Genomic DNA, 57,671 nt, shown 5'->3' on the forward strand with positions numbered 1-57,671 from the left:
ACTCCTAAAATATGAAAGGCATAGACTGCAAGGGCGTTAGCACTTACTGTTCTTTTTAGTTTTCCCTGTAAGCCTTTTTATTCATAAATTACTTTGCCTCTCAGCTTACGCGGCAAACGCGCAGAGCTTTCCATGTATCAGTATGTAACCCCACACTAAGGAATGCGGCTACCCAATCCGTAAAAGGAAAATCTGAAGAAACGCAGGCAATTAGCATCAGGTTTTACTTTGTAAAATTGCGCCTGATCGCAGACTGAGAAGAAATGAGTATTTTTGAAAACCAGGTATTATTGTCTGTTTTGAGAAAAGACGCAGGTATTTATACCTGTTTTTGTGGCCCCCGGGCGTCAGCGACATTTTTTGTAATTACATTACAGCATCTTTGTCTTGCACTATCAACCAAATCCTATAAAATAAACTTAAAATGAAGCAACACCTCTTTCCTCTTATCCTGGTGCTGGGCCTCTCCACCGCCGGATGTAAAAATCAGCCGTCCGCCGGCACAGCTAAGCCGGAAACCTCCACCCGAAATGATTGCAACCAGATCACAGATAGTGTAGGCCGTGTATTGGTGAACCTCGTAACAGCCCGTCAGAGCATTCAATCATACGACAGCCTTTGCCGCATCCACTGGAAAGGTACTGCACCGGTAGAATCCTATACCATCCGTGCGGTAGATCTCCTGGCTGCCATGGGGCTGCCCCCGGAACTCGCCGATTCGTCTATATGCCGGTTCAAACACATCCGGGTGTATCTTGGGTTTCAGGAAAAGGTAGGGTTCAAGTTGTACCTCGTACCGGTAGATAATGCCTGCCTGAAAGGCAGGGACCCCAGCAAGTGGAACGCTGGGGTGGATGTTATACTTGACAAAGGTGCAAATCCCATTCTCGCAAATATTGATTCAACAGGAACAGCTGCTTACGACCAGTACGTACTGGATCTCAACGCCCCTTGTCCGAATACCTGCCCACAGCCAGGCCCCCTTAAAGTATACCGCTGATATATGAGCTTCTCAGAAACGATAATACTGTTATCACATGTACCCGTTTTACTCACTGTAGTATATGCTGCCGTGCACTACAGTAAATTGCCCCGTGAGCTGAAAGTGTTCTCCTGGTTTATTTTCCTGTCGGGCGTTATACAATTCACTTCCCTGGCTTTCTGGTTCGTCAGCAAAAACAACATGCCGCTGCTGCACATATACGTAGCGGCAGGATTCCTTTGCCTGGCATGGTTCTATAACACCTTGCTCAATGGATTCATAGATGCAAGAATAATATGGTCCATCGCCATATTATTCTTGCTCTTTACAACCATCAACTCCTTGTTCATTCAGCCTGTTCATACTTTCAACTCTATCGCATTAACGGTAGAGGGCATTCTCATTGTGATCCTGGCATTGTTCACTTACCGGTTCTTTCTGAGTGATATTGTAAAAGAAACAAGCGGCCGGAATATCAGCAGTCTTAACTGGATCAATTCAGGATTGTTTATCTATTATTCTTCCAGCATACTGATATTTTATTTTGGCGCTGTTATCACTGCTTTCAGCAGGAACCTGAATTTGTACACCTGGGTATTTCACTCATTCTTTTCCATTGTCATGTACACCTGTTTTTTTATCGGCCTATGGAAGCGATCAAAGACCTGAGTTTTTTAAATGCATTGCTGCCACTGGCGGTTATTGTGTTCATCATCGGTATTGGGGTAGTGTTCCTGAACCTGCATTTTCAAAAGAATTTGTCTGTGCAGAAACTCAGACAGGAGGCATTGAAGAGTAGCTACCAACAGGACCTGCTTCGCTCAAATATTCATGCGCAGGAAGAAGAGCGTAAACGTATTGCACAAGACCTGCACGATGAATTGGGAGCGGTGATGTCTATTATGCGTATGCATATCATGGTACTCGAACAGCAAAGTGCTGATGACACAAAGCAATTACAGGCGCCCTTGCAGTATGTTCGTCAATTGTCGGAGACGGCGCTGGCTAGTGTGAGAAGTATCAGCCACCGTCTGATGCCGCCACAGCTGGAATCTTTCGGCCTGAAGGCCGCGCTTGAGTCGGTAACGGAACAGATCAACAGTGCCGGTGAAATAAAGATAGAACTGGGTTGTGAAGCCCCCATGGACGACCTGCCCTGGCTGATGAACCTCGGCCTGTTCCGCATCATCATGGAAATGATCAATAATACGTTCAAACACGCTGGCGCCAGATCGATAAGAATAGATCTTTTCCGGCACGGCCAGGAACTGGTATGTTATTATACAGATGATGGGAGAGGACTGTCAGGTGGTAATGCCAACAAGGGCCTGGGTCTCAAGAGTATTGAAGGCCGGGTGAATTCGCTCGGAGGAAAACTGGAAATGGGCAACCAGGAATCAGGCGGATACTACGCCATTGTCCGATTAACATTACCTGCATAATACTTTACCATATGAAAAAAGAGATCAACATCGGATTAGTGGAAGACCAGGTGCTTTTCAGAGAGGGGATGAAAGCGATTATCAATACCTGGCAGGATATGAAGGTGATATTTGAATCTGCTGACGGTTACTCTGTGCCGGATAAATTACGCCAGGCGGCTGTTCTCCCGGACGTGATGCTGGTGGACCTGTCCCTGCCTCCGGATGGGGACAAAGAATACAGCGGTCAGCACGTTACCCAGGAGCTCGCGGTTACCTATCCTGAAATGAAGATCCTTATCCTGTCGGTCCATGATGATGAGAATTTCATTAACCAGTTAATTCAATGCGGTGCACATGGGTACCTGGTGAAAGACAGTGCGCCACAGGAAGTACAGGAAGCCATTATTGCTGTGTACACAAAAGGATCTTACATCAATGAGCGCGCGTTAAAGGCCTTGCAACTCAGAACGGTGAGAACTGTCAGGAGCAGACCGCAGAACCTCTCCATCACCAAAAGAGAGGAAGAGATTTTGCAGCTGGTATGCAGACAATATACCGCAGAAGAGATTGCGCAGGAACTTTTTATCAGCGTAAAAACGGTCAATGGTCACCGGAATAACCTGCTGCAGAAAACAGGTTCACGTAATGTTACCGGTTTGGTATTGTATGCCATCCGGAATAATATCGTATCGTTGAAATAGTATTGTTATTTACGCTCGTGAGTCACCGCATCATCATATTCACCACAATCAGATTCTCAACTGCAAAAATAACAGCATATCTTGTCAAAATCCTGCTTGTTACACCATTATTAATTTTTAATCTTTACTGATTGTTCCGGAGAGAATAAAGTAACGATGATGAATAAAAAGATATTTTTTGTTTTGCTGGTAACGTTATATAGCTGTAGCCTGTACGCGCAGTGGGATTTTCGAACCAACTATTTTAAGATTCATATTGATAAGCGGGGCTTTATCACCAGTATGAAGAATATCACGGTGAGACCGTACCGGGAATTCAGCCCGGCAGATAAACCATCGCCGCTGATGCAGCTGTACGATGGCAAGCAATATTATGAACCGGTAAAGGCATACTACCAGCCATCGGATAAATTGATTTCACTAACTTATTCCAATGGGTCAATAGCGCAGGTGCGCCTCACGCAGCATGCGAAGTACCTGAAACTCACCTTGCTATCCTTATCTTCCAAAAACAGTATTGAAGGCATTCAATGGGGGGCATATCATACAAATATCAACAACCTTTTAGGAGAGATCATTGGTGTTGCAAGAGATACCACGGCAGCCGTAAACTACGCGATAGGCATGCTGGCGCTGAATGACAACACCCTGGGAGGTACCATAGCAACAGTGGGAGACGCCGCGCCGTTTCAATATATCATTCATACACCGGATGCAAAGCGATTCCCATTGCCGGATACCCTGCATGAAGGTCAGGTATTTAGTTTGGGCGGAAATGGCATCAGCGATGTGGCGTTTTATGCGCACAAGGAGCCGTGGTACCGGATTATGTATGGTGATGCAGCACAGGTAGATGAACAGGGACGTATTTCTGTTTCTTATCAATCCAGGGATCGCTCCCGCAAACGGGAAATTTTGTTTTCACTGATCCCGCATATGGCCGCAAATAAGCCCAATCACATTGAGGTGCAGCCATTAGCCGGTGTTGATTATATTGGTTCTTCCGTAGCCTTATGGGGCAGCCCGGATAGTACGGCACTCCTGGACGTGCTCCAGGGAATTGTTATATCGGAGAAATTACCTCATCCTGTCATTAATGGTAAGTGGATAAAAGACCCAGCTTCTTTTGTGCCGGACGCTCTTACCGACGGTGGCTTATACGACAGCATCATATCTTATACCGCCCGCCTGGGATTTAAGGCGATTAGTTTATACGACCAGGGATTTTTGAGACCAGACAGGGGAACTAACGGATATATGGATGGTAGCAGATTTGAAAGGAAGCCGATAAAAATGACGGCCAGTAACAAATCGCACAAGGAATTTGCAGCACTGGCTGCCCGGCAGGGTATCCTGATCGGCAGAACGCCTATCACCAATTCATTGGCGCCTGGCACCATGGATGCCAGTCCTTTTCCGAGCGACAGCCTGTGCTATCAGCAAAAGCGTTTGCTTATCCGCAAGCTTAGTCCTGGGGATACGGTTATCCTTGTAAATGATCCAAAATATATGGATGAAATTGCCAGTTGGGAGGGACATTGCGAAGACTTGAATATGATAAAGATCGGCAAAGAGCTGATACATTACCTGGGTGTATCGGATCAGCCGCCATACCGGTTGCTGAACGTGAAGCGTGGCTACTGGAATACAGTTCCGGTAAGCCATGAGGAAGGGGCTATTGTTTACAAACTGCAGGTGACCGTTAATTACGGATATGACGGGGTGATCCCAAACATGCAACTGCAGGATGAGATAGCAAAGTATTATGGAGAGGTGTGTAAGATCAATGGTTTGGCTTACTATGATTTCGACGGACAGGAATTCCTGTTCAATAACGGGCATGGTTATTACTCCGCCAAAAGATTCTTCCGCAAAATGTTTGAACATGCCCGCACAGTTGGCGTGCCATATATCCGTTTCACCGGTGCTACATTGTCGGAAGGCTCCTGGCATTACCAGAGCATCTGGAATGTTGGCGGAGGAAAAAACCTGTATGATGTTGATACCAGGGAGTGGGGGAGCACTACCAGCCAGGGAAAAGATCTGCGTGACGTAACATACGCCAATTTCTTCCCGGTGGGCATGGGCGGGAACTTTCCTATTACGGCCAAATCCACGGTGGAGCAGTACGAGCATATACAAGCCATTTCTGTGGGGCTGGGTACTACATATAGTATGCGGCTGAACCAGAAAGAGGTGGAAAGTTGTCCGCAAAAAGACGCCATATTTAAAGTTATCCGGACCTGGGAGGATGCACGCGCTGCCAATGCATTTCCCCGCCAGGTAAAGATACTGCTGGCCGATCCGGCTAAAAGTTGGAAGCTGGAAGTTGGGAACGACAAAAATACCTGGAGATTGTATGAAGTTACCGGGGGAACCAAATCACAACCAATACAATTAAAAAGAGCGAAAGGATACTGAAATACGGTTTAAAAAAAAGTAAAGAAGGTGTAAATAGCGATTAAAGATGATCACACTAAATACCGGCGTGATCATCATTAACCTCCAGGCTATAAAAAAATCACGCGTTCAGCGTAAGACGACTGGAAGGCACACAACTGCAGGGCAAACAGTTGTCTTTCCCAGGTTGAACCATTGTAGAATGGATATATTTAATTTCGCCTTGTTGCAATTTTGTAAGGCGGGTTCCACAATCTCCAAAGAGACAACCTGAGGAGATATTAATATTATTGGCCTCTGCAAATTCCAGGATAGACCGGTAACGCTGGTCCCAAAGTAGTTTTTTCCCCGATTTAATAAATTCTATCATCAATTCACTGGATTCCAGGTTGTTTTGTTCCGGGACCAGGGTATCATTCTCCGATACCGGGTAATTGTACCAAAGGATTCGGTATGAATATTTAACGCAGATACACCTGCCGTCTCCAATGCTCCTGTGATGGATGGGTGGTTTTTAGATGAGTGTAGGGAGTACATTCTTCCGACCAGCCGCAAATTGTTCATTCTGCTTCTTGTATACTAATGTATTCTTATCATTTTTTGCCATTTTATTTACTGGCGTTGAATTTTTTAAGGAAGATGTTTATAGACCTGGAATATTTATCCGGGATCTTACGGAAAACCGTAAGTATTCCGATTGATAGTCTGTTATATTAGCAAAGTATAAACAAACTTCCAAAATTTAAAAACGTTCACTATGGGAAAAATTGAAGCTATTAAACCAGGGCCAAAACCAAAGAAAGACAATGATGAATTAGATAAAAGGAGAAGAGTTACACCTGAGAAAAAGCCTGACTATCCTCCTTTAAAACCTCACAAGCACAAGCCCAGGGATTGAGAATGATTTAAAAAGAAATTTGGCTAAGGATTTAAATCTTAATCAGCTATCAATAGCATAGCAGTTTTAAATCCGCCAGTGAGTGGGTCGAATTTTGCATCATAGGATTTATAAGCGTGATACAATTGTATCGCGCTTATAAATTAATGCCAGGTTACCGCCGGAACCAATTGATATCTACATGGCCGCCAGCCGCAAGTGTTGATGGATTGGTATTGAAATTAAATAATGCAAACCGGTTGGCCGTCCAATCGAGTCCCAGGCCCATTTTTAATTCGCTTCCAATAGGAAGAAAATCCTTACCATTAGTACTGTAGAAAAAAGTAGCAACAAAGCCTTTTTCTCTTGTAACGGATTTAAACCAAATTTTAGGCTGCTTTAAATTAATAACTGATACGGTACTATCATTCATTGCCATAATAATTTCTTTTCTGCCTGCAGCTTGCCGGACGGCCACATAAGCATAGGGAACCTGGAATATACCCAAACCGGCGACGTCATTATCTTTCATTCCACTGATATCCATTTCTATTGTCCCTTCGGAATACGGACCTTCTACCCGCTGAGTCAAAGTGTTGATGGCATGAAACAGGGTGGAGGCTTTGCCCGCTTTTAAGCGGAGATACCCCGGTCGCTCAGTCAATGACCATTTACTATTATCAGGATTATGGTTCCATTGCCATTGCAATGCCAATGAAGTAGTGTCGAATTCATCAGAGCTGGCAGGAACAGTAATCGGGGAGGAGTTTCCTGTAACCGGTTTTGGGAATGTATCTACCCCTATCCCTTTTTTACCAAATACCGGCCAGCCATCTTCCCAGGTAACCGGTTCCAGGTTTGGCACACGCCCGATAGGACCGCGATCCTGCATAATAATAGCCCACCAGGAGCCGTCTTTCAACTGTACCATGCCACCCTGATGTAAGCCATTGCCGGGATAAGTATGATCATCCTGCATGATTACTTTCGATTCATAGGGGCCATATATGCTATCTGAACGCAAACAAACCTCCCGCCCCCGCGTGCCACCAGTAGAACCAAGTATGTAATATTTGTTATTGACTTTGTATAGATGCGATCCTTCAAGATAGGGAAAAGCAGGATTGTCGTAGATCTTCCGCTGCGGAACTTTCACGGACTTCGCATCGCTATTTAGCGCTGTGATATAAAGCGTTTGCTGTCCATGCACAACATATACTTTGCCGTTATCATCAAAAAAAAGTCCCGGATCATACAGGTACTCATTGAATATTGTTCTTGTCCACGGGCCGTTTATGCTTTTGGCGGTACAGATGGAAAAACGCCCTTCCTTTGTTGCCATCTTAGGTGTGCAGAATCCCACATAAAAGGTGCTGTCGTGATAGCGGATGGTGGCAGCCCAGGAGCCGCTCAGATACATATCTCCACCCTTCATGTCATAACGTGGATCTTCCTCATACCGTGAAACGGCATAGCCCCCCATTTCCCAGTTTACCAGGTCCTTGGAAACCGCAATAGGGCAACCGGGTACATAATGCATACTGGTGGAAATGAAGTAGAATTTATCGTCCACCCGGATAATGTCAGGGTCGGGCCAGTCGCCCCACATGAGCGGATTAGTGAAATATCCATTGCCCAGATCCGGTGTCCAGCTTTTTGTAATTTGTGAGGAGGCGGTAGTGAAATACCATAGCAATGTAAATAATACTAAGATTTTTTTCATCGATCACTGTATTTGTTTTTCCGGTAATGTTATTCCCCGGTATTGCGTTCATGTTCACGGCGAAATTATATTAAAACAATCGATGTTCACGTGGAATTTATGACAGAGGCAGCCCCTGCAAAAATAGCATTGGTAATGGTCAAATTAAGCGTTGTGTAAGAGAGCGGGTAATGCCGGGATTTCTTAACAGGTATTAAGAATCAGCCATAATGCGCGGGCACTTTATCTATGTTTACTCATATTAATGACCCTTTCAATTCGTGGCCGGTTATATCGTTGAAGCAAAATAGGGTATAGATTGAATAATATATTCAGTACTAACAACCACAGTGATTTGAGAAATCCAAATTTAAATGCCACGAAAATATTAATCACCAAAACTATCATCAAAATAATGATATGCCCTAATTCAGATTGTTTTGTCCGGTAGTGCAGATGCATTAAAGCTTTGGTATTCTTTTCCACCGGGCTGGATTTTTTGTTTAGTTTTTCCCAGCCAATCCAAACCAATAATTTTCTGAAAATATTTATTCCAAGAGACTGATATATTTTCCCTCCCTGTTCCCATGGCCTTTCGTTATAGTAAGGGGAAGTAAGCGGGGCTTTCAATGTTTCCGTAAAGAAAAGCACGCAGCCCATCAACAGGAAATTAAGCGCCCAGGCAAATGCAAAACCTTGCATCCCAACGTAATAAATGAGGGCATAGGTTGAGGCAATGGTGATGATTACAATGAAAATTAAAATCAGGACTTTCCGCATTGATTACTATCGTTAAGATGATAAGTTGTTGCACAGCGCACGAATATAAGGAACTCTTTCATTTTGGTTATGGATATCCTTGATTCGGTTATCATGGAAAGATGATGATTCCTGAGTTTTGCATTGTTTATTAATCATCAATATTATGGAAAATCAAATCAGATCGTCAGCAAACAATCAACTTGTAGCACTTGTAACAGGCGCCAACCAGGGCGTTGGATTTCAGATCGCTAAAGCGCTTGCTGCCAACGGCTATACCGTATATGTTGGCTCACGTAATCAAAGCAACGGAGAAAAAGCGGCGGCCGAAATTGGTGGCAATGCGTATGCTATTCAACTTGATGTTACCCTGAAGGCAACAATCGATGCAGCAGTAGAACGTATTGAAAAGGAACAGGGGCGCCTGGACCTGCTGGTTAACAATGCGGGCATATCTCATGCGGGGAAGCCGGGCAGGACGCTGGAGGAGATAATGGAAGCTGGCCGTGCTACCACCGCTTCACTGGATGAAATCCGCACTGTATGGGAAACCAATGTATTTGGCGTCATTGCTGTTAGTCAGGCCATGCTGCCTTTGCTCCGGAAGTCAACGGCCGCACGCATTGTGAATGTATCCAGCGTATTGGGTTCTCTTACCTGGATTGCCGACCCCACCTGCTGGGCAAGGGATCACTTTAACGTTGTTTACGCTGCCTCCAAAACGGCCCTCAATGCTGTTACCATGGCTTTTGCCATCGAGTTGGAAAAGGAAAACATTAAAGTCAATGCAACAAGCCCCGGCTATACGGCCACCGCACTGAATAATTTCCAGGGCACTGATTCCGTTGAAGTAGGCTCGCGTGAACCGATACGCGTGGCACTTGAAACCGATGGTCCGACCGCCAGCTTTACGGGGCCTGATGGCCCTTCGCCGTGGTAATTGCAGCACAGTAAAATTAATTAATGACCGGTGGCCGAAATAGTCACCGGTTAAAGTTATTATCTTTAATTATGAAAAATGAACAGCCCAAACTCCCTAAGCTGGACTCCATAGCGGAACTTCACCGCCAGCTGGGGCTTCCCGGTCCACGGCATCCTATCATCAGCTTATTGGATGCCACAAACGGTGAAATCGATATGAGCCGGCTTCCAGGCGGTTATATCTCAGGTTTCTATAAGATCTCCTTTATCACCGAACTGAAAGGAAAGTTCCGGTACGGTCAGGGCTATTATGATTTCGACGAAGGTAGTCTCTTGTTCACTGCACCAAACCAGGTTGTAGGTGCTACAAACAACTACCAGGGTAATAAAAGTTATTCGCTGATCATCCATCCGGATTTCCTGCAAGGCTATCCATTGGCCACGAAGATCAAAAACTACGGCTTTTTCTCTTATGCTATCAACGAAGCGTTGCACCTTTCTGAACAGGAGAAGTCAACTGTGCTTGCCATTTACAAGATTATCGGGGAAGAGCTGAATAGCAGGATCGATGAATTCAGCCATGAGGTAGTTATCGCCCAGATTGAGCTGCTGTTGAGCTACGCTAAACGATTTTATAATCGCCAGTTCCTTACGCGGAAGGTTGTTACAAATGATTTGCTCCAGCAACTGGAAGAACTGCTCAATACTTATTTTGAGCAGGACAAGCCGGCCAGTGATGGCATACCCACTGTTAAACACCTCTCCGAGCAACTCAACTTTACACCGAATTATCTCAGCGATATGCTCCGGTCACTTACCGGACTGAATGCGCAACAACATATTCATCAAAAACTCATCGAAAGGTCCAAAGAGCTGTTGTCTACAACAAATCTCACCATCAGTGAAGTGGCTTATGAGTTAGGCTTTGAGCATCCTCAATCATTCAGCCGCTTATTCAAAATGAAAACGAAGCTGTCGCCCCTGGAGTTCCGGCAAACGTTTAATTAATAAGTGGCCATATTATTTCAGGGCCAAAACGCAAAGGCGCAACACGCATTTCGATGCAAACAGGGGAGGGTATCCGCCCGGTTACCGGTATTGTATTTTAATATTATTATCATTATCTTGGATGAATTGTTTCAAAACACTTTTGTCAAGCCATGGGGGAGCCTGTAGAGGAAGGGCAAAAAGCCACCACGTTAGTACAGCCGGAAGTTACCGATCTGGAGCTGGTATTTAAAGAGTGCTATGCAGTTCTCCTGGCGTATGCCTGTAAATTCGTGTTGCGCGAAACCGCTGAAGACATCGTACAGGATGTTTTTGTACAAATACACCGGAAAAGTGCCTCCCTCCAATTAACCTCCAATATCAAAAGTTACCTGTTTCGCAGTATTCATAACAGTTGCCTGGATTATATTAAACACCAGGCAGTGCATCAGCGGTATGTGAATGCCGCATTACCGGGTCTTACGGCCGCCGAACTGGACTATTTTAACCCGGACAGTCCCCGGCAAAGCCTCCTGGAGCAGGACAACCTGGAGGCCAGCGTGTGGCGGGCCATACAGGAATTGCCGCCTAAATGCCGGGAAGTGGTAACGCTCCGTTACCTGCAAGGGCTTAAAACCGGCGAAATCTCTGCTGTCATGGGCATCTCTTCCCGCACGGTAGAAACACAATTATATAAGGCGATTAAGCAACTCAGAGGAATCGTCAGGAAAGTGAACTACCTGTTTTCTTTTATTTTATTGTAGCCTGTAATCCCGGTCATCCCCTCTTTTCTTCTTTCTAAAAAAAATTTTAAAAAAGAGTACGTAGAAATTATCTCCTTGTCGTCTAATTAAATGACATGTCACTACACCATAATACAAACGAATTGGATTATACGATCTTAATAAGGTTTATTGAAGGGAAGGCAAGCCCTGAGGAAACTGAGGTAATAGTCGCCTGGCTGAAGGCTTCCCCGGGCAACCAGGCGTTGTATTTCCAGGTAAAAGACATCCTCGACCAGGAATTGGCGGCTAAAATTACGGCAGCCGATGCCGATCAAAGCTGGCAGCGGGTATTGGCTCAGTTGTCGGCAGCAGATCAGCCGGTAACAACTGTAAAGAAACTTAGCTGGCTGAAGTATGCCGCGGCAATCCTGCTGCTGATCCTGGCTGGAGGCACAGGAGTTTACCTGTTTATGCATACCGGCTCCCGGCCCGCAGCCCTGGTAACACTGGTGCATAAAAAAGCATCGGTACAAATGGTGCTGCTGCCAGACAGTACCCGGATATGGGTAAAGCCCGGCGGACAGGTGAAGATGCGGGATATAAAAGAGGGAGACGGACGCGAAGTATGGCTGGAAGGCAGCGCCTATTTTGAAGTGGTGAAGAAAGCGCAAACACCATTCAGGGTGCATGTGCCAGGCATGACAGTAACGGTATTGGGAACTTCTTTCACCGTAAACGAAGATAAACGCCACACGGCGGTAGTGGTAAACACAGGGCTGATCAAAGCAACCGCCTTTAACAGGGAATTACTGCTGCATCCCGGGGAAAGAGGGATGGTGGTCGACAGCCAGATACAGATGGATCATATCAACCCGCAGTTATATGCCGCCTGGAAAGATGGTGATTATAAATTTGAAAACACAACTATAGATGAAATAAAAGAACTATTGTACGCGAACTATGGATACCAGGTAGAAATATTACAACCAAAAAAATTCCGGGGCACCCGGATCAGCGGACGTGTGCTGATAACAGATGACATAAGTTTATGTAAGGCGCTGGGAGCTATGCTGGAAGCAGACGTGCGGAAAGATGGCCACCGGATTATTATTCAACCAAAATAAGCATGGTGAAAGAGACTGTATCACCTCCGTTATCTGAACAGATACGTTTTTTATAACCATATTGAACAGGAACAAATTGAACAGCAGCCACGTGTAGCACGGTAATCTCATTCCCATTTTAATGAAGTAGTTTTTTAAACCAATATGTAGTCTTTAACCAAAATTTTTCCGTTATGAAATTTGGATCTCTACGGCATTGCCTGAAGGGAGCGACTGGCCTGTGCCTTGTACTGAGTGCGATAACTTCGTCTCTGCGTGCACAGGATGCCATGGCCGGCATCCAGGAACAAACCCGGCAGGAACGCAGCAGATACAGCCCTTCCGATCCGGCCAGGTCGCAAATGATATTGCTGAAGGATGTGCTGGAAAAAATTTATACAAAATATCAGCTCAGGATTGCACTAAACGACAAGTATGCAAAAGATATTTATCTGTCTGACAAAGTATTAAAAATGGATGCCGAAAAGGTAGTGCCGTTTTTGCAGAAAATGTTGCAGGGGCATAGTCTTAAGCTGGATGCAATAGGCCCCTCACAGTATGTGATTACATCGGCGGAGAATCATGTTGCGGTGCGTAAACCGGTGGTGAAGCTGAAAGTATCCGGTACCGTAAAAGATAAACTGGGCGCCGCATTGGTAGGAGTAACCGTGAAAATCCTCGGTACACCAACGGGGACTACCACCAATGATAAAGGCTACTATGAACTGGATGTGGAACCCACCGATGTCCTTGAATTTTCTTACATCGGTTACCAGTCGCAGCAAATCCCCGTCAGGAATAAAGTAGATATCAACGTGGAAATGCTGGCCAAGGAAGGCGGATTGAATGAAGTAGTGGTGGTAGGGTTTGGTGCACAAAAGAAAATAAGCCTGGTAGGTGCGCAGTCTACCATCAAACCGGAAGAACTGAAGCTGCCGGTGAGAAGCCTGACGAATGCGTTGGGTGGCCGCCTGGCAGGGATTGTTGCGGTGCAAAGGAGCGGTGAGCCGGGCTATGATGGCTCTGATATCTGGATTCGTGGTATCTCCACTTTTGGTTCCAGTCCGCGCGGTCCGCTCGTGATCGTAGATGGTGTGCCCGATCGTAGTATCAATGATCTTGACCCCGAAGATATCGCCAGTTTTACGGTGCTGAAAGATGCTTCCGCTACTGCCGTATATGGCACCCGTGGCGCCAACGGCGTTATCCTGGTAAATACCAAAACCGGTAAACCGGGAAAACCGCAAATCAACGTGGAACTCAACCAGGCCATCACAAAATTTACACAGCTGCCTGAGTTTGTGGACGCCCCCACCTTTATGAGATTGTATAACGAAGGTTTGGAGATGAGAGGAAGGACACCGCTTTACTCAGAAGAGCGGATACAACAACATGTTTCCGGTGAGGACCCGGATCTCTATCCCAATGTTGACTGGTTCAAAGTACTGTTTAATAAATGGGGACAAAGCAGAAGAGCGAACCTGAATGTACGCGGAGGATCCGAATTTGCTACCTATTATATTTCTGCCGGTTATTATTCAGAAGTGGGTTTGCTGAAACGGGATCGTGTGCAGTCCTATAATTCAGATATAAAACTGGATCGATACAATTTTACCACCAACGTAGATGCCAATATCACCAAAACAACCAAGCTTGAATTAGGCGTAAACGGTTTTATCATTAACAGTAACTATCCGGGTATTGGTACCGGCGCACTTTTTGACCTGGCTACACAGGTACCACCTCACCTGATACCACCGCAGTATTCCAACGGGGAGTGGCCTAAAATTCCGGGTGGCAGCTATCCCAGTCCATACCGTAACCTTACGCAATCCGGTTATGCTACGGAATACCGCAACACCATCCGTTCCAATATCAGGCTCCGGCAAAACTTCGATTTCATTCTTAAAGGGTTATCATTTACCAGCATGTTTGCTTTTGATGCTTATGGCTGGAATAATCTTAACCGGAAAAGAGAAGTACAAACCTACTATGCCACCGGGCGCGATTCGTTAGGAAATCTTCTTACAAAGATTGTAGACCCCGGGTCCAATGTACTGGGATTCGATGTATCAAGAGGTGGCAACCGCCGGTTTTATACGGAAACCGCGTTAAACTACGCTAACAAATTCGGTGATCACGATGTTTCCGGATTGCTGTTATATAATCAATCCGATTATATTGACGCCGATGCCGGTACCCTTATTTCCTCTATTCCCTACCGCATCAGGGGGCTGAGTGGAAGAGGTACTTATGGGTATAAGAACCGCTATTTCGCAGAAGTTAATTTCGGGTATAATGGTTCCGAGAACTTTACGCCTAATAAACGGTACGGTTTATTCCCTTCTTATGGCGTGGGCTGGGTAGTATCCAATGAAAGCTTTTTTGCCCCGGTAACTAATGTGATCAGCTATTTAAAACTCCGCTATACCTATGGTTTATCCGGGAACAGTAATACCGGATCACGGTTCCTGTTTCTCACCAGGATAAAGAGTGATGGCAATCTTGGCTATACTTTCGGCGTACCGGGCAACACCACCGGCTATGGCGGGTTGGAAGAAGACCAGATCGGTTCCGAGGTGAGCTGGGAAACAGGTAAACGGCAAAACCTGGGTATTGAAATAAAGGCGTTGCATGACGACCTGTCGCTGATTGTGGAATTATTTAAAGAGCGCAGAACAGGCATCCTGCTGCGGCAATATGATATCCCTTACGCTTCCGGTTATACTACCGATAATATCCCTTACAGGAATATAGGTATTACAGAGAATAAAGGAATTGATGTAACCCTCGATTATAATAAATCATTTTCCGGTAACTATTGGGTTGGCTTCCGGGGAAATTTCAACTTCAATATCAATAAAGATGTGTATGACGGTTTACCACCATGGCAGTATCCCTGGCTGAACCGCACGGGCCATCCTATCGACCAGCGTTTTGGTTATGTAGCCCTTGGCTTGTTCACCGATTCCTCTGAGATTACGAGATCTCCCAAACAGGCCGGAGATGTGCGTCCCGGAGATATCAAATACAAAGACCTGAATGAAGACGGTATCATTAACAGCTATGACCAGCAGGCAATAGGTTATGGCTCGGTACCGCGTATTGTGTATGGCGTTAACTTCAGTGTGGGCGCAAAAGGATTTGACCTCAGCCTGTTCTTCCAGGGTGTGGCAATGGTAGATTTTATGTACAGCGGCGGTCATGCCACCAATCCTTTTTACGAAGGACCTACGATCGGTAACCTGTATACCGCAGTAAAAGACCGCTGGACACCCGAGAAAACTGATGGCCGGCCTTTCTATCCAAGAATGTCAACCCGCCAGGATATTACCACCAATTACTACGAAAGCACCTGGTGGCAGAAACGGGCGGACTATATCCGTTTAAAAAGTGCCGAACTGGGCTATACATTCAGCAGCAGTAATCTTCAGCGCTATGGATTGAAAAGTGTACGCACTTATGTGAACGGAACAAACCTGTTTACCATTTCGCCCTGGAAAATATGGGACCCGGAACTGGGCGATGGCAGGGGCACCGCTTATCCCAACATGACTTCCTTCAATTTTGGTATCCGCGCTAACTTCAAATAAAACAGCACCACTATGACGCATCATATCTTCCAAAAAAATATCCTTTTACTGGCGCTGCTGTTACTGTTTACAGCCGGTTGTAAGAAAGGCTTCCTCAATACAGTACCGGATAATATCACCACGCTGAAAGATGTATTTACAAACAGGGCGATGACAGAACAATGGCTGGCGCGCATCTACAATCCGATGCCGGATATGTGGAACCAGCCTTACAGTATTCCGTGGACAGGCCAGTGCGACGAAGTAGACTACGCATGGGTACAACCCGGTATGAACTCAGGCGCCATTACTGCGGATAACGCCAATCCATCCTATTGGAACAGTTATTACCAGACCATCCGGCAGGCGGCCATCTTCCTGCAAAATGCAGATCAGAACAAGGAGATCCTCGCACAACCCGGTGGTGAGCAGCTGCTGAAGCAATATAAAGCAGAAGCCCGCTTTTTAAGGGCCTACTACTATTGGTTGCTCATGCGGCAATACGGACCGGTAGTAATAATGGGAGAAGAACCCAAAGCCCCGGAAGACGATTTCCAGATTCCAAGAAGTCCATGGGATGACTGCGTAAACTATGTATTGTCAGAAATGGATAAAGCAATGCCGGATGTGCCGGTACTGCATATGAACCCTGTAGACCCCACTCAGCCGGATGTTACACAAACAGGCCGCATCACAAAGCCCATTATCCTGGCGGTGAAGTCGCAGATATTGTTATATAGTGCCAGCCCCTTGTTCAATGGTAATACCGAGATGAGCAACTTTAAGAACCCGGATGGCGCCGCCTTGTTTAACCCATCTTTCGACAAAGAAAAGTGGAAGAAGGCAGCCGATGCCGCTAAAGCAGTAATAGATCTTAACAGGTGGGAATTATATACTGTAGCAGATGCAGATCCGTTCCGGGCGGCTTTCCTTTCCTGCCGGAATTTATTCTTTGATGGCTGGCAAAAAGAAGCGATCTGGATCCGTACCTACTCTGATCATGTGGGTAACTGGGAACGGCATTGTTCTCCGAGGTGCGCTAACGGCTCCGGCTGGAATGGTATAGCCGTCACCCAGGAAATGGTGGATATTTTCCGTACGGCAGACGGCAAAGCTATTACGGATAACAGCAGCGGCTATACGGAAACCGGATTTACCGACGCCGCTACCCCGTATTATGTAAGTGGTACCTCCAATATGTATAATGGAAGGGAGCCCCGGTTTTATGTAGATGTTACTTTTAACGGATCAGTGATCCCGGTGGTTCCGGAAAACGGGCAATCAAGAGTGGAGTTTTTCTTTACCGGCAATTCCGGTAAGAACGGCGCCCCCAGGGACTGGCCTACTACAGGCTACACCGCCCGTAAAAATATTCATCCCAATACAGATTTCAGAAGCGGCCGTAGTTTTTCCCGCCCGGCAATGATGATCCGTCTTGGTGAAATTTACCTGAACTATGCAGAAGCATTGAATGAATACGATCCGGGAAACCCTGATATCTTAAAATATCTTAACAAGATCCGTAACCGGGGCGGGCTGCCTGATCTGGTGGCCGGCGCCAGCCAGGCGGAAATGCGTAAGCAAATTCACCTGGAACGCCAGATAGAGCTGATGTTTGAAGGCCACCGTTATTGGGATGTGCGCCGCTGGAAAGTGGCGAACACGCCGGATCAGCACCAGGGTGGGCAATTCCACGGTATGAACATTGAAAAAGGATCTTTCCTGTCTGATCCCGAATTTCATAAAAGGATAGTAGCCTTCACCAGGGCTCAATGGGATAACAAATTTTATTTTTATCCTGTACCACAAAGTGAAATTGACCGGAATAAAAAACTGGTACAGTTCCCGGGATATTAATGCAAATACGTACTTAAAAGAGCTGGTTCCTGAACGGGAGCCGGCTCTTTTTTTGCTGTCATTTTTAGCGCGGCTGCCGGCTGTCGCTTTTGGCTCCATGATTGTCGCATATGCCCTGCGGGTGAAAAAGTTTGTATGCCGAGATTTGTATCGTAAACAAAAACACACGATATGAATAAGCATATTATCAGCTCTTTCCTGGTTGCTATGGTAGTGGCGGCAGCAACATCCTGTCAGCCTGGCCCGGAGAATCAGCAAAAGGTTCCGGCTAAGCCGGAAGACACGCTTGTTACCAAGCCGGTGAAGCCGGTTGAAAGCGGCTATGCAGATGTGAACGGGCTAAAAATGTACTATGAAGTATATGGTGAAGGTAAACCTGTTGTACTATTGCACGGATCTTATATGACCATACCTTTGAATTGGTCGCACATCATTCCGCTGTTGGCCGGCAACAGGAAAGTGATAGTGGCGGAAATGCAGGGTCATGGCCGCACAAGGGATATCTCGCGCGAACTTAGTTACGAAGCCATGGCTGACGATGTATCCGGGCTGCTCCGGCATCTCAAAACAGACAGCGCCGACATACTGGGATACAGTATGGGAGGTGGCATCGCGTTCCAGTTCGCCATACGCCATCCTGAGCAACTACGCAGGCTCGTGGTGTTATCGGGTTCCTATACCCACGACGGATGGTGGCCGGATGTAGAAGCCATGTATGCTACTATCGACGCAAATATGTTCAAAGGCTCACCGATGCAAAAACAATATGACAGTCTTGGTAACGATCCGGCCCATTTCCCGGAATTTGTAAAGAAGGTCATCAGTATAGATCTGAAACCTTACGACTGGTCGAAAGAAGTAAAGAACATAAAGGCGCCGCTATTCATGGCCATCGGCGATGCCGACGGGATACGTTATGAACATGCACTGGCACTGTTTCGCGCCAAAGGCGGCGGAAAAATGGGTGACATACACGGGCTGCCTCAATCCCGCCTTGCCATCTTGCCGGGTACCACGCACATAGGGATGATGCAGCGCACCGATTGGCTGATACCCATGATCACTGATTTCCTGGATTCCGATCTGAATACGGCGCCACCTACTTTTTAGAAATACGTGACTAACGTCGATATACATACGTAATTACCGGTGAGCAATTCAGTTGATTGTCTCCATCCGGCGACCTGAAGGGTGGTGTGCAACTAAATATTTTATATCTTTACCTGATATCCAAACAAAGCGCATTTTACCGGTGATGTTGTATTGTGATATTGTATTGTCGTGTAGTCAGTGTTTTTATTGCCAAGATGAACCTTATCTTTTGTCTCAACCTGTTTTTATCCAACTTCATGCCGACCGGGCCCGTTGTTTCAATGGACACCACCGTGCATTACTTTGTCAGGCGCTTTACTGATGAAGATGGTTTGTCGCAAAACAGCGTGAAATTTATTGTGCCGGACAGGAATGGTTTTTTATGGCTGGCCACGGAAAACGGGTTAACCAGGTTTGATGGCAATTACTTTCTCAATTTCAGCAGCGACAACGTGCCTGCTTTGAAAAGTAGCAGGATGGCAAGGATTTATCCCAACGATACTGCTATTACAGTAGAAACGGATATCGGGGAGATATTAACCGTTACAGAGAGTACGGTAAAGCACATCGGGAAGGACATGTCGGGATACAGCTATATGCGATATGCTATAAATGAGAATGATTACTATCCTATCGGGGGATGGCCCGATGATCAGGCTGCCCATTTTGGAAAAGTTCGCCCTGTTGTGATGCCCCTGGGTACAGATAGTTATTTTGCAGTCTATCATGATACGATCTCTTTTATACAGCAGGGAAAATTGGATTACCGGATAACACAGTCCCGGCTTGATGTGTCGCGCTTGTTTGTTTGCGACGGCCGGCTTTTCTACCTTAGCAGGGATGGACACATAACAGGATGGGAGAAAGGGCAGCCGGTACAAGTGCCGCTGATTGGGGATGTATCGTCTGATCCCGCATTTAGTAAATGTAAGATGGAATTGTTCTGGAACCTGGCTGCGCACCAGGTTTTTCTTTATACCGATAAAAATTGTTACCAGTTACAGATAGAACCGGGCGTAGGCATACGCAGCTCCGTTGTGCTGCGGGATTTTGATTTTCACCGGAACTATATTTCTTCCATCTATTATGATCAGTCTGAAAGGCGGGTTTTCCTCGGCAGTTCTACGAAGGGCCTTTATGTTTGTACCAGGCAGCAGTTCAATGTACGTAAATCGGATGTTTCAAGGGATGAAGTATTTTATGCACAGGCCACTTTCCCCGGAAATGCGGTAGTAACGCCGTCAGGGCTTACCTTTCAGCAGGCAGGAGGATACGGCCGGCAGCCCTTGGCTTTCAACAGGGAAAACGTGCTGGAAAAATATACGTTGGCCCGCGACCAGCAGGGAAGGTATTGGGGAAGAAATGGGATGACATTGGTGGGCGTATCACCGGATTTCAGCCAGGTACTGCATAAAATTGAATTGCCCAACCTCATTGGCCAGATGTTGGCGGACCCGGAGGGAAATTTATGGGTAGGGGGGAAATATCCTGGGTTATACTATATTAAAACAGCTGATCCGGACCCCGTATTGCGGCTTCTTCCGGCGAAAGTAAACGAGGTTACCTTTGTAAAAAACGGAAAACCGGGGATCTTATGGGTAGGTACCGATAACGGACTATACAGGGTGCATCTGCCATCAGGGCGCACCGATACCATCAAGGGCCTGGAAGAGGGACGCATAAGAAGTATCTATGTCCCTAAAGAAGGAGAAGTATGGATCTCCACCTATAACCGGGGCGTTTTCCTTTACAGGAATGAGCGCCTGGTAGCTCTGCCGCAGGACCGCCAGCGGTATATGGGCACCACCCATTGTATTACCGAAGATGATCAGGGATATTTCTGGCTTACTACAAACAAAGGGTTATTCAGGATCAGGCGGCAGGATGCGCTTGATTTCGCAGACGGAAGGCAGCGCGACCTGTACTATTATTATTTCGGGAAGGAACAGGGTTTTAATACAAACGAGTTTAACGGCGGCTGTGAACCCTGCGCCTTAAAATATGAGGACGGCGATATTTCTTTGCCATCGCTGGATGGCCTCGTGCAGTTTACACCGTCTTCCATCAGGATGGAGATGCCGGATAAAGGAATATATGTCGACTGGGTGGAGCATAACCTGAAACCAACAAAAGCTTCGGAACAATTTAACCTGCCCAATAATTTTCAAAGCTTCCGGTTACACATCAGCTCTCCCTATTTTGGTGATTCCAGGAACCTGCAGTTTTATTATTCCTTGGAGAAAGATGATTGGCCGGAAGAACAGATATGGTTGCCGGTGAACAGCGACAGAACGATCACTTTTTCCTCTTTGCCATCCGGGGAGTATCGTATCCGTATCCGCAAGCTGAAGGGGTTTGGGAGAGATCAGTATATTGAAAAGGTGCTTATCATCAATGTACAAAAAGCTTTTTATGAAAGCTTGTGGTTCGGGCTGGCGGTATTAACCATGCTGATCTGCCTGATAATTTTGTTGTATAAGATACGCATCAGGAGTATTGGCCGGAAAAACCGTTTGTTGGAACTAAAGGTAATGAGCCGCACCCGGGAGTTGGAAGAAATGATGACCATACTCCAGGAGTCCGATGAACAGCTGCGTAAACAGGGTTTTATGCATAAGCGTTTACTTGCTGCTATCACCCATGACATTAAAACGCCGCTGAAGTTTTTGTTGAGGGTTAATAAAGAGGAGCCATCATCCGGTGTGTTGCAGGAGAAGGAAATAAAAACGGTTACTTACGACAGTCTTTACCGCATGCACCACCTGGTGGATAATCTCATCCATTACATGCGAATCTCCTTCCTGACAGGCGCGTTTTCTGAAGATACCGTGGATGTCCACCAACTGGTGGAAGAAAAGATGGAGATTTTCGGGCCGGTATCCGGATCGAAAGAGATACAGCTTATCAATCATATTCCACCGGGAGTTACGGTAGTAGTAAACAAGCTGTTGCTGGCAGTTGTTTTACATAACCTGTTGGATAATGCCGTTAAATATACCACCAAAGGCGTTGTAGAATTAACTGCTGAAAGAGGGGAGAGGGTTTTAACCATACATTTATCTGATACCGGCTATGGTATGCCGGCAGAAGTAAGGGACTGGATCAATCACATGGAAAATACCGGTCCGGGTCAGATGGGGGGCAGCGGAATAGGACTGATCCTCGTAAAGGAATTGCTGACGGTGATAAACGGCCGGTTGTTTGCCTATCCGGGTGTTAACGGAGGCACTAAGGTTTCATTACAGCTCCCGCTTAATGACTAGTTACCTGGTACATCTGTGCTTTTTCGATTAAGGCGATCACATTTTTTACCCCTACTTTTTCAAAAATACGCGTTTTGTAGGTGCTGACAGTGGTTAGCTGCAAATGGAGTGTTTCCGCAATTTTTATCAGGGGGAGTCCTTTGGTAAGAAGGTTCATTACTTCAATTTCCCGGGGGGAGAGCATTGAAAAGGGGTTAGAGGAATGTTCCTGCTGTCCTGTAAATTTACCTATCAGTTGTTCCCTGACTGCCCTGCTGATATACTTTTCACCACTAAGAATAGCATTGATGGCCACCCTGAATTCTTCATCCGGGGAATTTTTCTCGATATAGCCATCTGCGCCTGCCTGCAGATAGTTAAGGGCATAGAGTATTTCATCGTAGGCAGAAAAAACCAGTATTTTAATACCGGGTTGCCGGAGCTTCACTGCGTAAATCATTTGCCGGTTGTTTCCGCCGGGCATATTAATGTCCAGGATCAGCAGGTCGACATTTTGGGCTTCAATAAGGAAAATGGCTTCATCAAATGTTTTGGCCTCAGTAACAAGCATGGCGCCCGGTAGCGAGCAAATAATCTGTTTCATGCCAAGTCTTACTATAGAGTGATCATCTGCTATCAGTACATTTTTCATTGCTGGTCTAGGTTAGGGCTCATAGGTGGTATTATTGTTTGCCGGCACTAAATTAACATTTTTTTCTTCGTATATATATTACAGTGCCTTAATTTTTTATACTATATAACGTTAAGGGAACTACTACAACAAAAGGGGGATTCCCGTGCTATATTTGAAAATCAACCTGCGTACGGACTTGATAAGAAAGTGCCCGTAATTTAAGATGTGGATATGACACTAAAATGTTACGGCAGGGGTCTCATCCCTTCTATGGGAGTACCGCCAGGATTCCATCGGAAAGGATGATCTGAAAGAACACCGGGTAAAACCGGAACAGGTTTTACATACGGATACAACAAAGGATTTTCATAGGATAGGGAATCAATAAAAGATGAGTGCAAGACACTCCAACGGACAGTAGATTGCCCGGGAGCGCCATGGTACAGCGTTCCCGGGATTTTTTTTCAGTCAGAAGCGAAGAGGATGTAGTGTAAATACTACAGATATATTGAACTATAGTGACAACCGCGTATATATTGTTTATCTACTTTTGCTTTGAAGATTTGTTCCGTTGAGTCATGTGAACAACTCTGTGTTTTTCAGGAGTAACTAACGATGCCCGTATCTTTTTTTGTGATCTTAACATTACATTTCCTATGGAGAGCTTTACCCAATTTCCGCAACATGCGGGCCTTACATTTTGTGCTGGCACAAATCCCGTTGATTATTAAACCTGTGATGCTACATGTGTCAGACCGCCGATGCCTGAAAAGGGCTGTCCGTTGGTCTTAACAAGCAACCATATCTGAATACGAGCATGTAAAGGTTCCCCTGGGAATCTTTCCCGGTCCGCTATGTTTAACATGGTGGTCAGGGTCCCTCATTACCCAAAGTTTATTGCATTATGTCCCTCTTCAATGTTCCGAATCCCGATTCAAGATTTTTCAGCAAAAGCTGTAAGCGTTTGTTGCTGGCTGTGTTTGGCATGATGATGACCGTTGCTGCAACGGCCAACACCTTCCCCGTTACCAATACCAATGATGCGGGGCCTGGTTCGTTCAGACAAGCCATCCTGGATGCAAACGCTGCAGGCGCGGGGCCGCACGATATCACGTTCAATGTGCATGGGCAGATTACGCTGACCTCTTCCATGCCGACGATAACGGCAAAGAAGCTGACTATCGACGGGCAGAACAAGATTCTGCTGTATTCCACCGGTACCAATTCCATCATTAATCCTTTTGTGATTAATGCGGACAGTGTAACCATCCGGAATTTTACGATACAGAATAACGGGGACATTGATGTGGACATTTTTCCGAACAGGACAGGCATCACCATTGATAATATACGGTCTTTCAGTACAGTAGGTAACTTCCTGAATGCATTTATGAGGGTGCAGGGAGCATCTACGGATCTAACGGTAAAAAATATATATTCCTCGGATGTAGAACCTGCCGGTGCGGCGCCATTTATCGGGCGGGCTTTTTATTTTACCAACGGCATGCAGACCAACCTGGTGATGGACAATATCCAACTCAGCACGGCAGGGAACGTGCGCGGTAGTGAAGGTATTGTGTTCAGGGATGCGGGCGTGAGCGGGTTTACACTGACGAATAGTAATGTCAGCGGTTTCCAGAATGCTATTATATTAGATAATACTGGTGGAGCCGTGGAAACAGCGAATAATGTGCTGTTCAGGAATGTGACCATAGATAGTTTATGGAGTGGTGTGTCATTAGGAATTTATTGTGATTATCCTGCTACCAATTTTGAAATTAACAGGACTACGGTGGATATGAATGTGATAGGTACGGATGATGACGGCGACTATGCTATCCGCTTCGACAATACCACAAACGGTATCACCCTGGACTCTATCAGTATAAATGAAAATGATATCTATAACGTATGGTTCAATGGAGCCGCCAGCAACATTACGATCAGTAATGCCCTGATGGAGAGTCGTGTGCCCGGACTTTACCCTACCAGTACTTTTATAAGATTTGAAAATACGGTAAATGGCGTTAATATCAGTAATTCAGTACTGGATGGCGACAAACTCGGCAATACGGATGATTCGGACTATGGGATCTATTTCCTGAATACGGCAACGGGTGTGACCATCAACAATGTTACCCTTAACGAATTTGATATTGCGGGGGTGGTTGCAAGCGGAGCGGCGACTAATTTCCAGGTGACCAATTCAAAATTTACCAATAATAATGATGGTATTGGATTCGCCGGGAATTTTGCACGCAGTAATGTAGATATTGTTAACTCTTCCTTCCGCAACAGTGTGCGGTCCGGTATTGTGCTCAATGGCGCCAATGCCGTTTCTGACTATGACCTCACAGGCGATACGGTAGTTAATAGCGTTAACCACGGTATTTGGTTTTATGGTGGCGCAGGCATAACGAATGCGGAGGTAACGGGTTGCGTTATACGTGATAACGGTGGGGCAGGCGTTTATAATGAATCGCCCAACAAGGTGGTCATTACCAACAACTCCATTTATAATAATACCAGCCTGGGCATCGCAAACCCGGCTGGTAACTGTACTTATACGGCTGCCGCGGGCAAAGCGCCGGTACTGGTGTCGTCCACCGCGCTGGGAGGGGGGCAGTACCAGTTACAGCTCACGATACCAAACATAACAGCCGGTGCGCAATACACGGTAGATATTTATGCCAATGATCCCGCTACGAGTAAAACGAGCGGGCAATATTATGTTACGACCTTAACGGGCGTAGCCGCCGGCACATCAACGCAAACGATCACTTACAATACAGGACCCGGCGCCACCGGCCTCGGTTTCTGGACAGCCACGCTTCGTATACCCGCCAACGATTGCGGTACATCGGAGTTTGGCAACAGCCTTCCCATGACCTTCAAGGGACCTGCCTGCGTGAACAACGGCATCCTGGCATGGTACCGGGCAGACCAGGCGGTGAACGGTGTGAAGTGGGGAGATATTTCCGGGAATGCCAATCACATGAACGTAATAGGTGATCCGGACAATACCACCGGCATGGTGAATTTTAATCCCGCTATTTATTATGATGGTAATGATGCTCACCTTGTACCCGCTTCGGCAGGCGTAACCGGCGCATATACCATGATGGGTTTGAGCCAGCTGGAAGGCTCACAAAACGGTCGTGTATTCACCAGTTCTACCGGTAATAAATTATTCGGCACACATGCGGGATTCGAAAACCGGCTGTATATAGAGGCCTGGCTGAGCACCGGCAACGCCATTACTGCAAAAGGCAAGCTCTATTCTTTTGAAAGAGGGGCAACCGGTACGTATGAATTTAAAAGCAATGGCGCCCTGGTGAAAAACGGCGCTGCTTCTGATGCCGGCGTATGGACGCTGGATGTGGGCGGAGCCGCTTACGGGGAGTATTCAAAAGTATTTATCCCCGAGGTGTTCATCTACAACCGCGATCTTACACCTATAGAAATTCAACGCATTGAATCATACATGGCGTTGAAATATGGCATTACACTCAATGCCGGCACAACGGATTATGTTACCAGCGACGGCGCGGTGCAAATATGGACCGCTGCTTCCAATACAGGTTATGGCACGCGTATCACCGGTATTGGCCGCGATGATTGCAGCATGTTAAACCAAAAGCAGTCACTTAGCCAGGATACTGGTATGGTGACGATTTCATTGGGCAATGCTATTGCCGTTTCCAATGCCGCCAACACGAATACTTTCACGCAGGACAAATCATTCCTGGTATTCGGCGATAACAACGGCATCGCTAATTATTTCACCGCAGTAACCGGCGCTAATGTTACACAGCGCATGGGCCGTGTTTGGAAGGTGCAGAAATCTGCCGGCTGGAATAACAGTCAGCAGGTAACACTGAAACTGGAGGGCGGTACAGAAAACAATTACCTGCTCATCAGTACAGATGCTGCTTTCGGCACCATTACCCGCGAACTGAAACTCAGCAGCACCGGTACCGTAACCCTTTCCAGCGCCGACCTGGCCAATAGTTCCTTCTTTACTTTTGGCAAGCAGCAGCGATCTCCAGGTGGAGTAGCCACTAATCTGCAGGCATGGGTGAAAGCAGATGCAGGTGCCACCGTGGTGGATGGTAATATTACTAAATGGGAAGATCAGGCGGTGCAGAGAGAGTGGCCTTTAGCCATTGCCAACGCGCCCGTTAGCTGGCAAAAGAATACTATTAACTATAACCCCGGTATCAATTTCCTGGCGAATAACTATTTCAGCGTACCGAAGTTCACGGAAAGCTATACAGCGGGCGAAATATTTTCTGTACAGCTATCTAACCTGGCCGCAACTTCTACAGCTTTCAGCTTTCCGTTTGAATTTGGTGGCGACCCCACCGCAGTGGCCGGCCAGCCGGTTTACGTGTATAACGGAAGTCACTATACGCACTTCGGTACTAATACCCGTCCTGGTTACGCGTTAACTGGCATCAATATACAGCAGCCCCATTTATTAAATAACTGGAGCGCTCCCGGCAGCTGGTCGCTGAATTTTGATGGCAAAACGATCGGTAGCAGCACTACCTTCCCGGTTAATTTTTCCAGGGGTACAGCGATGAACACCGCCATAGGAGCAGGGCATTTCGCCAATTTCAACGGCCGCATGTCTGAGTTGATCTTCTATAACCGGCAGTTAAACACTACCGAGCGCGCGCAGGTGAACAGCTACCTGGCCCTGAAATACGGCCTCACTTTAAAAACCGCCGCCGGCGCTCTCACCGATTATCTCGGCAGCGATGGCAGTACCAAAATGTGGACCGCTTCCAAAAATACCGGCTATGGTGAACGTATCACCGGCCTCGGCAGGGATGATAATGGTACGCTGCTTCAGAAGCAAAGCCGTTCACAACTGGATGGCGCCAATGTAACCATTGGCATAGGCAGTGTTCTGGCAGCATCCAATATTGACAACAGCAGTGATATCGTTAACGATCTTTCGTTCTTTACCTTTAGTGACAATGGTCAGGCTGCAACATATAGCCAGGCCGTTACAGGGTTGGGTAATATTACCGTGCGCATGGCGCGGATCTATAAAACAGACCGTACCAACTGGGCTAAGAGCCCCATCAGCTTGTCGCTGACGAGCGGAAACAATACCAACTACCTGTTGGTAAGTAATGATGAAACTTTTGGAACAGGAGATAAAGCGTATGTGCTGGATGCAAATGGAAACGTTACGCTCGACAGCGATCAGCTGCCTGACGGCGCTTACTTTACCTTTGCTAATGTGCAAGCCGCACCGGCAGGTATAGCCGCTGGCCTGGAAGTATGGGCAAGAGCGGATAGCGGGGTAGCGGGTGGCAACGTTGCTACACAGTGGACAGAGCTGAGCCCATCACGCAGGGCATGGCCTACCGCAGGTGGAGGAGCAATGCCCTGGAAAGAAGCAGCCTTCAACTTTAATCCGGGTATCGGTTTCAGCAGCAATTATTTTGTGGCGCCTGAGTTTGCGAATGCATTTACCGCAGGTGAAATATTCTCTGTACAATTATCAAATATAGATAACACCGTTGCGACGCCAACTTATCCTTTTGAGTTTGGTGGTACTTATGCCAGCACCCAGGCGGTGTATACCTGGAGTAACAATAATCACTATACGTATTTTGGGTCTGGCACCGCGCGCAGGAATTTTGCTTACCCAGCTGGCGTAAATGTGCGCAATGCGCATATGCTGAATATCTGGAGCGCCACCAATGACTGGGCGGCTGGTATTGACGGCAAGGTATTACTAACTGCCAACGTTAATGCAGTGAGCTTCCTTTCACCAGCAGGAAGTAAGGATTATATCGGGGCCGGTCACAATGCTCCGTTCAATGGCGATATACCTGAAATAATATTATACTCCCGTAAGTTGAGCGCGGTGGAACGCCAGCAGGTACAATCTTACATGGCGTTGCGATACGGCCTTACGCTTGGAATAGGCACGCCGGTGGATTACCTGGCCAGCGATGGTACCACTAAAATGTGGACAGCCTCCGCAGGCGGCAGCTACGCCAGACATATCACCGGTATAGGCCGTGACGACAGAGGCATGTTGTATCAGAAGCAATCCGTAAGTGCAGATACCGGTGTGGTGACCATTGCTGCCGGCACTGCAGTTGCCACTTCCAACAAAGCCAATGCAACGGTTATTACCAACGATCTTTCCTTCCTTAGCTTCGGTGACGATGGCGGCGCTACTACTTACCTGACACCTGTTACCGGTATCAGTACTGTTAACAGCCGCATGGCTCGCATCTTCAAAGCACAGAAAAATAACTGGGCCGACCAGAATATCACTTTCAGATTATCCGGCGGCAACGCGCGGACTTATCTGCTCGTAAGCACTGATCCTACTTTTGGTACAGGTGATGCTACCTACGCATTGAATGCCGACAGCACTGTTACTATTAATAGTAACCTGTTGCCTGATGGCGCTTACTTTACTTTCGCCCGGATGATTACCGGGCCGAATGGTGTAAAAGATGGTATTTCCTTCTGGCTGCGTGCAGATGATGGTACATCCGGAGGTAAGCAGTGGAACGACTATAGCAACTTTGGCAATAACGCATTGCAGGGTGTGGTGACCGGTCAGCCTATTACTGATGCCAGGGCACTGAACTTCAACTACGGCCTCGTATTCGACGGTACGGACGACTTTTTGGATATTACTACTACACGTATAGATCCGGCTACGTCTACCGTTTTCGCGGTTGGCAATGGTTTAGGGGATATCCTTAGTTCGGGTGCAGTGGGCTCCAGTCATGGAATGGAATTCCGGACTGTTACAGGCAATAAAGTACAGTACCTGGAGAATGCCGCAGCAGTTGTAGCGGTAACCGGTGTAAACACCATCCTGCCTAGTAAACCCTATATTTTCAGCGCCACCCAGGTAAATAACACCCCCAACGGTATACGCATCTTTCAAAACTACACGCTTGACAACCAGGGGGCTATTAATTTAACGCCACTCACTGACAATTTAATTTCTATAGGCTCCCGTTCGATGGCTGCCCGCGCCCTCTACTGGAATGGCAATATGGGAGAGGTGATCGGCTATAACCGCGTATTATCTGATGCTGAGCGTCAATCGGTAGAATCTTACCTGGGTCTTAAATATGGTATTACGATCGGCAACGGCGCCACCGATTACCTGGCTACTGACGGGTCGAAATACTGGACAGCCGATGCCATCTATAAATCCCGCATTACCGGTATAGGAAGAGATAACGGTACTTCGCTGAATACCAAACAATCGCTCAGTGTAGATACTGGCTTTGTAACTATCTCCCTGGGTAATAATATTGCGATTACAAACGAACAGAATACCAACACTATTACCAACGATAAATCTTTCTTTGTATTTGGAGATAACGGGCAGCCCGCTGCTTCTTATACAAATATTATAAGCGGTACAAACGCTACCCGCCGCCTGCCACGTGTATGGAAAGTAGATAAAACCAACTGGGCTGATCAGCCGATCACCCTGAAAGCAGATGCGCCCGGCACGAAAGTATACCTGTTGATCAGCACAGATCCTACTTTTGCTACGATCAACCAGGAACTGCCGCTGAATACAGACAAGACGATTACACTCAATTCCAGCCTGATGCCTGACGGTGTGTATTTCACCTTCGGCGCCGCAGTAAAATATCCGGGCGGTGTAAGCAGTGGTAAACTGGTGTGGTTGCGCGCGGATCTGGGTACTTCTGCTAACGCAGACAATACGCCGATCGGCAGCTGGAACGACTATAGCTCTAACGGGAACAATATGTCACAGAATACGCCGGCCAGTCAGCCAGTGTATTTCAATAACGCCACCAACAACATGAACTTTAACCCGGTGGTTAAGTTTAATGGAGGCGCCAATGTGATCAATGCAATGACAGGTGTTACTTCTTTACTGAAAACAGGTACTTACACCGGAGAAGCAGCATTTTTTGCAGGTAGTCAATCGAATACTGTTGCCGCTGTTATCTATACAGAACCTGCCGGTACAGGCACGCAGTTCACCCTGCATGCCACCTGGTCTGATAATGTTGTTTACTGGGATGCACCGTATATCAGTAACCGCCTTAGTTATAACGCGGGAGATATCAATAACCAGATCATTCTCTGGACAGCCACCAATGACAATAATCTTGCTGCCAACCGGCAGTCCATTTACCGGAATGGGTTAAATGTAGCTAATGGTAACAATAACAGTGTGCTTACCGGTAACAATACTCCTTTCCAGCTTGGTTGGAACGGTCCTAACTCTTACAGTGGCCGCATGGGCGATCTGATCGTTTATGCAAACGCGCTTACGCCAAATGAGCAGCAGCGTGTGAATACCTACATGGCTATTAAGTACGGTATTAGTTTGAATAACGGCGCCTCTAACTATCTTGCCACCGATGGCAGTACAGTATGGAATGCCGCCACCAACACCGGTTATGGCAATTATATCACTGGTATCGGCCGCGATGACGCGGAAGATCTTAACCAGAAACAATCCCGGAATACGGCAGCTGGCATACAGCTGGCTATCGGCTTAAACAGTTTGTCTGAAACCAATCTGGAAAATGCCAACTCATTTACAGCGGACAAATCATACATGATATGGGGCGACAATGCCGGCAGCAGTCTCTTTAAAACGCCGCTTACTGGTCACCCGGTAGCAAACTACCGTATGGCGAGGGTGTGGAGAGTACAGGAAACCGGTACAGTCGGCAATGTTCAGGTAGCGGTGCCATACGATGCATTGCCCAATGCTGCGCAGACTTACCTCATTATCAGTAATGACGCTACCATCGACGGAGCAGACCAGTTTATCCCTGTAACTGCCACCACGCTCAACGGTGTAAAACAATATGCCGCCACGGTAGATTTAACCAATGGTCAATACTTCACGTACGCTGCGTCCATTAAGGCGCCTGGGGGTGTGGTAGGAACCAGCTTGTGGCTGCGCGCGGATGCAGGTACTTCCGGCACAACGGATAATACCGCCATCAATGGCTGGACGGACTATGCGTCTGACCTGAACAACGCAACACAGGTTACAACGGCTAATCAGCCACTGTATGCACAAAATGCAACTGATAATATCAACTTTAACCCGGTTGTAAAATTCAACGGCACCAGCCATCGTATGATACTGGATGGTACAAAACTACCTTTGGGTATAAGTGCAAGGACCGCAATTACTGTGACAGCCAACGCTGCAATCGCCAACCGCGGTGTAATCAGCTGGGGCAACCAGGTTGCAACATCCACCGGCAACCGTTATGCTATGGAGATAGGCGGAGGCCAGCGTTCTATTGAAACATCCAATAGCCGTTATGGCAATACAGGAGGCAATACCACGCTTCCTGGTATCACTATGTACACCAATGCAAGCAATACCACTACGGCAGCCACCCAGATGAGGATCAATGGTTCAGCCGCAGCAGTTGGACTTATAGCTGTCGGCAATCAGCCTATAAATACAACATCTTCCGCATTGGCTTATTTAGGTGATAACGTTCTTAATGGCGGCGGCTGGAATTACAGCGGTTCGCTGGGCGAAACTATTGTGTATGCCAATGCGCTTACTGCCACTGAACAGCAACAAGTTGAAAGCTACCTGGCCATCAAATACGGCCTGACGCTGAACAACGGAGCTTCCAATTATCTCGCTACAGACGGTACTACCTCCGTATGGACCGCTGCCACTAATTCAACACATAAAAATAACATAGCTGGTATTGGCCGTGATGATGTGGAAGGGCTTACGCAGAAGCAATCCCGGAGCATCAATGCAGGCTTCCAGCCCATAGTGGGCCTGGGCGGCATTGCTGAAAACAATTTTGCCAATACCAATACCTTCTCCGCAGACAAATCATATATGGTATGGGGCGATGATGGCGCCAGCACTTCCTTTACCACCGCTATCACCGGTAACCCTGCCGTAAGCACACGTATGGCGAGGACCTGGAAAGTACAGGAAACCGGTACCGTTGGTACAGTGGCCATTTCGATTCCGAAAGACCAGCTGCCGTTAAGCGCTACCACACCTTACCTGGTAGTGAGCAGCGACGCCACTTTTGACGGTGCAGATCAGTTCATTCAACTGTCTGCAGCCGATGTAAACGGTGTTCCAAGCTATTCAACTACACTTGATCTTACTAATGGCCAATACTTCACTTTCAGCAGCTTAGTAACTTCACCGGGCGGCGTGCCGGGTGAAATGCTGTGGGTGAAAGCAAATGCAGATGTGCAGGTGAACGGCAGCAACCAGGTAGAGCAATGGCTGAACCAAAGCGGCCCGATGGTTACTGAATTACGTGCTGCTCAACCAAGCCATACAAATCCGATCACTGCTTCGGCAGATATCGTTCAGGTTGCCAATGGTATTAACTTCAACCCGGCGGTTGACTTCAGCGGTGCAGTCGGCAAATCCCTGAAAGGAAATGCCCTCACTAACTGGAACACGTCGGCCGACCTCTTTATATTCTCTGTGAATCAGCGTGAAAGTACCGCAGCTGGGTTACAGGGTATTTTTTCCACCAATGGTAACTGGACAACAACAGGTGCTACGGGCAGGGGACTTCTTTTGAACTCCGGTAATTACGGTCTTGATGGCGCAGGATGCGTGGTGGCTCAATCCACGCCTTCTTATGCAGGGCCCATCATTGCGAGGGGCGTTTATGTAAATGCCGCCAATTCATTGAACGGAAGCACCTGGCTGAATGGCCTGCGAGGCCCCCTCGGTACCAACTGTGCACCGCAGGCGGATGGGTCTTTCTTTGAACTGGGCGGCCGCACAGGAGATGATAATACCTACGATGGTCGCATCTTCAATGGTAAGATTCCTGAAGTGATCGTATACAAATCAGCGCTTACACCTACCCAGGCGCAGCAGGTAGAATCTTACCTCGGCGTTAAATATGGTATTACACTCGACCAGACCACCGCACAGGATTACCTGGCTACCAATGGCTCGGTAATCTGGAACGCTACTGCCAACAACACTTATAAAAACAACATCTTTGGTATAGGCCGTGACGACGCAGAAGGACTTGTACAGAAACAATCCCGCAGCGTGCATACCGGCTCCATCCTCACCGCCGGCATTCGTTCTATTGCTGCTACCAATGCAGAGAACACCAATACTTTCGGTGCAGATAGAAGTTATCTCTTACTTGGCAGCAACAGCGCCGCCCTCACCGTAAGCGGTACAGATCTGCCGGTGGGCAGCTGTATCGCAGAACGCCTCACGCAGGAATGGAAAGCGCAGTACACCAACTATAATATCAGCACACAGCCGCTCAGTTTGCAGTTCGACCTGAACGGTATCACGGTAGGAGGTACTACAGCAGCCGATTTCACCATGATGATCGACCAGGATGGCGATGGTAACTTTGCTACCGGCACCGTTACTGAAATACCTGCTACCGCCTTTAACGGCGGTATTGTGAGCTTCGAAAATGTGAGTGCGGTTACAAATGGCGTGGTGTTCACGCTCATTACCAGTCATCCTGAACGCACCGCTAACCTGGTGCCGGATGCTACCGTGAGAACAGTGGCCGCTACCTGTATTAATAATGACACCCTTTATTTCATTGATCCATCTGATCCTAACAAATACATTGCCTCCATTGCCCTGAACGGCAATACCATGGATGTAACCAAACTGTCGGCTGTTGTTGACGTGAACAGGGATATGAATGCAGCGCTGGGTAAAAACAGCGGTACCGACTATGGTACCCAGTTGATGCGCAGGCTGGTGCATATTGCTTACACCGGCGCCAACCTGACCCAGAACGGTGGTATTACCCTCCGTCTCTTCTGGAATCCTGCAGAAAAAACCAATGCAGAAAATATGCTCTCCGGTACCCGCGGCGTAACCGGAACGCAGCGGTGGACCTGGTTCAAACATACCGGTGATTTTACCGCTACCCTGGCCGACCTGGCTCCTCAGGGACTGGCCAATATTACAGAGATCACCCCGTCCGCTACGGGGCAGCAGGATGGCGTGGAATACGTTGAATTCAGCGGTATTCAGAACTTCTCCACCTTTGGCGGTTTAACGGCTGTCAAAGAAGTGCTGACCATCACCAAAGCGCAGGACGGTACAGAAGGTACACAGAACGGTTCCTTTAATATCAACTTGCCTGCATCCATAACGGCTACCGAAGATATTACCGTGAACTATACCGTAACAGGTACCGCTGTTAACGGCGCCGACTACACGTCGCTGACCGGCACCGTTACCTTCCCTGCTGGAAGTAACAGTGTAGCCTTGCCGGTAACAGTTACCGACGATAACATACTTGAAACAACAGAAGGAGTGACGGTTACCCTGAACAACGCCATCGGCGCTACCAGCGGCAACGCTTATAATATCGCCGGCACACAGGCAGCCGCTTCTCTGACCATTGCCGATAACGACAGTAATGATCCTGCTAAAACTGTTGTAGGTGTAACCTGGGATAGTGATGCAAAGGAACCGGCAACTAACGGCGCCTTTAAAATCAGCCTGCCGGCAAATATTATTTCGTCGGAAGATATTACCGTGAATTATGCTATTGCCGGTACCGCTACACCAGGCGCCGATTATGGTGTGCTGAGCGGATCTGTTGTAATTCCTGCGGGCGACAATGGTGTAATGTTACCGGTGATTGTAGGCGATGACCAGTTCGTGGAACAACCTGAAACCGTATTGCTGACAGTAACCGGAGGCAGCTCCGCCAACTTTACACTTACCTCCAGCACTACCGCCGGTAATGCTACGGTGAACGTGATAGATGATGAGAACATACCCGCTAACCTGGTAATGAGTGTAGCTAAAACTGCCGACGGGTCAGAACCTGCAGTTAATGGCGGCTTTACGATCAGTTTGCCAACAGGTATTCTCTCTACTGACGACATCACCGTCAGCTATAACATCGGTGGTACAGCCATAGGTGGGTCTGATTATACCGCTCTTACAGGTACGGCTACTATACCTGCGGGCCAGCCCAGTGTATCCCTGCCCGTTAGTGTAACCGACGACGATATCATTGAAAATACAGAAACCGTGCTTGTAACGCTCACGGGCGGTACCAGCGCCGGCGCTACCTATACTGCCAGCACTACCAACGGCAGCGCATCACTTAATATAACAGATAACGATAACACCGCGCTTAACCGTGTACTGAGCATCACCAAAAAAACAGATGCTGCTGAACCGGGCACCAATGGTGAGTTCACCATCAGTTTGCCTGCCGGTATCACCGCATCAGAAGATATTACCATAGCCTATACGCCTACCGGTACTGCCGCCAGTGGCACAGATTACACCGCCCTGGGAACAACTGTTCTGCTGCCAGCAGGACAAAATAGTGTCTCCTTACCGCTCACCGTTGCCAATGACCAGATCATTGAGAACACAGAAACCGTTATTGCAACGGTGACCGGCGGTACCAGCACCAACTTTGCATTTACGGCTAGCGGCACTAGCGGCAGCGCAACGGTAAATATCGCAGATGACGATAATACCGCTGCAAACAATGTTTTAGGCGTACGTAATGCAGGCAACGCTTCCGAGCCAACCACCAATGGCGCCTTTAAAATTGGCCTGCCAACAGGTGTTACTTCTTCAGAACCTATTACCGTCACTTATACTATCGGCGGTACCGCTACTAACGGCACCGACTACACTACGCTTGCTGGTACGGTGATAATACCCGCCGGCCAGGACAGCGTTACGGTACCGGTAGTTGTGGCGGATGATAAATTACTGGAAAACACAGAAACGGTTATACTCACCCTGTCCGGCGGTATATCTTCCAGCTTTACGTTTACGGCCAGTCCAACTAATGGTAATGCTACCGTAAATATTTCAGACGATGATAACACCGCTCTTAACCGTGTACTGAGCATCGCCAAAACGAGCGACGGTGCAGAACCTGCTACCAATGCAGGATTCCGCATCAGCCTGCCTGCGGGCATACTCCCGTCAGAGGCGATTACCGTAAACTATACCATTGGAGGTACTACCACTAACGGAACGGACTATACGACTTTAAGCGGTACCGCAACAATTCCTGCGGGACAAAATGATGTAGCACTACCTGTTACCGTTACCAACGATCAGATCATAGAAGGTACTGAAACAGTAGTGTTAACCATCACCGGTGGCAGTAGTACTAACTTCGTTTACACTGCCAGCACCACGAATGCGGCTGCTTCTGCTAACATTACCGACGATGATAACACAGCAGCCAACCGTGTGTTGAGCATCAGCAACGGAGGTAACGCGGCCGAACCAGGTACTGCCGGCAAGTTTATGGTAAGCCTGCCTTTGGGCGTCACGGCTTCGCAACCTATTACGGTGACCTATTCCATAGCAGGAACCGCTACCAGTGGTACGGATTACGCCGCTATTACAGGAACACTCACCATACCGGCTGGGGAAGACAGTATAGCCGTGCCGGTTACAGTTATCAATGATAATATCATTGAACCAACCGAAACAGTGATCATGACTATCAACAGCGGAACCGGTGGCGGATTCAGTTATACTGCATCTGCAACGGCTAAAACTGCTACCGTAAATATTACGGATGATGACAATACCCCGGCTAATCTTGTGGTGAGAGTCCAGGTAGCCCGTGATGGGGCTGAAGGTGGCAGCACTGTGAGGTTCAATTTCCTCCTGGCTCCGGGTGTTAGTAGTTCTGAACCTGTAACGATAAAATATACGATAGGGGGTACCGCAATATTAGGTACGGACTATAACGGTCTATCTGCGGGACACTTCACCGGAACAGCTGTTATTTCCCCAGGAACTAGCACTGCCACAGCGGGTACCATAGTGGATGATCAGATTATAGAGGGCACAGAAACAGTGGTACTTACCATCACCAGCGCCTCTTCCGCCAGCTATACATTTGCACCTGATCCGGTTGAAGGTAGCGCTACGGCAAATATCATTGATAACGATGATACGCCGGGCAACCGGGTGCTCAGCATCACCAAAGCAGGAGATGCAGCCGAACCGGCAACACACAACACCTTCAGGATTAACCTGCCAACAGGCGTAACGATCGCCCAGCCTGTTACCGTGAATTATACGGTAAGCGGCACGGCCACTGCAGGTACAGATTACGCGAACCTTAGCGGTACTGCGATCATTCCTGCCGGTGCAACAGGTGTAACACTGCCTGTAAACGTAATCGATGATGACCTCATTGAGAATAACGAAACAGTAGTGGTAACCATTACGAGTGGAACCGCCGGCAGTCTCACTTTCACTGCCAGCCCAACGAATGGCACAGAAACCATGAACATTGCAGATAACGATAACACCACCACCAACCGGGTGCTCAGTATCGTGAAACAGTCAGATCTCGAAGAACCTGCTGGGGACGGTAGCTTCAAGATTAGCCTGCCTTCCGGTGTACTCTCATCAGAAGCCGTAACGGTTAATTATACCGTTGGCGGAACCGGTACCAACGGTGCAGATTATACTACATTAAGTGGCAGCGTAATCCTGCCCGCCGGTCAGAACAGCGTGATCATTCCTGTAGCGATATCAGACGATAAGATCATGGAAGGTACAGAAACGCTGACCGCCACCATTACCAGCGGCGCCAGCACCAGCTTTGCATTCACTGCCAGCACTACCAACGGCAGTGCTACCGCTGATATCGTGGATGACGATAACACAGCGGCAAACCAGGTACTGGGTGTAGCTAAAGGTAGCGATGCCGCAGAACCAGGCACCAATGGCGCCTTTATCATCGGACTGCCAAAAGATTATACCGCGGCTTTACCAATTGCGATAAATTATACCATAACAGGTACTGCCGGAAGCGGCACCGATTATACGGCATTAACAGGCTCGGTAATCCTGCCGGCCGGACAAGACAGTGTATCCGTACCAGTTAGTGTGATCAACGACCTGGTAGTAGAAAACACCGAGACTGTGATCCTCACGCTCACCGGTGGCACCAGCACTGGCTTCACTTACACCGTTAGCCCAACAAATGCTAACGCTACTGTAAATATTACAGATGACGAAAACTCACTGGCTAACCGTGTACTCAGCGTTACCAACACCGGCAACGCGGCAGAACCAGGTACCAACGGAGCGTTTACGATCAGTTTGCCTGGCGGAATAGTACCGTCAGAAGACATCAACGTCACCTATACGATCGGTGGTACAGCCACAGGTGGGTCTGATTATACCGCGCTTACCGGCACAGCGGTGATCCTCGCCGGCCAGGATAGTGTAGTCGTTCCCGTAACCGTGATCAATGACCAGACCATAGAAGGTTTGGAAACAGTGACTCTGACTGTCAGCGGTGGAACCAGCAGCAACTTTGCATATTCCGCCAGTACCACCAATGGTAATGCCACCGTGAACATTGCGGATGATGACAATACCGCCGCTAACCAGGTACTGACCGTTACCAAAAAAGCGGATGCAGCAGAACCAGCCACCAATGGTAGCTTTACTGTGAGTCTGCCTGCAGGTATCCTTGCAGCCAGGGACATACAGGTAACCTACAGCATAGGCGCCGGTACCGCAACTCCTGGCACAGATTACAGGGCTATCACCGGTACTATTACCATACCTGCCGGTAAAAATGATGTAACCGTTCCTGTGACGGTGATAGACAATACCGTGATTGAGCCGGATGAAACCGTGATCCTGAATATTTCGGGAGGAAATGATACACAGTTCAATTATACCGTGGCAAGTGGCGGAGGTTCCGCTACGGTAACAATCACCGACAACGATCATGTTACCAACAGCAATATCGTGCTGCTCACCAAAGTATCCGACGCCATAGAGGGCGGTACGAACGGCCAGTACAGGATTTCCCTGCCACCGGGCGTTACCAGCTCTGAAGATGTGGTGGTGACCTTTGCGCTCCCTACGACCCCTGGTACCCCTACGGGAGGAACAGCCAATAATACAATTGACTATAATTTGCTGGGACTGTCGGGAGGTAATATTGTGATACCGGCAGGCGCCAACGAAGTGTTCATAGATGTGGATGCCGGCAACGACGGTGTCATTGAAGGGCCTGAAACTGTGGTACTGACCCTGCTCAACGCAGCCTCCAGCAGTTATCCGTTTACAATAGATCCTGCAGGTAATGGAGCGGTAGTAAATATTATAGATGCCAATGCGGCCAGCAGTACACCAATACAGGTAATTACCGGCACCAATGCCGCAGAACCAACCACCAACGGCAGCTTCACCGTGAAGCTGGCAGGTGTGGCTACTTCTGCATGGCCAGTTACGGTAGGATACCGTGTGTCAGGTACCGCCGTATCCGGTTTGGATTACGAGGCATTGGGAACCATTGAGATTCCGGCTAATACCAATGCTATATCCGTACCGTTCATAGTGAAAAACGATAAGATAATTGAGCCGGTCGAAACAATGACCATTACGCTCTTGTCGGGCAGTGCTACAGATGGTGGTGGCAACGCCTTCATCTTCCCGCCTGATCCGGCTAATGATGATATTACAGTGACCATCGCAGATGATGATGCCGTGGCAGCTAACCAGGTACTGAAAGTGGTGAAAACCACCGACGCGGGAGAACCGTCTGCCGCTGGTGCCTATACGGTAAGTCTGCCGGCTGATTATACGTCCGCTGCCAATATTACGCTGAGCTATACCATGAGTGGTACTGCCACACGTAATACCGATTACTCGATCAGTACTATTACGCTGCCGGCCAATAGCAACAGCATTACCTTACCGCTGACCGTAATAGATGACAAGATCATTGAGAATACAGAAACGGCCATACTGACCCTTACAGGTGGTACAGACGGTAATGCATTCACTTATACAGCAGATGCCACCGCTGACAATGCCACCGCGAATATCACAGATGATGATAATACTACCGATAATAAAGTATTGCTGGTAACCAACAGCGGTGACGGTGCAGAACCGGGTACCAATGGCGAATTCACCATCAAGCTGCCTAAGGGTATTACATCATCCGAGCCTATTACCGTAAGCTATACCGTAGCTGGTACAGCCATCGCAGGTACCGACTACACTGCCCTTACCGGCACTGCGGTAATACCAGCAGGCAAGGATAGTATAACTATACCGGTAGTGGTAGCAAACGACCAGATAATAGAAGGTACAGAAACGGTAGTAGTTACCCTCACCGGTGGTGTCAGCACCAGCTTTAACTTTACGCCTGCAAACGGTAATGGCACGGCTACAGTGAACATCACAGATGATGACAACACAACGGCTAATCAGGTGATCAGCGTCAGCAAAACCACTGATGCTGCAGAACCAGGCACCAACGGCGCATTCTCTGTGAGCCTGCCCGCAGGTGTGAGATCTGCACAGCCGGTAACCGTAAATTATACGATTACAGGTACCGCCGTTAATGGAACAGATTACGCAACACTCTCCGGCTCCGTGGTAATACCTGCCGGTGATAATAGTGTGCCTGTACCGGTAACCGTTACAAACGATAATATCATTGAAGGAACTGAAACAGTGATACTCACTGTTACAGATGGCGCTTCACAGAGCTTTGTCTTCACTGCCAGCACTACCAATGGTAATGCTACCGCAAACATCGCAGACGACGATGCGGTTGCCGCTAACCTGGTACTCAGTGTCGCCAAATCAAAAGATGCCGCTGAACCAGGCACCAACGGCTCGTTCCGTATCAGTTTGCCCGCAACGTATACTGCATCAGCGCCTGTAACTGTAAATTATAGTATCTCAGGTACTGCCGCTGCCGGCTCCGACTATGCCGCACTTAGCGGTACTGCAACCATACTCGCCGGACAAAGCGGTGTAACAATACCCGTGAATGTTATAAATGAGCAGATCATTGAAAACACGGAAACCGTGATCATGACGCTCACCGGCGGAACTTCCGGCAGCTTCACCTATACGGCCAGTACTACCAATGGTAATGCTACCGTGAATATTGCAGATGATGACAACACAGCCGCCAACCTGGTGCTGAGTGTGATCAGAACCACTGATGCCGCTGAACCTTCTACTAATGGCGCATTTGTGGTCCGCCTGCCGAGAGGAGTGACCGTTTCAGAAAATGTCACCGTAAACTATAACATGGGCGGAACGGCTACCAATGGCACTGACTACACCAGTCTGAATGGCACGGTAGTAATCCCCGCAGGTCAGGACAGCGTATTAGTTCCGGTAACCGTAACCAATGATATGATCATTGAAGGTGACGAAACAGCTATCATGACACTTATAAACGGAGCAAGCACCAGCTTCAACTTCACCGCGAGCACCACTAATGGTAACGCTACCGTGAATATCGAAGACGACGACAATACGCCGACTGGTCTTGTACTGAATATCTCTAAAAATACAGATGGCGCAGAACCATCCACTAACGCGGCATTCACGATCAGTTTGCCTGCCGGATACACCGCCTCCCAGGATATTACCGTGAACTATACCGTAGCCGGTACTGCCACCAGCGGTACTGATTATGGAGCACTCGGCAACACCATTGTGCTGCCTGCAGGTAAAGACAGTGTGTCCCTGCCGGTAACAGTAATAAACGATCAGATTATTGAGAATACGGAAACAGTGATCGTTACATTGACAGGAGGAACCAGTACCAGCTTCAACCTGGTAGCCAGCAGTACCAACGGCAGCGCCACAGCAAATATTACAGATGATGAGGCCAGCAACCCGGCCAACCTGGTGCTGGGCATTACACGCACTGATGACGCAGCTGAGCCTTCCACCAATGGGGCCTTCAAGGTAGGTTTCCCTACAGGTATCACGGCTGCAGAAGATGTTATCGTAAATTATACCGTAGCAGGTACTGCTACCACCGGTGCGGATTACACCGCCTTAAGCGGTACAGTGGTGATCCCGGCCGGTCAGGATAGTGTAGCCATCCCCGTTATTGTTGCAAACGACCAGATTATTGAGAATACAGAAACGGTGATAGCAACCCTCACAGGCGGATCATCGGCCAGCTTTACCTTCACCGGTACCACTAACGACACCGTGAATATCGCTGATGATGATAACGTGGCAGCCAACCTGGTGTTGAGCGTAACTAAAACAGGAGACGGTGCAGAACCAGGTACCAACGGCGCCTTTAGTATCAGCCTGCCAGCAGGTTACAGGGCATCGGAAGATGTTACCATCAACTATACCATAGCTGGTACTGCTACCAGCGGCACAGACTATACCGCTCTCGCGGGCACAGTAGTGCTCCCTGCCGGAGATAACAGTGTAGCCGTTCCGGTACTTGTACAAGACGATTCAGTGATTGAGAGTACCGAAACCGTGATCATGACGGTTACCGGCGGCGCCTCCACCAGCTTTACGCTGACCGGTAGCACCACCAATGGCCGCGATACAGTGAATATTACAGACAATGACAATACTGCCATTAACCGCGTGCTGAGCGTAGTGAAAACTACCGACGCCGCTGAACCAGGCACTAATGGCGTATTCACCATCACCCTGCCGCTGGGTGTTACAGCAGATGAAGACATCACTGTAAATTATACCATCGGTGGTACAGCAACCAGCGCGAAAGATTACACCGCGCTGAGTGGTTCAGTGATAATCCCTGCGGGCGAGGACAGCGTAACGGTAACAGTACCTGTTATCAACGACCAGGTAATTGAAACCACCGAAACCGTGATCCTCACGCTTACAGGCGGAGCAAGCACCAACTTCAACTTCACTGCCAGCACTACCGGTGGTAATGCTACCGTGAATATTGCAGATGATGATAACATCCCGGCTAACCTGGTGATTAATGTTACCAATCCTGTTAACGGTGCAGAACCGGCTACCGACGGCACATTCACAGTAGGGTTGCCAACGGGATACACAGCCGCGGAAGACATCACCGTTCACTACACCATAGGAGGCACCGCTACAGGGGGCGCCGATTATGCCGCCCTGAGCGGAACAGTAGTGATCCCTGCGGGTCTGGGTAGTGTGCCCGTAGTTGTAGACGTGACCGATGACGACATCATAGAAAATACGGAAACAGTAATATTAACGGCGACAGGGGCTACCTCCACCAGCTTTACACTCGTGGCAAGCAGCACCAGCGGAAAGGATACTGTGGATATCGCAGACAACGATAACACAGCGGCTAACCGGGTACTGGGCGTAAGTAATGCGGGCAATGCAGCTGAGCCGTCAACAAATGGCAGCTTTAAGATCGGATTGCCGCTGGGGGTAACCTCGGCCGAAGATATTACCGTGAATTATACGGTAAGCGGTACAGCCCTGGCCGGCGGCGATTACACCACCCTCACGGGTACAGTGATAATTCCTGCCGGAAAAGATAGTGTAGTGGTACCCGTTACTGTGATTAACGATCAGATCATTGAAAACAGTGAAACGGTGATCCTCACGCTTACAGGTGGTACAAGCACCAGCTTTACCTTCACTGCCAGCACTACCAACGGTAATGCTACCGTGAATATTAACGATGACGATAATACCACTGCGAACCGTGTACTGCTGGTAACCAAAACAGCGGATGGTGCAGAACCAGGCACCAACGGCAACTTCAAGGTAAGCCTGCCTGCCGGTATCACTGCTGCAGAAGACATCACCGTGAATTACGCTATCACCGGCACCGCCGTGAATGGTACGGATTACGCTAACCTTACCGGTTCAGTAGTAATACCTGCCGGCGACAACGAGGTAGCTGTACCGGTAGTCGTAACAAACGACCAGATCATTGAAGGAACTGAAACCGTGATCATGACGCTGACAGGCGGTTCCTCCACCAGCTTTGCATTCACTGCCAGCACTACCAGCGGTAATGCCACCGTAAATATCGCAGATGACGATAACACGGCTGCTAACCGCGTGCTCCAGGTAACCAATAGAAACGACGGCGCAGAACCAGGTACGAACGGCAGCTTTAAGATCAGTTTCCCTACCGGGGTTACTTCATCTGAAGACATCACCGTTAACTATACCATAGCAGGTACTGCTACAGGGGATAAAGACTATACCGCCATCACCGGGGTGATCACCATCCCTGCCGGTAAGGATAGTGTAATAATACCGGTTACGGTAACAAACGACCAGATAATAGAAGGTACTGAAACCGTGCTGATGACCCTGAACGGTGGTACATCTGCCAGCTTTACTTTCACAGGAACAAGTAGTGCTACGGTGAACATCACGGATGATGATAACACAGCGGCTAACCGGGTACTCAGCGTCACCAAAGCAGCAGATGCATCAGAACCTTCTACAGCCGGTGCATTCACGATCAAACTGCCTGCTGGTATTACGGTATCAGAAAACGTAACCGTAAACTATACCATCGGCGGCACCGCCACCGCAGGTACTGATTACACCGCTCTCAGCGCATCGGCAGTAATACTGGCCGGTCAGGACAGCGTTACTGTACAAGTACCAGTGATCGACGACAAGCTCATAGAAAATACAGAAACAGTGGTGATGACGCTGAACGGCGGCACTTCGGCTAACTTTACATTCACAGGCAGCAACAGCGCCACCGTCAACATACTCGATGACGACAGCACCGCTGCTAACCGCATACTGAATGTAACCGCCACCAAAAACGCGGCAGAACCAGGTACGGCCGGAGAGTTTACCATCAGCCTGCCTACGGGTATCACCTCATCTGAAGCAGTTACCGTGCACTACACCATCAATGGTACTGCCACCAGCGGAGCAGATTACACCGCCCTCAGCGGCACCGTGGTAATCCCTGCAGGGCAGCCAAACGTTAAGGTAGCAGTACCGGTGATCAACGACCAGATCCTGGAAAATACCGAAACGGTGAATATGACTATCACCAATGGTACTTCTGCCAGCTTCGCCTTCACGGGTGGCGGCACAGCAACGGTGAACATCACAGACGATGAGAACACAGCTGCCAACCGCACACTGAACGTTGTAAAAACAACAGACGCAGCAGAACCTGGCACTAACGGAGGATTCAAAATCGGCCTGCCTTCAGGTATCATTACTTCCGAAGCCATCACCGTAAATTATACCATCGGCGGCACTGCTGCCAGCGGTAAAGATTATACCGCCATCACAGGAACAATTACCATCCCTGCCGGTAAGGATAGCGTGATCGTACCGGTAACCGTAATCGACGATCAGTTGATCGAAAACACGGAAACCGTGGTCATGACACTGAACGGCGGAACATCCACCAGCTTTGCCTTCACCGGTACTGGTAATGCTACTGTGAATATTACTGATGATGAAAACACCGCAGCTAACCGTGTGCTCACTGTCACTAAGGTAACTGATGCATCAGAACCAGCTACCAACGGTGAATTTAAAATCAGCCTGCCTGCCGGTATCGCTTCTTCCGAAGATGTGACCGTTAACTACACCATCGCCGGCACGGCCACCAGCAATACGGATTATACTGCCATCACCGGAATCATCACCATCCCTGCGGGGACAAATAGCGTGAGCGTACCGGTAACAGTAATAAACGACCAGTTGATAGAAAATACCGAAACGGTGATCATGACATTGAACGGCGGTAACGCTGCCAGCTTTGTCTTCACCGGCACCGGTAATGCTACTGTAAATATTACGGATGACGAGAATACTGCGGCCAACCGCGCGCTGACCGTCACCAAAGTAACAGATGCATCAGAACCTGGTACCAACGGGGCGTTCAAAATCAGTCTGCCTTCAAACATTGCTTCATCTGAAGACATCACTGTAAACTATACGATCGGTGGTACTGCTACCAGCGGTACAGACTATGCCGCCATCACTGGAACCATCACCATTCCTGCAGGCCAGGACAGCGTGATCATACCGGTAACAGTGATAAATGATCAGCTGATAGAAAATACAGAAACCGTGATCATGACGTTGAACGGCGGAACATCCACCAGCTTCACCTTCACCGGCACGGGCAACGCTACCGTGAACATCATCGACGATGAAAGTGATCCGGCTGGTAAAGTGCTGAGCGTAGTGAAAACTACCGACGCAGCAGAACCGGGTACCGATGGTAAGTTTACCATCAGCCTGCCTGCAGGTGTTGCTTCATCTGAAGATGTTACCGTGAACTACACCATCACCGGTACCGCTACCAGTGGTGCAGACTACACCGCACTCACCGGCACCGTGATCATCCCGGCCGGTCAGAACAGCGTGAGTGTACCAGTAACAGTAGAGGACGATCAGCTGATTGAACACACCGAAACCGTGATCATGACACTGAATGGCGGCGCTTCCACCAGCTTCACCTTCACGGGTACTGGTAATGCTACCGTGAATATTACAGATGATGAAGACACACCTGCAAACCGGGTACTGAACATCGTGAAGAAAGCAGACGCAGCTGAACCTGGCACCAACGGTGCATTTACAATCAGCCTGCCTGCAAATATCAGGTCCTCCGAAGACATCACCGTGAATTATACGATTGGCGGTACTGCTACCAGCGGCAAGGATTATACTGCCATCACCGGAACGATCACCATCCCGGCTGGCCAGAATAGTATAGACGTCCCCGTAACAGTGGCAGACGACCAGATCATTGAAGTAACTGAAACCGTGATCATGACGCTCAATGGCGGAACTTCCACCGGCTTCGTATTCACCGGCAACAGTAATGCTACCGTAAACATCACGGACAATGAAAGCAGCACACCAGCCAGCCTGGCACTGACCATCGCCAAAGATAAAGATGGTGCTGAACCAGGTACCAATGGCGGCTTTAAGGTGAGCCTGCCTACAGATATCACATCATCTGAAGACATTACGGTGAATTATACTGTAACAGGTACAGCCACCGCCGGCTCAGATTATACCACCCTCACCGGCACCGTGATCATCCCGGCAGGCGAGAATAGTGTAGCCGTTCCCGTGGTTGTAAAAGAAGACCAGGTGATAGAAGTAACAGAAACAGTGATAGCCACCCTCAACGGCGGCTCTTCTGCCAACTTCACCTTCACCGGAAATGGTAATGCTACTGTAAATATCACCGATGATGAAAGCAGCACGCCGGCCGAACTGGCGCTGACCGTCACCAAAGGTGCAGACGGCGCAGAACCTTCCACTAACGGCCACTTTACCATCGGTCTCCCAACCGGTATCACTTCATCAGAAGATATCACGGTGAACTATACCATTGCAGGTACCGCTACGCCGAATGGAGACTACACCGCCCTTACAGGTACGGCAGTTATCCCGGCCGGTCAGATTGGTGTTACCATACCGGTAACCGTATCAGACGACCAGATCATAGAAGGTACAGAAACCGTGATCCTGACACTGAACGGTGGCACATCCACCAACTTTACCCTCACAGGTACCGGCAGTGCTACCGTAAATATCACTGATGATGAAAATAACCTGGTGCTGAACGTCACCAAAAATGCCGACGGTGCGGAACCAACTACCAACGGCGGCTTCACCATTGGTTTGCCAACCGGTGTTACTGCTGCCGTGGATATCACCGCCAGCTACACCATAGCAGGTACGGCTAAAGGCGGCGCCGACTACACCACCCTTACAGGTACGGCAGTGATCCTGGCAGGCCAGAGCAGCGTTACCATACCGGTAACCGTAACCGACGATCAGCTGATTGAAGGAAATGAAACGGTGATCATCACAGCAACCGGCGGCACCGCCAATGGACTTGTGTTCACACCGGGTACCAACAATACCGTTACCATAAACATAGCAGATGATGATAACAAGGGCCTGGACCTGGTTGTAAATGCCACTACACCAAATGCGGCAGAACCAGCTACAGCAGGAGCGTTTACGATCAGCCTGGCAAGCGGCAAATTACCTGTGGAAGACATTACCGTTACCTACACAGTAACTGGTAGTGGCACAGCAGGCGCCGACTACACCGCCCTCACCGGCACCGCAGTAATTCCTGCAGGCCAGAGCAGCGTGATAGTACCGGTAAATGTAACAGACGACGATCTGATAGAACCAGCAGAAACAGTGGTACTCACCATCACAGGCGGTAAGTCGGCCAGCATTAACTACACGGCAGGTACCAGCAGTACTGCCACTGTAAACATTGCAGACGACGATCACACTAACCTGAACCTGCTCGTTACCGCCAGCAAACCGGATGCTACTGAACCGAATGTCAACGGGGCGTTCACGATCAGCCTGGCCAGCGGCAAGCGCACAGCCGAACCGATCACTTTACAATACATGATAGGTGGTACCGCTACACCGGATGCTGACTACACCGCCATTACCGGAACGATCACCATCCCGGCCGGCGCCAGCAGTGTAACCATACCGGTGAGTGTACTGGACGACAGTGAAGTAGAAACACCGGAAACAGTGGTGTTCATGCTCACCGGCGGACAATCAGCCAGCTACACCTTCACAAAAGGTGCTCCAGGCGACGCTACGGTTACGATCACCGACACCGATAAACTGGCGGGAGACCTGGTGGTTACCAAAGAAATCGTGACACCGGCAGTTGGTCCTTATCGCATGGGTCAGAACCTGACCTACCGCATCACTGTAAGGAATGCAGGTAATATCCCGGTAACCGCCGTGAAAGCAGAAGACCGCTTACCGGTACAGCTGGATGTGCCTAGTCATACTTCCGCAGAAAGAGGGGAGGTAGTAGTAACGCCAGCCACTAAGCTGATAGAATGGAACATCGGTGACCTGGCAGTGGGAGCTTCCGTACAAATGACGCTGACAGCCCGCGTAATAGAAGGCGGACAGCTGATCAACGAAGCTACTGCTTACAGTACAAACATGCCGGACGCCGACAGTGCCAATAACGTAGGGGTATCTGCAGTAGGAATAGAAGGTTCAGATTTATCCTTCCCGAATGTGATCACGCCAAACGGCGATGGTAAGAACGAAAGGTTCATCATCGGCGGGCTGGAGAAATATCCGGGTTCATCGCTGTACATCTTCAACCGCTGGGGCGGACAGGTGTACCAGTCGAAGGATTACCGTAACGACTGGAACGGTGCTAACCTGAACGAAAGTACCTACTACTATATACTGGAAGTGAAGAAGGAGAGTGGAATCAAAAAGTATAAAGGCTGGATAACAATACTGCGGTAAAAGACAAAAATATTATCTGCTACAAAAAAAGTAAAAGATGCAAACAGTACTCAGAGCAGGAATAATGGTGATGCTGCTGGCGATAGGAATGCGTGGAGCAGCGCAACAGAACATACAGTTCAGCCAATACGTGTTCAACGGGTTAAGCGTTAACCCTGCCTATGCAGGCTATAAAGAAGACCTGTATGTGAATGCCGTATACCGCCATCAATGGGCCGGTTTCCCCGGCGCGCCCCGTACGGGCGGCGTGTCGATAGACGGGGTGACGCCGGCCAGTGATAACAAGGTGGGGCTGGGACTGCAGATGTTGTTTGATAAACTCGGTCCGCAGGATGCCTTGTCGCTTTACGGTTCTTACTCCTACCGGATTCCGCTGGATGATGAGGATACGCGCCGGCTTTGCTTCGGGCTGGGAGGAGGCGTTACCCAGTACTCTATCGACGGTTCGGCCCTGCAATACATCGATAACGATGATGCGGCCCTTCCGTTGGGAAAGAAAAGTGTATGGGTACCGGATGCCCGCTTCGGGGTTTATTATTACACACCGCGCTTTTATGCAGGCGCCTCCATCATGGACCTGTTTTCGCTCTATACCGATGCAACCCGCTACAGCTGGAAAGGAAACAACTATTCTACGATCCGCAAAACACAGCACCTGTATGTTACCACGGGTGCTATGTTTCCGCTGGGCGACAACCTCCAGCTGAAGCCTTCGATCCTGATCAAGGAAGATTTTAAAGGACCTACCAACGTAGACATTAATGCTTTCCTGCTGATTGGTGAAAAGCTGTGGACGGGCGTCTCTTATCGCACCGGTGTAGGCGTGTGGAACAAAACCAACCTGCAGAAGGACCTGAGTGAGCTGGACGCAGCCAGCGTGATGGTGGAATTCTACGCTACAGAAACGCTGCGCATCGGGTACTCCTACGACCTCAGTATTAATAAAATGGCAGGTTACCAGGGAGGATCGCATGAAATATCACTAGGCTTCTTAATTCCTTCGAAAAATTTCACTGTAAAGAATCCCAGGTATTTTTAACCATAGTTTACTACCCGTATGATACGTCGCACTATAATTACCATCCCGCTGTTTCTTATTGCCTTCAACCTGTACAGCCAGGAGCAGAAAAGCATGTCGCAAATGGCTGAAGCAGCCTATGCACGGCAGGAGTATGCAGAGGCAGGAGCGCTTTATAACAGGATTGCCCGCAGCAAGGGAAGTAAGATGCCGGTAGATCAGCTGATGAAGATGGCCCATAGCTACCAGGAGATCGGCTACTTTAAGGAAGCTTCGGATGTATACAAGGAAATCACGGAGCGGGCCGACCGGCCTTCGTCTGCCTATTTTGCATATGGCGAAGCGCTCCGGCAACTGGAGCAATATGATGCCGCAAAGCAGCAGTATGCGTTGTTCACCACCTCCAATGCAGATAGTCTTAAACTAAAAGAGATTGCACTGCAGGGTTGCGACAGCGCCGTTGTATGGCTTAAACAGGCAGCGCCTATACAGTTAAAGCCGGTGAAAGAGCTGAACACACAAGGCTCCGACCTGGTAACCGGCGTGGTACAGAAAGGTTTACTGCTGATGTCAAACGGGTACCGCTCTATGGCACTGAATAACGGGTCGCAGGCAAAACCTCCGATCGATAAACGCACGGAACAACCTTACTATAAAGCATACGTTTACCAGCAATATGCCGGTGGCAACCACGATATGTTCCTGGAGGAACTGGCGCCTGCGCTACTGGCCAAATACGATTATCATATTGGCCCGGTGTGTTTGAACACCACAGAAGACACGCTCTATGCCACCATCAACATACAGGGCAAAGGGGTTCCCGTTACCGGTAAAGGACTGGTAAATGGTGTTCGCCAGTTGCAGATCTATCAATCTGTAAAAAAGAATGGCAAATGGGAAGCACCGGTACTGATGCCCGGCATCAATGTAACAGGATATTCTTCCAGTCACGCGGTACTAAGCAGCGGCGGCGATATATTGTATTTTGTATCTGACCGCCCGGGCGGTCAAGGACAAACAGATATCTGGTACGCCGAAAAACAGGCAGACGGTTCCTGGGGCGCGCCGGTCAACTGTGGCAGCCAGATAAATACCGTGGCAGCAGAAACCTTCCCCACCGTTAACGAAGACGGCATTCTTTATTTCTCCAGCAGGGGATATGCAGGAATGGGTGGTTATGACATTTACCGCGTAAAAGGCGGCAAATCCAGCTGGGAAATACCGGAGAACATGAAAGTACCTTTCAACTCCGGCGCAGACGATTTAGGGCTTATTTTGAAACGTAACGGCTATGAAGGTTACCTGGCTTCGAACAAACCAGGCAGCATGGGTAAAGATGATATCTATTATTTCTCAGATGCCGAATACTTTACCAGGATCAACCGCAGGGAAAACCCGCCGGTGATAACAGATCATACGGCCCCTCCTGTGACTGGCGACCAGCCTGGTGGAGGAAAGAAAGGACATACGCCGGAAGAAGAAGAGGATAGAAAGAAGCTGGAAGAACTGAAGTTCTTCTATGATTATAACAGCGCCTCACTGCTCAGCGAATCCCGCAGGATCCTGGACCAGGTGGCGGCGGTGCTGAAACGTCACCCCGACTGGAAGATCGTAATTGCATCTTTTGCTGATAACCGCGGCTCTGACCAATATAACACTGATTTGTCGGCCTTACGTTGTTATGCGGTAATAGATTACCTCGTTAATAAAGGGATCGATTCCAAACGCCTCTACTACACCAATAACGGGGAGAACAATCCTGTGAACGGCTGTAAGGATGGTGTACCATGTAAGGAAGAAGACTATAAGCAGAACAGGCGCACCGAACTGCGGATCAAATGGTAGCACTTCGCTGAACTTATACCATACAAAAAAGCCTTCAAATCATTTCGGTTTGAAGGCTTTTTTCTTGCAGGTAATGGCTTTACACATTAAACTGCCGCAGGTGATGGTCGAAATGTTTACAGGCAAGAATACCAATTTCGTCAGGAATAAATATAAAAAGCCAAACGGTGGCTTAGTGTAATATTTTGACTACTTTCAGCAACTAATAGTGCAAACGCTGAAAATGAAACTACGATCCATCCTGACAATGCTGCTGTCCTTAACTTTTGGCGCCGCCTTTTCCCAAGCAGAAAGCCCGGGAAGCAGGTATATATCGGCAAAGTTTGAAAAGTATTACAACAACGGTCAGTTTGATAGCATTTTTGCTACATTTTCTGAACAAACAAAAAACGCTTTGCCGTTAGATAAGACAAAAGCATTTCTCACCAATTTGAAAAGCAATTATGGGAATATTATAAAGCGTACATTTTTGGAATACCAGTCTTCATTTGCCGTATACAAAACAGCGTTTGATAAAGGTGTCATTCTTCTTAACATTTCAGCCGACAAGGATAGCACTATCAACGGGTTATATGCAAAGCCATATGTGCCGGATACATTGCCGGTATTGCCGCGGAATATCACCGCCATGCACCTGCCTTTTAAAGGGGAATGGACGGTGTTCTGGGGCGGGGATACAAAAGAATTAAACTATCACGTAGCAGTTAAATTCCAGAAAAATGCATTTGATATTGTAATTAATAACCCGGAAGGGAAGAGTTTTAAAACCAATGGGAAAACAAATGAGGACTACTATGCATTTGGACAACCCATCATTGCGCCATGTGATGGAGAAGTAGTTTTAGCGGTAGATGGGGTTAAAGATAATGTGCCGGGAGAGCTAAATCCCATGTTTGTTTCAGGCAATACTGTTTTGCTGAAAACCAAAAACAAAGAGTATGTTTTCTTTGCACACTTTAAGCAGCATTCAATTAAGGTAAAACAAGGCGATGTAATAAAACAAGGGCAATTGATAGGACTATGCGGAAACTCAGGAAATTCCTCTGAACCTCATTTGCATTTTCACCTTCAGAATGTGGAGAACACCAACCAGGCAACCGGTATAAAATGCTATTTTGAAAAGTTCAACGTAAACGGCGTTGTAAAAACAGATTATTCACCCATTAAGGGTGATAAGATAAGCGAAACCAGGTAATCTATAAAAGTAGCTCTTATGGATTCTTCATTAAAAATAACATTGTGGCATCAGTTCGGAGCATCTATTGACATGCTCGAAAATGCGTTAACTTTTTGCCCGGATGAACTATGGGATACCCCTGCTAAGTTCTGGTATATCGGGTATCATACCTTGTTTTTCCTGGATTTTTATTTGTCTGATGAAACACCAATGGAAAAGGACTTTTTACCACCGGCGCCATTTACGTTATCTGAATTTGGCACCGGGATGCCGGAACGGGTGTATGATAAAACGGAGTTGCTGACATACCTCCGGTTTGGGCGTGAGAAGCTACGGGATCTGCTGACAAGGTTAACTGCTGAAGATATTTTGACGAAGCGGTTTGTTAGTGAGTACAAGGATTATAGTATATTGGAAATACTAATTTACAATATGCGCCATGTGCAGCACCATACCGCGCAACTGAACCTGTTATTGCGCCAGGAGGTGAAAGATGCACCGGATTGGGTATCCGCAACAAAAGCAGATTTAGCACTTTAAAGCAGCAGCGATTATAAATTAATATACCTGGCAATCAGGATGGTAAAATACTTGTTTCCAGGTATTGCCGGGGGTATTCAACCAGCATAACTTTGCGGTATTAATTAACCCAATACACGCAAAGAGATGAAAAGGACAACACGGATTTTTTTTAGTTTGTGCCTGGTAATGGTGGCAGGTTTGACATTTACAGGCTGCGGCGGTAAAGACGATCCTGCACCCGATAGTAAAAAAGCAACCTTTAAATTTACGGTTACAGTAGCAGGCGCTGATAATAAGGATCAGGTGGATGTTCGCGTATCCGCAGGGAATCATGATGCCAGCCAGTACGGATCACCTGTTTGGAAAATAAACGGGGTTACCCAGGGAAATGAAAATGTGATGATACTCGATATTGATAATTTTGTAGGAGGCGTAAAAACATATGTAGTTGAAACCGTTAAGCCGTTTAATTTTAGCGGATTAAGTGTAGGTGTCGTGAATAACGCCCAGGTTCCAGGCGCGGTAACGATCAGTTATAAGGCCGAAGTAGATGGCAAGGTGGAAACGAATGTGCAAAATGTGGCGACTGCTGCCAGTCAATCTTATAATAAAGAATATACTTACGTAGCAAAATAATTTTTCATTGCGGTTAACGTCAATAAATCCAGGGAACGCTTTACAGGGCGTTCCTTTTTTTTGTGACAAACCAGGGGGTTACTTCTCCGATACTTTTCAGATACTTAGGAGTCGTGTATATGTTATACTCCCCATATACTCCCCATATAGTCCCCCTGTACTCCCCCTATAGTCCCCATACTGTTCCGATACTGTTCCCATACTCTCACCATACTCTCATGATACACTCCCCATACATTCCCCATACACTATGACCGTTTCCGGGTCGCCCGATTCCGGCATAATCCGGCAAAAAGCGGCAAAAGCGGCATATTTGTTTTTTCCTGTTCCCTTCTGTGAATATTTTTGTGTTGTACTTCCTCGCGTAACTGATCCTTTGCAATTTTTCAGGTGTTGGATAACTTTTTTATATTTATAACAAGCAACAGGTTAATCAAAACTAAAAGAAATTAAACATGAAGCGGCATATTTTTATTATAATTTTTTTGATGGTAAGCCTGGTTTCCTGTAAATCGAAGAAGGCAACGGAATTCAGAGAAGCAATTGCTCAAAAGGAGAGGACTGCATTCCAGATTTTGGTAGGCAAAGGAGGGCCCGAGGAAGAGAAGTTGACATGCCTGGTAAATAACGACTTCAGTGGAGCCCTGCGTGCGGTAGATAAACAGGAACAGGCATTTGACAGTATCATCCGGGAGATAACCGCATTGCCGGCAGAAGGGATCAGCGAAGGAGCCGCATTAAAAACCGCTGCCATAAACTATTACATGTCCGTAAAAGATTTGCAGGTATTTGACCGCAGGATAATTGCAGCACAACAAGCCATGCACCAAACCAATGCAGACTCGATAGAGAATGCGCAGGACAAACTATTATTGCTGCAAAAAGAAAAACTGACGATGTCCGGGGTAAGGAATGAAAAAAGGACAGCGCTCCAGGAAGCCATCGGGAAATTCAATAAAGCGAACGATTTATAAGCGCCTGTAATCCAGGTGAAAAGGCCATTGTACCCAGGTGAACAGATTCATGAAAACCCGCACTGTGTCTGGAATATGGTCATTGTTAACATTATTTTAATATTACTTTCATTTCAACATAACCCCTCCGTACTATGTTTGCATACATCTTCTAAACACAGAAAAATGTGAGAACGTTTTCGGAAAAGACCCTAATCTCGCTGCTCAAAAACCAAAATATCCCTGCATTTAATGAGCTCTATTCTCGTTATTGTAAAGAGCTTTATGATGCCGCCTATAAAAGACTCCTTTCTAAAGATGATGTGCAAGACATTATCCAGGATATTTTTATTTCTATCTGGAACAATGCAGAAAACCTCGACGAAAACCTATCACTCCGGCCATATCTGTTCAAGTCGCTCAAGTACAAGGTGATAGACGCCATTTATAAGAACAAAAGTAATGCACACTTATCCTTAACTGATATCGGCGAAATTGATTTCATAAAGGAGAGCCATGATCCCCTGCTCGCCAAAGAACTTGAAACGTTCTTAAATAATGAGATCGATAATTTACCGGTGAAAATGAAACAGGTTTTCCTGCTGAGCAGGAAACATTACCTCCCCAATGATGAAATTGCCAAACAACTCTCTATATCTTCCCAAACTGTTAAAAACCAGATCTCTATGGCACTCAAAAGATTGAGGGAGTCGCTGGAAAATGCTAATATTCTCTGATCCGCACATTAAGGAATTGTTATCTCGCACCTGCCTTATGGTACTTCACCCCGTTTAAAGAGAAGTATATAGCATAAAGGCAAACTTGTGGATCTAAACGAAAAAAAAATCAGGGAGCTGCTAGGTCAGTATTTGAATGGTACACTATCGCCAGAGGAGAGCGAACAGGTAGAGGCCTGGTATTCATCTTATGATATCAGCCATCCTGCTTCACCAGCATTTTCTACTGAAAAGGAAGAGGAAGAAGCGCATCGGGCTATTTTAAAAGGTATTCATGGTAAAATAAAATCCCAGCCGCAAAGAACACCGGTAAGAAGGATGGGCAACATGATAAAAATAGCAGCGGCAGTAGGACTTGTTTTGATTTCAGCAGGAATCACTTTTTTCCTTAGCAAACCAGGTGGTAAACAACAACTGGCTGCTGTTATAGATTCGGCTGCCATGAATACGATTGAAGTGGCCGAAGGTAAAATGAAGCTGGTGGAGCTGTCGGACGGTACTAAAATATGGTTGAATGCAGCCACGAAATTCAGTTACCCGAAACAGTTTTCAGAGAAAACAAGAGAAGTTACCCTGCTGGAAGGTGAAGCTTTCTTTGATGTGGCGCATGAAACTAACCGGCCGTTTATTGTGCACAGCAAGGGCCTGAGCACACAGGTTCTGGGCACCTCTTTTAATATTGACGCCTATAATTTCTCTAAATGTGTGAGAATATCAGTGGCCACCGGTAAGGTTGGCGTGAACCGTGGC

General features: G+C 47.8%; 26 protein-coding genes (1 of these 26 running past the window's edge). 23 read left to right on the forward strand and 3 right to left on the reverse strand.

The window, feature by feature from the left end; genetic code table 11:
- The first annotated feature begins 424 nt into the window (after nucleotides 1-424).
- The 6 genes from QFZ48_RS20745 (at nucleotide 425) to QFZ48_RS20770 (ending at nucleotide 6,405) form a co-directional block, all read left to right on the forward strand.
- Nucleotides 425-1,000, forward strand: coding sequence for a hypothetical protein (locus QFZ48_RS20745; RefSeq protein WP_429050174.1), 576 nt, complete (start codon nucleotides 425-427; stop codon nucleotides 998-1,000).
- A 3-nt stretch (nucleotides 1,001-1,003) separates the two neighbouring features.
- Nucleotides 1,004-1,651, forward strand: coding sequence for a hypothetical protein (locus QFZ48_RS20750; RefSeq protein WP_429063408.1), 648 nt, complete (start codon nucleotides 1,004-1,006; stop codon nucleotides 1,649-1,651).
- Complete coding sequence (locus QFZ48_RS20755; protein ID WP_429063409.1) at nucleotides 1,630-2,424, forward strand: sensor histidine kinase; 795 nt, start codon at nucleotides 1,630-1,632, stop codon at nucleotides 2,422-2,424. Before QFZ48_RS20750 ends, QFZ48_RS20755 begins: the two co-directional genes overlap by 22 nt.
- An 11-nt stretch (nucleotides 2,425-2,435) precedes the next feature.
- Nucleotides 2,436-3,107 carry a response regulator gene (locus QFZ48_RS20760; protein WP_429050170.1) on the forward strand — a complete coding sequence of 224 codons (672 nt, stop codon included), beginning with the start codon at nucleotides 2,436-2,438 and terminating at the stop codon, nucleotides 3,105-3,107.
- 282 nt (nucleotides 3,108-3,389) lie between these two features.
- Nucleotides 3,390-5,528: a hypothetical protein gene (locus QFZ48_RS20765; protein ID WP_429063410.1), complete on the forward strand. Its 2,139-nt coding sequence runs from the start codon at nucleotides 3,390-3,392 to the stop codon at nucleotides 5,526-5,528.
- Between the two features lie 736 nt (nucleotides 5,529-6,264).
- Complete coding sequence (locus tag QFZ48_RS20770; protein WP_429050165.1) at nucleotides 6,265-6,405, forward strand: hypothetical protein; 141 nt, start codon at nucleotides 6,265-6,267, stop codon at nucleotides 6,403-6,405.
- A gap of 154 nt (nucleotides 6,406-6,559) precedes the next feature.
- Here the strand turns inward: QFZ48_RS20770 and QFZ48_RS20775 are convergent, their stop codons facing one another.
- Together QFZ48_RS20775 and QFZ48_RS20780 are read right to left on the reverse strand one after the other, a co-directional pair.
- On the reverse strand, nucleotides 6,560-8,107 hold the full coding sequence (locus QFZ48_RS20775; protein WP_429063411.1) for a glycoside hydrolase family 43 protein: 1,548 nt from the start codon (nucleotides 8,105-8,107) through the stop codon (nucleotides 6,560-6,562).
- A 222-nt stretch (nucleotides 8,108-8,329) separates the two neighbouring features.
- Nucleotides 8,330-8,866: a hypothetical protein gene (locus QFZ48_RS20780; protein ID WP_429063412.1), complete on the reverse strand. Its 537-nt coding sequence runs from the start codon at nucleotides 8,864-8,866 to the stop codon at nucleotides 8,330-8,332.
- Nucleotides 8,867-9,011: 145 nt separating this feature from the next.
- Here QFZ48_RS20780 and QFZ48_RS20785 point away from each other — a divergent pair, with 145 nt between their 5' ends.
- From QFZ48_RS20785 to QFZ48_RS20820, 8 genes are all read left to right on the forward strand, one after another.
- Complete coding sequence (locus QFZ48_RS20785; protein ID WP_429063413.1) at nucleotides 9,012-9,785, forward strand: SDR family NAD(P)-dependent oxidoreductase; 774 nt, start codon at nucleotides 9,012-9,014, stop codon at nucleotides 9,783-9,785.
- 71 nt (nucleotides 9,786-9,856) lie between these two features.
- On the forward strand, nucleotides 9,857-10,774 hold the full coding sequence (locus QFZ48_RS20790) for an AraC family transcriptional regulator (protein WP_429063414.1): 918 nt from the start codon (nucleotides 9,857-9,859) through the stop codon (nucleotides 10,772-10,774).
- Between the two features lie 152 nt (nucleotides 10,775-10,926).
- A complete protein-coding gene (locus QFZ48_RS20795; protein ID WP_370907745.1) occupies nucleotides 10,927-11,517 on the forward strand; it encodes an RNA polymerase sigma-70 factor in 591 nt (196 codons plus the stop codon).
- A 95-nt stretch (nucleotides 11,518-11,612) separates the two neighbouring features.
- Nucleotides 11,613-12,602: a FecR domain-containing protein gene (locus tag QFZ48_RS20800; protein ID WP_429063415.1), complete on the forward strand. Its 990-nt coding sequence runs from the start codon at nucleotides 11,613-11,615 to the stop codon at nucleotides 12,600-12,602.
- A 173-nt stretch (nucleotides 12,603-12,775) separates the two neighbouring features.
- Nucleotides 12,776-16,174: a SusC/RagA family TonB-linked outer membrane protein gene (locus QFZ48_RS20805; RefSeq protein ID WP_429063416.1), complete on the forward strand. Its 3,399-nt coding sequence runs from the start codon at nucleotides 12,776-12,778 to the stop codon at nucleotides 16,172-16,174.
- A 12-nt stretch (nucleotides 16,175-16,186) separates the two neighbouring features.
- Complete coding sequence (locus tag QFZ48_RS20810; protein ID WP_429063417.1) at nucleotides 16,187-18,010, forward strand: RagB/SusD family nutrient uptake outer membrane protein; 1,824 nt, start codon at nucleotides 16,187-16,189, stop codon at nucleotides 18,008-18,010.
- A 171-nt stretch (nucleotides 18,011-18,181) separates the two neighbouring features.
- Nucleotides 18,182-19,120, forward strand: a complete 939-nt coding sequence (locus tag QFZ48_RS20815) for an alpha/beta fold hydrolase (RefSeq protein WP_429050153.1) — start codon at nucleotides 18,182-18,184, stop codon at nucleotides 19,118-19,120.
- Nucleotides 19,121-19,317: 197 nt separating this feature from the next.
- Complete coding sequence (locus QFZ48_RS20820) at nucleotides 19,318-22,365, forward strand: sensor histidine kinase (RefSeq protein WP_429063418.1); 3,048 nt, start codon at nucleotides 19,318-19,320, stop codon at nucleotides 22,363-22,365.
- On the opposite strand, the gene QFZ48_RS20825 is transcribed toward QFZ48_RS20820, so the two are convergent.
- Nucleotides 22,355-22,996 carry a response regulator gene (locus tag QFZ48_RS20825; protein ID WP_429050147.1) on the reverse strand — a complete coding sequence of 214 codons (642 nt, stop codon included), beginning with the start codon at nucleotides 22,994-22,996 and terminating at the stop codon, nucleotides 22,355-22,357. The genes QFZ48_RS20820 and QFZ48_RS20825 overlap by 11 nt on opposite strands.
- A gap of 886 nt (nucleotides 22,997-23,882) precedes the next feature.
- Here QFZ48_RS20825 and QFZ48_RS20830 point away from each other — a divergent pair.
- The 9 genes from QFZ48_RS20830 to QFZ48_RS20870 all read left to right on the forward strand — a co-directional run.
- On the forward strand, nucleotides 23,883-50,033 hold the full coding sequence (locus QFZ48_RS20830; protein ID WP_429063419.1) for a Calx-beta domain-containing protein: 26,151 nt from the start codon (nucleotides 23,883-23,885) through the stop codon (nucleotides 50,031-50,033).
- A gap of 37 nt (nucleotides 50,034-50,070) precedes the next feature.
- Nucleotides 50,071-51,072, forward strand: a complete 1,002-nt coding sequence (locus QFZ48_RS20835; RefSeq protein WP_370907737.1) for a PorP/SprF family type IX secretion system membrane protein — start codon at nucleotides 50,071-50,073, stop codon at nucleotides 51,070-51,072.
- An 18-nt stretch (nucleotides 51,073-51,090) separates the two neighbouring features.
- Nucleotides 51,091-52,896: an OmpA family protein gene (locus QFZ48_RS20840; RefSeq protein WP_429050139.1), complete on the forward strand. Its 1,806-nt coding sequence runs from the start codon at nucleotides 51,091-51,093 to the stop codon at nucleotides 52,894-52,896.
- Nucleotides 52,897-53,119: 223 nt separating this feature from the next.
- Nucleotides 53,120-54,091, forward strand: a complete 972-nt coding sequence (locus QFZ48_RS20845; RefSeq protein ID WP_429050137.1) for a peptidoglycan DD-metalloendopeptidase family protein — start codon at nucleotides 53,120-53,122, stop codon at nucleotides 54,089-54,091.
- A gap of 18 nt (nucleotides 54,092-54,109) precedes the next feature.
- Complete coding sequence (locus QFZ48_RS20850) at nucleotides 54,110-54,613, forward strand: DinB family protein (RefSeq protein WP_429050135.1); 504 nt, start codon at nucleotides 54,110-54,112, stop codon at nucleotides 54,611-54,613.
- Between the two features lie 126 nt (nucleotides 54,614-54,739).
- Entirely contained in the window at nucleotides 54,740-55,231 is a 492-nt protein-coding gene (locus QFZ48_RS20855) for a hypothetical protein (RefSeq protein ID WP_429063420.1), read from the forward strand.
- A gap of 455 nt (nucleotides 55,232-55,686) precedes the next feature.
- Nucleotides 55,687-56,205 (forward strand): hypothetical protein, encoded by a 519-nt coding sequence (locus QFZ48_RS20860; RefSeq protein ID WP_429063422.1) that lies wholly within the window; start codon nucleotides 55,687-55,689, stop codon nucleotides 56,203-56,205.
- Between the two features lie 167 nt (nucleotides 56,206-56,372).
- Entirely contained in the window at nucleotides 56,373-56,921 is a 549-nt protein-coding gene (locus QFZ48_RS20865; RefSeq protein WP_370907727.1) for an RNA polymerase sigma factor, read from the forward strand.
- 87 nt (nucleotides 56,922-57,008) lie between these two features.
- A protein-coding gene (locus QFZ48_RS20870; RefSeq protein WP_429050128.1) for a FecR family protein crosses the window boundary here: on the forward strand, nucleotides 57,009-57,671 show its 5' portion. The gene runs 330 nt beyond the window's last position; only the first 663 of its 993 coding nucleotides appear in the window; the start codon lies at nucleotides 57,009-57,011; its stop codon lies beyond the right edge, outside the window.

The sequence above is a fragment of the Chitinophaga sp. W2I13 genome, assembly GCF_050434005.1.
Lineage (GTDB): Bacteria > Bacteroidota > Bacteroidia > Chitinophagales > Chitinophagaceae > Chitinophaga.

Bases quoted from the DNA above. Each gene is read 5' to 3' on its own strand.
- QFZ48_RS20745 (WP_429050174.1), top strand. From the start codon at position 425: ATGAAGCAACACCTCTTTCCTCTTATCCTGGTGCTGGGCCTCTCCACC.
- QFZ48_RS20750 (WP_429063408.1), top strand. From the start codon at position 1,004: ATGAGCTTCTCAGAAACGATAATACTGTTATCACATGTACCCGTTTTA.
- QFZ48_RS20755 (WP_429063409.1), top strand. From the start codon at position 1,630: ATGGAAGCGATCAAAGACCTGAGTTTTTTAAATGCATTGCTGCCACTG.
- QFZ48_RS20760 (WP_429050170.1), top strand. From the start codon at position 2,436: ATGAAAAAAGAGATCAACATCGGATTAGTGGAAGACCAGGTGCTTTTC.
- QFZ48_RS20765 (WP_429063410.1), top strand. From the start codon at position 3,390: ATGAAGAATATCACGGTGAGACCGTACCGGGAATTCAGCCCGGCAGAT.
- QFZ48_RS20770 (WP_429050165.1), top strand. From the start codon at position 6,265: ATGGGAAAAATTGAAGCTATTAAACCAGGGCCAAAACCAAAGAAAGAC.
- QFZ48_RS20775 (WP_429063411.1), bottom strand. From the start codon at position 8,107: ATGAAAAAAATCTTAGTATTATTTACATTGCTATGGTATTTCACTACC.
- QFZ48_RS20780 (WP_429063412.1), bottom strand. From the start codon at position 8,866: ATGCGGAAAGTCCTGATTTTAATTTTCATTGTAATCATCACCATTGCC.
- QFZ48_RS20785 (WP_429063413.1), top strand. From the start codon at position 9,012: ATGGAAAATCAAATCAGATCGTCAGCAAACAATCAACTTGTAGCACTT.
- QFZ48_RS20790 (WP_429063414.1), top strand. From the start codon at position 9,857: ATGAAAAATGAACAGCCCAAACTCCCTAAGCTGGACTCCATAGCGGAA.
- QFZ48_RS20795 (WP_370907745.1), top strand. From the start codon at position 10,927: ATGGGGGAGCCTGTAGAGGAAGGGCAAAAAGCCACCACGTTAGTACAG.
- QFZ48_RS20800 (WP_429063415.1), top strand. From the start codon at position 11,613: ATGTCACTACACCATAATACAAACGAATTGGATTATACGATCTTAATA.
- QFZ48_RS20805 (WP_429063416.1), top strand. From the start codon at position 12,776: ATGAAATTTGGATCTCTACGGCATTGCCTGAAGGGAGCGACTGGCCTG.
- QFZ48_RS20810 (WP_429063417.1), top strand. From the start codon at position 16,187: ATGACGCATCATATCTTCCAAAAAAATATCCTTTTACTGGCGCTGCTG.
- QFZ48_RS20815 (WP_429050153.1), top strand. From the start codon at position 18,182: ATGAATAAGCATATTATCAGCTCTTTCCTGGTTGCTATGGTAGTGGCG.
- QFZ48_RS20820 (WP_429063418.1), top strand. From the start codon at position 19,318: ATGAACCTTATCTTTTGTCTCAACCTGTTTTTATCCAACTTCATGCCG.
- QFZ48_RS20825 (WP_429050147.1), bottom strand. From the start codon at position 22,996: ATGAAAAATGTACTGATAGCAGATGATCACTCTATAGTAAGACTTGGC.
- QFZ48_RS20830 (WP_429063419.1), top strand. From the start codon at position 23,883: ATGTCCCTCTTCAATGTTCCGAATCCCGATTCAAGATTTTTCAGCAAA.
- QFZ48_RS20835 (WP_370907737.1), top strand. From the start codon at position 50,071: ATGCAAACAGTACTCAGAGCAGGAATAATGGTGATGCTGCTGGCGATA.
- QFZ48_RS20840 (WP_429050139.1), top strand. From the start codon at position 51,091: ATGATACGTCGCACTATAATTACCATCCCGCTGTTTCTTATTGCCTTC.
- QFZ48_RS20845 (WP_429050137.1), top strand. From the start codon at position 53,120: ATGAAACTACGATCCATCCTGACAATGCTGCTGTCCTTAACTTTTGGC.
- QFZ48_RS20850 (WP_429050135.1), top strand. From the start codon at position 54,110: ATGGATTCTTCATTAAAAATAACATTGTGGCATCAGTTCGGAGCATCT.
- QFZ48_RS20855 (WP_429063420.1), top strand. From the start codon at position 54,740: ATGAAAAGGACAACACGGATTTTTTTTAGTTTGTGCCTGGTAATGGTG.
- QFZ48_RS20860 (WP_429063422.1), top strand. From the start codon at position 55,687: ATGAAGCGGCATATTTTTATTATAATTTTTTTGATGGTAAGCCTGGTT.